The 57,671-nt window shown below is 59.1% G+C and carries 49 protein-coding genes and 1 tRNA gene (2 of these 50 cut by a window edge); 40 read left to right on the top strand and 10 right to left on the bottom strand.

Annotated features, from left to right (window positions below):
- The 4 genes from iscR to Q0Y02_RS15890 all read left to right on the top strand — a co-directional run.
- Positions 1-230: the end of a Fe-S cluster assembly transcriptional regulator IscR gene (iscR, locus tag Q0Y02_RS15875; RefSeq protein WP_297770636.1), read on the top strand. Its footprint begins 235 nt before the window's first position; only the last 230 of its 465 coding nucleotides appear in the window; the start codon falls outside the window, past its left edge; it ends in the stop codon at positions 228-230.
- A 135-nt stretch (positions 231-365) separates the two neighbouring features.
- Positions 366-1,517, top strand: coding sequence for an IscS subfamily cysteine desulfurase (locus Q0Y02_RS15880; RefSeq protein WP_297770639.1), 1,152 nt, complete (start codon positions 366-368; stop codon positions 1,515-1,517).
- Between the two features lie 95 nt (positions 1,518-1,612).
- Positions 1,613-2,179, top strand: a complete 567-nt coding sequence (locus tag Q0Y02_RS15885) for a heme NO-binding domain-containing protein (protein ID WP_297770642.1) — start codon at positions 1,613-1,615, stop codon at positions 2,177-2,179.
- Positions 2,180-2,525: 346 nt separating this feature from the next.
- On the top strand, positions 2,526-3,092 hold the full coding sequence (locus tag Q0Y02_RS15890) for a heme NO-binding domain-containing protein (protein WP_297770645.1): 567 nt from the start codon (positions 2,526-2,528) through the stop codon (positions 3,090-3,092).
- Between the two features lie 148 nt (positions 3,093-3,240).
- On the opposite strand, the gene Q0Y02_RS15895 is transcribed toward Q0Y02_RS15890, so the two are convergent.
- The 7 genes from Q0Y02_RS15895 to sufB all read right to left on the bottom strand — a co-directional run bounded on the left by Q0Y02_RS15895 (position 3,241) and on the right by sufB (position 9,611).
- A complete protein-coding gene (locus Q0Y02_RS15895) occupies positions 3,241-3,687 on the bottom strand; it encodes a SufE family protein (protein ID WP_297770648.1) in 447 nt (148 codons plus the stop codon).
- A 103-nt stretch (positions 3,688-3,790) separates the two neighbouring features.
- Entirely contained in the window at positions 3,791-4,336 is a 546-nt protein-coding gene (gene sufT, locus Q0Y02_RS15900) for a putative Fe-S cluster assembly protein SufT (protein WP_297770651.1), read from the bottom strand.
- A 1-nt stretch (position 4,337) separates the two neighbouring features.
- The gene (locus tag Q0Y02_RS15905) at positions 4,338-4,697 is read right to left on the bottom strand and encodes an iron-sulfur cluster assembly accessory protein (RefSeq protein ID WP_297770653.1); all 360 of its coding nucleotides are present in this window, start codon (positions 4,695-4,697) and stop codon (positions 4,338-4,340) included.
- A gap of 140 nt (positions 4,698-4,837) precedes the next feature.
- Positions 4,838-6,052, bottom strand: coding sequence for a SufS family cysteine desulfurase (locus tag Q0Y02_RS15910; RefSeq protein ID WP_297770656.1), 1,215 nt, complete (start codon positions 6,050-6,052; stop codon positions 4,838-4,840).
- Positions 6,052-7,278 carry a Fe-S cluster assembly protein SufD gene (sufD, locus tag Q0Y02_RS15915; protein ID WP_297770659.1) on the bottom strand — a complete coding sequence of 409 codons (1,227 nt, stop codon included), beginning with the start codon at positions 7,276-7,278 and terminating at the stop codon, positions 6,052-6,054. The genes Q0Y02_RS15910 and sufD overlap by 1 nt, the downstream gene beginning before the upstream one ends.
- Positions 7,275-8,030 (bottom strand): Fe-S cluster assembly ATPase SufC, encoded by a 756-nt coding sequence (sufC, locus tag Q0Y02_RS15920; protein WP_297770663.1) that lies wholly within the window; start codon positions 8,028-8,030, stop codon positions 7,275-7,277. The genes sufD and sufC overlap by 4 nt, the downstream gene beginning before the upstream one ends.
- 141 nt (positions 8,031-8,171) lie before the next feature.
- Positions 8,172-9,611 carry a Fe-S cluster assembly protein SufB gene (sufB, locus tag Q0Y02_RS15925; RefSeq protein WP_035249097.1) on the bottom strand — a complete coding sequence of 480 codons (1,440 nt, stop codon included), beginning with the start codon at positions 9,609-9,611 and terminating at the stop codon, positions 8,172-8,174.
- 309 nt (positions 9,612-9,920) lie between these two features.
- Between sufB and ndk the strand changes: the two genes are divergently transcribed.
- The 12 genes from ndk to Q0Y02_RS15985 all read left to right on the top strand — a co-directional run bounded on the left by ndk (position 9,921) and on the right by Q0Y02_RS15985 (position 24,149).
- Complete coding sequence (gene ndk / locus Q0Y02_RS15930) at positions 9,921-10,352, top strand: nucleoside-diphosphate kinase (protein ID WP_297770668.1); 432 nt, start codon at positions 9,921-9,923, stop codon at positions 10,350-10,352.
- Positions 10,353-10,435: 83 nt separating this feature from the next.
- Positions 10,436-11,581 carry a 23S rRNA (adenine(2503)-C(2))-methyltransferase RlmN gene (gene rlmN, locus Q0Y02_RS15935; RefSeq protein WP_297770672.1) on the top strand — a complete coding sequence of 382 codons (1,146 nt, stop codon included), beginning with the start codon at positions 10,436-10,438 and terminating at the stop codon, positions 11,579-11,581.
- The gene (gene pilW / locus Q0Y02_RS15940; RefSeq protein WP_297770675.1) at positions 11,578-12,360 is read left to right on the top strand and encodes a type IV pilus biogenesis/stability protein PilW; all 783 of its coding nucleotides are present in this window, start codon (positions 11,578-11,580) and stop codon (positions 12,358-12,360) included. The genes rlmN and pilW overlap by 4 nt, the downstream gene beginning before the upstream one ends.
- Complete coding sequence (locus Q0Y02_RS15945; RefSeq protein ID WP_297770678.1) at positions 12,357-13,253, top strand: RodZ domain-containing protein; 897 nt, start codon at positions 12,357-12,359, stop codon at positions 13,251-13,253. The genes pilW and Q0Y02_RS15945 overlap by 4 nt, the downstream gene beginning before the upstream one ends.
- 20 nt (positions 13,254-13,273) lie before the next feature.
- The gene (ispG, locus tag Q0Y02_RS15950) at positions 13,274-14,392 is read left to right on the top strand and encodes a flavodoxin-dependent (E)-4-hydroxy-3-methylbut-2-enyl-diphosphate synthase (protein ID WP_297770682.1); all 1,119 of its coding nucleotides are present in this window, start codon (positions 13,274-13,276) and stop codon (positions 14,390-14,392) included.
- Between the two features lie 116 nt (positions 14,393-14,508).
- Complete coding sequence (hisS, locus tag Q0Y02_RS15955; protein ID WP_297770685.1) at positions 14,509-15,777, top strand: histidine--tRNA ligase; 1,269 nt, start codon at positions 14,509-14,511, stop codon at positions 15,775-15,777.
- Positions 15,778-15,889: 112 nt separating this feature from the next.
- A complete protein-coding gene (locus tag Q0Y02_RS15960; RefSeq protein WP_297770688.1) occupies positions 15,890-16,531 on the top strand; it encodes a tetratricopeptide repeat protein in 642 nt (213 codons plus the stop codon).
- The gene (bamB, locus tag Q0Y02_RS15965; RefSeq protein ID WP_297770691.1) at positions 16,532-17,674 is read left to right on the top strand and encodes an outer membrane protein assembly factor BamB; all 1,143 of its coding nucleotides are present in this window, start codon (positions 16,532-16,534) and stop codon (positions 17,672-17,674) included.
- A 127-nt stretch (positions 17,675-17,801) separates the two neighbouring features.
- Complete coding sequence (gene der / locus Q0Y02_RS15970) at positions 17,802-19,208, top strand: ribosome biogenesis GTPase Der (RefSeq protein WP_297770694.1); 1,407 nt, start codon at positions 17,802-17,804, stop codon at positions 19,206-19,208.
- Between the two features lie 102 nt (positions 19,209-19,310).
- Positions 19,311-21,362 (top strand): TonB-dependent receptor, encoded by a 2,052-nt coding sequence (locus tag Q0Y02_RS15975; protein ID WP_297770697.1) that lies wholly within the window; start codon positions 19,311-19,313, stop codon positions 21,360-21,362.
- A 4-nt stretch (positions 21,363-21,366) separates the two neighbouring features.
- Positions 21,367-22,224, top strand: a complete 858-nt coding sequence (locus Q0Y02_RS15980; RefSeq protein WP_297770700.1) for a hypothetical protein — start codon at positions 21,367-21,369, stop codon at positions 22,222-22,224.
- Positions 22,221-24,149 (top strand): ATP-binding protein, encoded by a 1,929-nt coding sequence (locus Q0Y02_RS15985; protein ID WP_297770703.1) that lies wholly within the window; start codon positions 22,221-22,223, stop codon positions 24,147-24,149. Before Q0Y02_RS15980 ends, Q0Y02_RS15985 begins: the two co-directional genes overlap by 4 nt.
- Here the strand turns inward: Q0Y02_RS15985 and xseA are convergent.
- Positions 24,094-25,452, bottom strand: coding sequence for an exodeoxyribonuclease VII large subunit (gene xseA, locus Q0Y02_RS15990; RefSeq protein WP_297770706.1), 1,359 nt, complete (start codon positions 25,450-25,452; stop codon positions 24,094-24,096). The genes Q0Y02_RS15985 and xseA overlap by 56 nt on opposite strands.
- Positions 25,453-25,606: 154 nt before the next feature.
- Here xseA and guaB point away from each other — a divergent pair, with 154 nt between their 5' ends.
- Both guaB and guaA read left to right on the top strand, forming a co-directional pair.
- Positions 25,607-27,076, top strand: coding sequence for an IMP dehydrogenase (guaB, locus tag Q0Y02_RS15995; protein ID WP_297770709.1), 1,470 nt, complete (start codon positions 25,607-25,609; stop codon positions 27,074-27,076).
- 96 nt (positions 27,077-27,172) lie between these two features.
- The gene (gene guaA / locus Q0Y02_RS16000; RefSeq protein ID WP_297770712.1) at positions 27,173-28,744 is read left to right on the top strand and encodes a glutamine-hydrolyzing GMP synthase; all 1,572 of its coding nucleotides are present in this window, start codon (positions 27,173-27,175) and stop codon (positions 28,742-28,744) included.
- A gap of 58 nt (positions 28,745-28,802) precedes the next feature.
- On the opposite strand, the gene Q0Y02_RS16005 is transcribed toward guaA, so the two are convergent.
- A complete protein-coding gene (locus tag Q0Y02_RS16005) occupies positions 28,803-30,005 on the bottom strand; it encodes a hypothetical protein (protein ID WP_297770715.1) in 1,203 nt (400 codons plus the stop codon).
- 436 nt (positions 30,006-30,441) lie between these two features.
- On the opposite strand from Q0Y02_RS16005, the gene infC reads away from it, so the two are divergent.
- The 15 genes from infC (at position 30,442) to Q0Y02_RS16080 (ending at position 48,123) form a co-directional block, all read left to right on the top strand.
- Entirely contained in the window at positions 30,442-31,002 is a 561-nt protein-coding gene (gene infC, locus Q0Y02_RS16010; RefSeq protein WP_052042985.1) for a translation initiation factor IF-3, read from the top strand.
- Between the two features lie 38 nt (positions 31,003-31,040).
- Complete coding sequence (rpmI, locus tag Q0Y02_RS16015) at positions 31,041-31,235, top strand: 50S ribosomal protein L35 (protein ID WP_035249063.1); 195 nt, start codon at positions 31,041-31,043, stop codon at positions 31,233-31,235.
- Positions 31,236-31,262: 27 nt separating this feature from the next.
- Positions 31,263-31,622, top strand: coding sequence for a 50S ribosomal protein L20 (gene rplT, locus Q0Y02_RS16020; RefSeq protein ID WP_035249061.1), 360 nt, complete (start codon positions 31,263-31,265; stop codon positions 31,620-31,622).
- Positions 31,623-31,885: 263 nt separating this feature from the next.
- Positions 31,886-32,905: a phenylalanine--tRNA ligase subunit alpha gene (pheS, locus tag Q0Y02_RS16025; RefSeq protein WP_297770720.1), complete on the top strand. Its 1,020-nt coding sequence runs from the start codon at positions 31,886-31,888 to the stop codon at positions 32,903-32,905.
- Positions 32,906-33,004: 99 nt separating this feature from the next.
- Positions 33,005-35,395 (top strand): phenylalanine--tRNA ligase subunit beta, encoded by a 2,391-nt coding sequence (gene pheT / locus Q0Y02_RS16030; protein WP_297770723.1) that lies wholly within the window; start codon positions 33,005-33,007, stop codon positions 35,393-35,395.
- A gap of 25 nt (positions 35,396-35,420) precedes the next feature.
- On the top strand, positions 35,421-35,723 hold the full coding sequence (gene ihfA, locus Q0Y02_RS16035) for an integration host factor subunit alpha (RefSeq protein WP_035249053.1): 303 nt from the start codon (positions 35,421-35,423) through the stop codon (positions 35,721-35,723).
- On the top strand, positions 35,704-36,063 hold the full coding sequence (locus Q0Y02_RS16040; protein WP_297770726.1) for a MerR family transcriptional regulator: 360 nt from the start codon (positions 35,704-35,706) through the stop codon (positions 36,061-36,063). Before ihfA ends, Q0Y02_RS16040 begins: the two co-directional genes overlap by 20 nt.
- A gap of 373 nt (positions 36,064-36,436) precedes the next feature.
- Positions 36,437-36,513: transfer RNA gene (locus Q0Y02_RS16045), tRNA-Pro, on the top strand.
- Between the two features lie 694 nt (positions 36,514-37,207).
- Positions 37,208-40,732 (top strand): type I restriction-modification system endonuclease, encoded by a 3,525-nt coding sequence (hsdR, locus tag Q0Y02_RS16050; RefSeq protein ID WP_297770729.1) that lies wholly within the window; start codon positions 37,208-37,210, stop codon positions 40,730-40,732.
- A 117-nt stretch (positions 40,733-40,849) separates the two neighbouring features.
- Positions 40,850-41,926: a Fic family protein gene (locus Q0Y02_RS16055; RefSeq protein ID WP_297770732.1), complete on the top strand. Its 1,077-nt coding sequence runs from the start codon at positions 40,850-40,852 to the stop codon at positions 41,924-41,926.
- Positions 41,927-41,953: 27 nt separating this feature from the next.
- On the top strand, positions 41,954-43,609 hold the full coding sequence (locus Q0Y02_RS16060; protein ID WP_297770735.1) for an N-6 DNA methylase: 1,656 nt from the start codon (positions 41,954-41,956) through the stop codon (positions 43,607-43,609).
- A complete protein-coding gene (locus tag Q0Y02_RS16065; RefSeq protein WP_297770738.1) occupies positions 43,606-45,123 on the top strand; it encodes a restriction endonuclease subunit S in 1,518 nt (505 codons plus the stop codon). Before Q0Y02_RS16060 ends, Q0Y02_RS16065 begins: the two co-directional genes overlap by 4 nt.
- A gap of 3 nt (positions 45,124-45,126) precedes the next feature.
- Entirely contained in the window at positions 45,127-46,008 is an 882-nt protein-coding gene (locus tag Q0Y02_RS16070; protein WP_297770741.1) for a hypothetical protein, read from the top strand.
- Entirely contained in the window at positions 46,001-46,951 is a 951-nt protein-coding gene (locus Q0Y02_RS16075) for a DUF5655 domain-containing protein (protein ID WP_297770743.1), read from the top strand. Before Q0Y02_RS16070 ends, Q0Y02_RS16075 begins: the two co-directional genes overlap by 8 nt.
- A 32-nt stretch (positions 46,952-46,983) precedes the next feature.
- A complete protein-coding gene (locus Q0Y02_RS16080) occupies positions 46,984-48,123 on the top strand; it encodes a hypothetical protein (protein WP_297770746.1) in 1,140 nt (379 codons plus the stop codon).
- 598 nt (positions 48,124-48,721) lie between these two features.
- Here Q0Y02_RS16080 and ylqF read toward each other — a convergent pair.
- Positions 48,722-49,813: a ribosome biogenesis GTPase YlqF gene (ylqF, locus tag Q0Y02_RS16085; RefSeq protein ID WP_297770749.1), complete on the bottom strand. Its 1,092-nt coding sequence runs from the start codon at positions 49,811-49,813 to the stop codon at positions 48,722-48,724.
- A gap of 62 nt (positions 49,814-49,875) precedes the next feature.
- Between ylqF and Q0Y02_RS16090 the strand changes: the two genes are divergently transcribed.
- From Q0Y02_RS16090 to Q0Y02_RS16120, 7 genes are all read left to right on the top strand, one after another.
- Complete coding sequence (locus Q0Y02_RS16090) at positions 49,876-51,078, top strand: acyl-CoA dehydrogenase family protein (protein WP_297770752.1); 1,203 nt, start codon at positions 49,876-49,878, stop codon at positions 51,076-51,078.
- A gap of 147 nt (positions 51,079-51,225) precedes the next feature.
- On the top strand, positions 51,226-52,350 hold the full coding sequence (locus tag Q0Y02_RS16095) for an acyl-CoA dehydrogenase family protein (RefSeq protein WP_297770755.1): 1,125 nt from the start codon (positions 51,226-51,228) through the stop codon (positions 52,348-52,350).
- Between the two features lie 103 nt (positions 52,351-52,453).
- Positions 52,454-53,080, top strand: a complete 627-nt coding sequence (locus Q0Y02_RS16100) for a TetR/AcrR family transcriptional regulator (RefSeq protein WP_297770757.1) — start codon at positions 52,454-52,456, stop codon at positions 53,078-53,080.
- A 132-nt stretch (positions 53,081-53,212) separates the two neighbouring features.
- Positions 53,213-54,130 (top strand): oxygenase MpaB family protein, encoded by a 918-nt coding sequence (locus Q0Y02_RS16105; RefSeq protein WP_297770760.1) that lies wholly within the window; start codon positions 53,213-53,215, stop codon positions 54,128-54,130.
- Positions 54,117-55,784 (top strand): AMP-binding protein, encoded by a 1,668-nt coding sequence (locus tag Q0Y02_RS16110; protein WP_297770763.1) that lies wholly within the window; start codon positions 54,117-54,119, stop codon positions 55,782-55,784. The genes Q0Y02_RS16105 and Q0Y02_RS16110 overlap by 14 nt, the downstream gene beginning before the upstream one ends.
- A 145-nt stretch (positions 55,785-55,929) precedes the next feature.
- A complete protein-coding gene (locus tag Q0Y02_RS16115) occupies positions 55,930-57,573 on the top strand; it encodes a lipoprotein insertase outer membrane protein LolB (RefSeq protein ID WP_297770766.1) in 1,644 nt (547 codons plus the stop codon).
- Positions 57,573-57,671, top strand: partial view of an FMN-binding protein gene (locus tag Q0Y02_RS16120; RefSeq protein WP_297770769.1) — the beginning only. It continues 441 nt past the right edge of the window; 99 of the gene's 540 nt are visible here — the first part of the coding sequence; its start codon is at positions 57,573-57,575; the stop codon falls past the right edge of the window. The genes Q0Y02_RS16115 and Q0Y02_RS16120 overlap by 1 nt, the downstream gene beginning before the upstream one ends.

The following is a 57,671-nucleotide window of genomic DNA, read 5'->3' on the forward strand; positions in this document are numbered from 1 at the left end:
TGATCGCGGCGGTGGACGAGTCTGTGGATGCCACCCGTTGCGGCGGCCACGGGGATTGCCAGGAAGGCGATACCTGCCTGACCCATCACCTGTGGTGTGATCTGTCGGATCAGATACAGGCCTTTCTGGGCGGTATCTCCCTGGGGGAGCTGGTGGCTCGCCAGGAAGTGAAGCAGGTGGCCCAGCGTCAGGACCGTCAGCATCAGCGCCTGCCCGTCAGTAGCGTATAAGCTGCTTCTGAATCCTCATCGTCAGCGTTTGCCGGCACAGCACACCCGTTCCCGGCAGCCACGATGACGGTGTGGATTCAGGTATAATCTCTTCTCTGTTCTTCGCCAACCTCAATCGCCACAAGCCAAGTCGCCATGAGCCAAGCCGTCTATCTCGACTACGCGGCAACTACCCCGGTAGACCCGGCGGTGGTTGATGTGATGGTCCGTCATCTCGGTCCCGAAGGGACATTCGCCAATCCGGCCTCGCGCAGCCACCTTTATGGCTGGTTGGCAGAGGAAGCGGTGGAATCCGCCCGCCGCCAGGTGGCGGATCTGTTGCAGGCTGACCCGCGGGAGATCGTCTGGACCAGCGGTGCCACCGAGGCCAACAACCTGGCCATCAAGGGCGTGATCGACGCCCGTGGTGGCGGCCATGTGATTACCAGTGCCACCGAGCACAAGGCGGTACTGGATGCCTGTGGCTGGCTGGAAAAGCAGGGCCACCCGGTGACCTACCTGAAACCCGCCGCGGATGGCCGTATCGACCCGCAGCGCGTGGCCGAGGCGCTCCGTGAGGACACCGTGCTGGTGAGCGTGATGCACGCCAACAACGAGACCGGGGTGATCAACGATATCGCCGCTATCGGCGCCCTGTGCCGCGACAATGGCGTGTTGTTCCATACCGATGCGGCCCAGAGTGTGGGCAAGCTGGATCTGAATGTGCAGACCCTGCAGGTGGATCTGTTGTCCGTGTGCGCGCACAAGATTTATGGCCCGAAGGGCATTGGCGCGTTATATGTGCGCCGCTCGCCGGATGTGAAGGTGGCGGCCCAGATTCATGGTGGCGGCCACGAGCGGGGCATGCGCTCCGGTACCCTGGCGACCCACCAGATCGTCGGTATGGGCGAAGCGGTTGCCCTGGCAGCCCGTTTGCGGGATGAGGAAGGCCCGCGTATCGCCGGGCTACGTGATCGTTTGTGGCAGGGCATCAGCCAGCTGGACGGGGTGAGCATCAATGGTGAGGGTGCGCCGCGCTTGCCGGGGCATCTCAATGTGGCCTTTGCCGGGGTGGATGGTGAAATGCTGTTGACCGCCATGAATCAGGCGGCGGTGTCCTCCGGCTCTGCCTGTACCTCGGCGTCCCTGGAGCCTTCTTATGTACTCAAGGCCATGGGCGTGCCGGATGCGCTGGCCCATGGCTCCATCCGCTTCTCGGTGGGTCGCTTTACCTCGGAAGCGGATATCGACCGGGTGATCGAAAATGTGACCGAGGTCATCCAGCGACTGCGAAAGGTAGCCAGCTAGCCGAATCAGCGGCTTTTTGGGTGGGCTGAGCGGTTTTCAGACGGTCGTGATCTCCCTGCTATGGTAGGTAAACACCTTAGTGGGGAGGGAGCTCCATGCACGGCGTCATTATTTCCAACCTGAAAAAGTACGTGGAGGAAAAACTGGGCGAGGACGCCTGGGACACTCTGCGCGACAAGGCCGGGCTGACCGGCAAGGCCTTTATCCCTATCAGCATATACCCGGACAGCGATCTGGATGATCTGTTGGCGGCGGCGGTGGAGGTCACCGGCCAAAGCCGTGATGATATTCTCAAGGATTTCGGTGCCTGGGTGATTCCCCCACTGATGAAAATGTACCGCTCCTTTATTCCCGAGGACTGGGATGCGGTGACCTTCCTGAAAAACATCGACGACCGGATTCACGAGCGGGTGGTGCGCATGAAAGATGCCAGCGCCAAGCCACCGCATATCAATGTGTCGGAAATTTCTCCGGGGCTGCTGGAGGTGGAGTATCAATCCCATCGGGATATGAGCTACCTGGCGCTGGGGTGTGTGTATGGTGTGGCCGATTATTATGGCCAGAAGGCGACGCTGATGGAGGAGAAGCGGGTGGTGGGTACCCACAGGACGTTCATCATGCGGATCACCGCTGCTGAGCAGGCGCAGCGGGACGTGGTCTGATTTCTGGTTCGCAATGACAGCCGCCATTTCCGGATGGCGGTTTTTCGTATTTCTCCGATTTGTTAGGCGTTGCAGGAGCCTTGCTGGCAAGGCGAATTCCTGGCGGATTGGTGCCACCGTCTTCGCCTTGCGAGCAAAGCTCCAACGGTGCCTGCCCTCCCATACTTTGACCGCCAGGGCTGCAAATCGCGCAAAAACAGAAAAATGTGACCGGCTATGTCACCTGGCTGTGAATGGGTAGACATTCGCCGGGCCAGTGGTGGTGCGGGCTGGTTGGACGGTCGTGCATGCGGCACAGCTCTTGCTCATATAAAGGAACAGGGAGAGCCGGCTCGGGAGCAGTGACATGCATGGCGTGATCGTGACCAATTTCAAGCGGTATCTGGATGAGTTCATCGGCACTGACGCCTGGGGGGAAGTGGTCTCCACGGCGGGATTGCAGGGCAAGACCTACCTGCCGGTGGCGCTGTATCCGGATGAGGAAATGGAAGCGCTGCTACGAGCGGCGGAATCGGCTACCGGGCTACGCCGGGATGACCTGCTGGCAGATTTCGGGGAGTGGGTGATCGGCCCGCTAATTACCATGTACCAGCCGATGATTCCTGCCCGCTGGGACGCGATGACATTTCTGCTCAACATGCAGCAGATTCACGAGCGCATTCTGCGACTGAAGGACCCTGCTGCGACGGCGCCGAATATCGAGGTGCACAAGCGCGGCGACGATACCCTGGAAATCCACTACCGTTCCCACCGCAATATGGCGGCGATGATTCATGGCTCGGTGAAAGGGGTTGCCGCCTATTTCAATGAAACCGCCAGCCTGCTTGGCTCGGAAGCGGGTGAGGGCGGGGAGCAGCGGTTTGTGTTCCATATCCAGCCGAACAAGACGCAACAAGCGCTGGAGGCGGTGTAAGGCGGGCGTGGTGTAGTACCGTCTTCTCGGACGACAAGTTCCAGAACCAAGTCAAAAGCGATTTACCACAGAGAACACAGAGTTCACGGAGGATAAACATCCTTTCTCTGTGTCCTCTGTGGTGAAAATGCTTTTTGTGTAGCGGGAGCTAGGCAGTCAGTGACTGGGCCTGTTGTTTGATCTTGCCGACCATGGCGCGCAGGCCGTTGCCGCGAGTGGGGCTGAGGTGATTGAGCAGGTCGATGCGGTCGAAGAAGGCATCCATGTCGTAATCGTGGATGGCCTGGGGGGACTGGCGGTTCAGGGCGGCCAGTACGATGGCGGCCAGGCCCTTGACGATCAGGGCGTCAGAATCCACTGCCATGTAAAGGGTGTCAGCGTCGCTGTCGTAATGGGTTTCCAGCCACACCTGGCTCTGGCAGCCGCGCACAAAACGGTCTTCGGTTTTCAGCTCATCGGGCAGCTCGGGCAGTTGCTTGCCCAGATCGATGATATAGCGATAGCGTTCTTCCCAGTCATCCAGGAATTCCAGGTCTTCACTGATGTCCTCAGCGGTAATCTTTTCGCCAAGGGTGATGCTGTGGATATCGAACACGTCGCTTGCACTCCGAAATAGCTTCTAGCGGCTAGCTTCTAGCTACGAGCTACGAGCTAACCCGGTTTTCCTGGCAGCTAGAAGCTCGCAGCTAGCGGCTGCTTTAAAACATTCCCAGCTCGAGTTGAGCCTCTTCACTCATCATATCGCGGCTCCAGGGCGGATCGAACACCAGGGCCACTTCCACCTTGTCCACGTTGGGCACTTTGCTGAGCCGGTCTTCCACATCGCCCACCAGTACCGGGCCCATGCCGCAGTTGGGGGCGGTGAGGGTCATGCGCACCTGCACCACGTTCTCGCCATCGCGCTGGATCACATCGCAGCCGTAAACCAGGCCCAGCTCCTTGATGCTGACCGGAATCTCCGGGTCGAAGATGGTCTGCAGGGTGTTGTCCAGGTCTTCCTGGCGTACGCTGCCGTCGCCGTTGGCCGGCGCAAAGTCCAGCTTCAGCGGTTGCTGGCCGATGGCGTCTGCGTCGGTGCCATCGATGCGTGCCATGTTGCCATTGATGGTCACCGTGTAGGTGCCGCCCAGGGCCTGGCTCAGATTGACGAAGCTGTTCTTGGGGATGGTGATGCGGGTGCCGTCCGGCACCTTGCGGGCCGGTACATCACGCTGGACGACGACGGTTCTCTGTTCTTGCGCCAACTCAGACCTCGTCTACCGTAAAGCTCTCGCCGCAGCCGCACTCACCGGTGGCGTTGGGATTGCGGAACTTGAACAGGCTGTTGACGCCCTCGGTAACGTAGTCGATGACCAGGCCGTTGAGCATGGGCAGCCACTTTTCCGGCACGTACAGGTTGACGCCGTCGATCTCGAACAGCTTGTCGCCGTCTTTGGGTTCTTCGACAAAATCGAGGGTGTACATGAACCCGGAACAGCCGGATTCGTCCAGATCCAGACGGATGCCGCTGGCACTGGCTCGCTGGATTTCCCGCAGGGCCTGTTTGTTGGCAGCCTCGGTCAGGTTAAGGGTGACCTGGCCAGGTTGGAATGTCTGAACTGTCATGAAATTACCTACCTTGCATTAGCGCATGGTTGATATTGCCGCAGGAGCGTCGCTTTAGACGCGAATCGTACTTGGCACGGCCTGTCGAGAGCAGGGTGCGCGTCTCAAGCGACGCTCCTGCGGTGAGGTGTGTGCCGGGCTCAGAGAAAGGTCTTCACCTTCTCCAGCGCCTCGAACAGGCGATCCACCTCATCAAGGGTATTATAAATGGAGAACGAGGCTCTTACTGTGCCCGGAATGCACAGAGTGTCCATCAGCGGCATGGTGCAGTGATGGCCGGTGCGTACCGCCACGCCCTGTTTGTCCAGCAGCATGCCCACATCCGCTGGGTGAGCGCCTTCCAGCAGGAAGGACAGCACACTGACCTTATTGGCGGCGGTGCCGATGATTTTCAAGCCATCGAAAGCCTCTGCCTGTTTGGTGGCATGGACCAAAAGAGAATCTTCATGGGCTTGCAGAGCCTCGCGGTCCTGCTGATTGAACCAGTCGATGGCAGCGGCCAGGCCGATAGCCCCGGCAATGTTGGGGGTGCCGGCTTCGAATTTGTAGGGCAACTGGTTCCAGGTGCTCTTTTCGAAGCTCACCGTTTCGATCATCTCGCCGCCGGTCTGGTAGGGCGGCATGGCCTCCAGCAATTCGCGACGGCCGTAAAGGACGCCGATGCCGGTGGGACCGAACAGCTTGTGGCCGGAGAAGGCGTAGAAATCCACGTCCAGGGCCTGCACGTCCACGGGGAAGTGGGCCACGGCCTGGGCGCCGTCAATCACGGTAATGGCGCCTGCCTCACGGGCCTTGGCGACCATTTCCTGCACCGGGTTCAGGGTGCCCAGGGCATTGCTGGCATGGCCGATGGCGAAGATTTTGGTGCGCTCGGTGAGCAGCTGGTCGAAGGCGTCTTGATCCAGGCTGCAATCCTCGCGTAGCGGGATCACTTTCAGGGTGGCGCCGGTGGCCAGGCAGACTTGCTGCCAGGGCACGATATTGGCGTGGTGTTCGCTGGTGCTGATCAGCACCTCGTCGCCGGGCTGAAGGCGTTCACGGCCGATGCAGTGGGCAACGATGTTGATGGACTCGGTAGTGCCCTTGGTCCACAGGATTTCGTCGCGGCTGGCGTTCAGGAAGCGGGCCACGGTCTCGCGGGCGCCCTCGAACTGGCCGGTAGCCAGGTCGCTGAGATGATGGGCGCCGCGGTGCACATTGGAGTTCACCGTGCGGTAGTAGTGCTCCAGCACGTTCAGCACCGCTTCCGGTTTCTGGGTGGTGGCACCGTTATCCAGATACACCAGCGGCTTGCCGTTGACCTGTTGATCCAGGATCGGGAACTGCGCGCGAAGGGCTGCCACATCAAACGTCATTACGCGGCGTCTCCTGCCGGGCTGGCATGGGTCAGTTCCGCTTCCAGCCAGGGCTGGGCCCACTCGGTCACTGCCGCGTCGGGCAGGGCCATCAGCAATTCGTTAACGAAGCCCAGGCTCAGCATGCGCTTGGCTTCGGCAGCGGGGATGCCGCGCGATTGCAGGTAAAACTGCTGGCCGGCATCCAGCTGGCCGACGGTGGTGCCATGGGCACACTTCACGTCATCGTTGTAAATTTCCAGCTCCGGCTTGGTGTTGATCTCGGCACCGGCGTTGAGCAGCAGGTTCTTGTTGGACAGCTCTGCATTGGTGCCGCTGGCGAAGGGGTGAATGTGGATGCGGCCATTGAAGACCGCCTTGCCGCTTTCACCGGCCAAGCCTCTGAAGTTCTGATCGGACTGGCAGTTGGGCACCGCGTGTTCCACGCACAGCTGGTTGTCCACGTGGCTCTGGTCGCGGACCACGAAGATGCCTTTCATGTTCAGCTCGGCACCGCTCTTGTTCACCAGCGCGCGCACGTCGTTGCGGCGCAGACGGTTGCCGGTCATCAGCTGGTAGCTGTCTACCTTGCCGACGCCCTGCTGGTCGATGATCAGGGTGCCGATGTGCAGGGTATTGGCCTGTTCGCCCTGCAACCGGTAGTGGGTCAGAGTGGCGTTGTCGGCGGTGATCAGGGCGGTGACTGCATTGGTCAGCGCCTGGCCTTCGGCGTGATAGTGCTCGATCACGGTGGCCTCGGCGCCGGCATTGAGCTTGACGATCACCCGCGGGTTGCAGTGGGCCGGTGTCTCGCTGGCGCTCTGGATCTGCACATGGATCGGTTGCTCGATACGGGTATTGGCGGCCACTTCCAGCACTACCGGCTGCCCGCACACGGCACCGTTATAGGCGGCAAAGGGGGTCTGCAGGCCGTTTACCTCAGGCGCGTCGTGATGCAGGTTGACGCCGGCGGGCAGGGTGCTGCCCTGCAGCTGGCCATTATTGATGGTGACCACAAACTCGCTCAGTGCCGGCAGGGGCTGGCTGATCTCGCCGTTGGCGACCGCGTTCAGGTGGCCATCGGCCAGGGCCTGCAACGAGGTGTACTTCCAGCGTTCGGTTTTGCGTTCCGGGAAGCTGGCAGCCTCCAGATCAGCCAGCGCATCGCCGTCACTACCGTGGCGGCGGGCGTTGGCCAGGGCCTGGGTTTTCAGGTCAATGGCGAGGTCGCTTGCAGAGAGTGTCATGCGGACTCCTCTTCTCCTGTGAGCCAGCCGTAGCCTTTCTTCTCCAGCTCCAGGGCCAGTTCCTTGCCACCGGATTTGATGATCTGGCCGTTGGACAGCACGTGCACAAAGTCCGGCACGATGTAGTCCAGCAGGCGCTGGTAGTGAGTCACCAGCACGATGCCGCGCTCCGGGCTGCGCAGGGAATTGACGCCCTTGGCCACGGTTTGCAGGGCATCGATGTCGAGCCCGGAATCGGTTTCGTCGAGCAGCGCCAGTTTCGGCTCCATCAGCAGCATCTGCATGATTTCGTTGCGCTTCTTCTCACCGCCGGAAAAGCCTTCGTTGACGCCGCGTTTGAGGAAGCTGGCATCCAGGTTGACCTGTTTGCAGGCGGCGCGGGCCTGGCGGAGCAGGGTGACCGAGTCCCACTCTTCCTTGCCCTGGGCGGTGCGCACGGATTCCAGTGCGGCCTTGAGAAATTCCATGTTGGAGACGCCGGGGATTTCCACCGGGTACTGGAAGGCCAGGAACAGGCCTGCCTGGGCGCGCTCTTCCGGTTCCAGGTCTGCCAGGCTCTTGCCTTCGAACAGGGCTTCACCGCCAGTGATTGCATAGTTGTCACGACCGGCGAGCACATTTGCCAGGGTGGATTTGCCGGAGCCATTGGGGCCCATGATGGCGTGCACCTCGCCCGGTTTAACGGTCAGGTTCAGGCCTTTGAGAATCGGCTTGTCCGCCACGGTGGCGTGCAGATCACGAATTTCCAGCATGTTTTGATGCGCCTTTCGGTTGGGCTGTGTTCCAGCCCCGGTTAATCAGGGTGTTGTAGGAGCTATGCTTGCATGGCGAAGGTGTCGCGATGGTTCGCCATGCGAGCATGGCTCCTACGGTGTCATTTTCAGGGGTGGGCCTTAGCCCACAGCTCCTTCCAGGCTCACTTCCAGCAACTTGCCCGCTTCCACGGCGAACTCCATGGGCAGTTCCTTGAACACCTCTTTACAGAAGCCGTTCACGATCATGGAGACCGCTTTTTCCGGGTCGATACCGCGCTGGCGGCACAGGAACATCTGGTCGTCACTCACCTTGGAGGTGGTGGCCTCGTGTTCGATGGTGGCCGAGGGGTTTTTCGACTCGATGTACGGGAAGGTGTGCGCGCCGCAGGTATCGCCCAGCAGCAGGGAGTCGCACTGGGTGAAGTTGCGGGCGTTTTCTGCCCGTGGGCTGATCCGGACCAGGCCGCGGTAGCTGTTGCTGCTGCGGCCGGCGGAGATGCCCTTGGAAATAATGGTGCTCTTGGTGTTCTTGCCCAGGTGGATCATCTTGGTGCCGGTGTCCGCCTGCTGCATGTGGCGGGTCAGGGCCACGGAGTAGAATTCACCGATGCTGTTGTCACCACGCAGGATCACGGATGGATACTTCCAGGTGATGGCGGAGCCGGTTTCCACCTGGGTCCAGCTGATCTTGCTGTTGTCGTGAGCGACGCCGCGCTTGGTGACGAAGTTGTAGATGCCACCTTTGCCGTTTTCGTCGCCCGGGTACCAGTTCTGCACCGTGGAGTACTTGATCTCGGCGCCGGGCAGGGCCACCAGCTCCACCACGGCCGCGTGCAGCTGGTTCTCGTCCCGCTGGGGCGCGGTGCAGCCTTCCAGGTAGCTCACATGGCTGCCTTCGTCGGCGATGATCAGGGTGCGCTCGAACTGGCCGGTGTTGGCTTCGTTGATACGGAAGTAGGTGGACAGCTCCATGGGGCAGCGCACGCCCTTGGGGATATAGACGAAGGAACCATCAGAGAACACGGCACTGTTCAGCGCGGCATAGAAGTTGTCGCCCTTGGGTACCACGCTCCCCAGGTATTTCTTGATCAGCTCCGGGTGATTCTGGATCGCCTCGGAGATGGAGCAGAAGATCACCCCGGCTTCCCACAGCTTCTCTTTGAAGGTGGTAAAGACGGAGGAGGAGTCGAACACCACATCCACGGCAACGCCGGCGAGCATTTCCTGCTCATGCAGGGGGATGCCCAGTTTTTCATAGGTGGCGAGCAGCTCCGGGTCCACCTCATCGAGACTCTTCGGGGCGTCATCCAGGCTCTTGGGCTTGGAATAGTAGGACACCTTGTTGAAGTCGATAGGATCGTGGTGCAGGTGGGCCCAGCCAGGGGAGGGCATTTCCTGCCATTTGCGGTAGCTGTCCAGGCGCCATTCGAGCATCCATTCCGGCTCTTCTTTCTTGGCGGACAGGAATCGGATGACTTCCTCGCTCAGCCCGGGGGGCAGGGTTTCGGTGTCCACCGTGGTGGAGAAACCGGCCTCGTAGTTGGAGCGAATCAGTTTGTCCAGTTCAGCTTGGCTCATAGGTCAGGGCCTGATGTTGAATACCAGAGTAATTTAGTCAGGTATTATACGCCATTCGTGAGCGCTGTCGACCATCGACCTTATAGAGGCGGGCTTTCGACCGGCTCCCGGTGGCGGCAGGGCGGCAGGCCCGTGGCGGGGCGGCAACGGTATCATAATTCACCCTGCTTGCGTATAATCCGCCGGTTCCAAAGGGGTGGCTGTGGTTCTTGCGTTCGCAAGGTTGCCGGATTGCCCCTTCTCTGCCTGGGGGAGCTTGTTTTGGGTTCCCGGGGACCATTTAACGTAAATTCTGGAGTGAACTGACTGATGGCTGTTGAGCGCACCCTCTCTATCATCAAGCCTGATGCCGTGGCCAAGAACGTAATTGGCGACATCGTATCCCGTTTCGAGAAGGCCGACCTGAAAGTGGTTGCCATGAAAATGGTACACCTGAGCGACGAGCAGGCTGGTGGTTTCTACGCTGAGCACAAGGAGCGCCCCTTCTTCAAGGATCTGGTGTCCTTCATGACCAGCGGTCCGGTGATCGTGCAGGTTCTGGAAGGCGAAGACGCCGTGGCCAAGAACCGTGACCTGATGGGTGCTACCAACCCGAAGGACGCGGAAGCTGGAACCATTCGTGCCGATTTCGCTCAGACCATTGACGAAAATGCGGCACACGGCTCTGACTCTGCCGAGTCTGCTGCCCGTGAAGTGGCTTACTTCTTCTCTGACGAAGAACTCTGCCCGCGCACCCGCTAAAATTGCTGGTGCACTGTCTGCCACGGCGCCTGCCGTGGCAGACTTGTATACAGGCTGACTAAACAGTCTGACTGGAGAATGCTATGACAACCCAACAGAAGGTCAATCTGCTCGGTCTTTCCCGTCCGCAAATGGAAGAATTCTTCCTGGAAATGGGCGAGAAGAAGTTCCGTGCCCAGCAGATACTCAAGTGGATTCACCACCATCAGGCGGATTCCTTCGAGCAAATGACCGATGTGGGCAAGGCATTGCGCCAGAAACTCTCCGAGGTGGCGGAAATCCGTGGCCCGGATGTGGCTCATGAAAGCATCAGCCGTGACGGCACCCGCAAATGGGTGTTCGAACTGAGCGGTGGTGGTTCTGTGGAAACCGTTTTTATCCCTGATGGTCGCCGCGGCACTCTGTGCGTGTCGTCCCAGGTAGGTTGTGCCGTGGATTGCAGCTTTTGCTCCACCGGCAAGCAGGGTTTCCAGCGCGACATGACCAGCGCCGAGATCATCGGCCAGGTATGGCAGGCCAGCCGTGCCTTTGGTCCCCGTCGCAATCTTGGCGAACACCCCATCACCAATGTGGTGATGATGGGCATGGGCGAACCCATGCTCAATTATGACAATGTGCTCACCGCCATGCGCATCATGAAAGATGACCTGGGTTACGGTATCGGCAAGAAGCGCATTACCCTCTCTACCTCCGGTCATATCCCGAGGATGGACCAGCTCAGCCAGGATCTGGATGTGTCGCTGGCCGTGAGCCTGCACGCACCCAATGACGAGCTGCGTAACGAGCTGGTGCCGCTGAACCGCAAGTATCCGCTCAAAGAGCTGATGGCGGCTTGCAAGCGCTACAGCGACAACATCACCCACCGTCATAAAACCATTACCATGGAATATGTGATGCTGCGTGATGTGAACGACAAACCGGAGCATGCCCGTCAGCTGGTCAAGCTGCTCAATGGTATTCCGGTGAAGGTCAATCTGATCCCGTTCAATCCTTTTCCCCATGCCGGTTATGAACGGTCACGGAAAAGCGATATTCTGGAGTTTCATAAGTACCTGAATGACAATGGATTGCTGACTACCGTAAGGACAACGCGCGGTGACGATATTGATGCCGCCTGTGGTCAGCTGGTGGGGCAGGTGCAAGATCGGACCCGGCGCAGTGAGCGCTGGAAGCAATCCATTTTCCACCGCTCCGAACAAACCGATAACAACACAGCGCAAGCGCAATGAGACGTTTTTTTCGGGTTTTTCCGGGCTTGCTAATCGCAAGCCTGTTGGCCACCGGGTGTGTGACGGTGGAATCGGGGCAACGGGAAGTGAATGTGGAGGATGCGGTGACCAGCCGTGTGGCTGCTGGCCTGCAATATCTCCAACAAGGTGACCCTTCCGAGGCTCGTCGGCATTTCTCCCGGGCTCTTGCTCACAACGATGATAGTGCGGTGGCGCACAACGCCATGGCGCTGCTGTACAAATACGAAAATGACCCCGAGCGGGAAGAATTCCATTACAAGAAAGCGTTACGGGCCGATCGCAATTACGCCCCGACGCTGAATAATTACGGCACCATGCTTTACAGTCGCGGTGCTTACCAGGACGCACTGGAAAAATTCGAGCGCGCTGCCAACGATCCGTCCTACCAGGGCCGGGGTAGTGCCTGGGCCAACATGGGCCGGTGTTATCGCCAGCTGGGCAATGATGAGGCCGCGCAAAAGGCCTTTGTCAAAGCGATTCGTCTCGACCCCAGGGCCGTAACGCCGAATCTGGAACTGGCCGAATTGTATCAGCGGCAGGAGCGCATGCGACTTGCCTGGGATTACTACCAGCAATATCTCCAGCGTAGTGGTCGACAGAGTGCCCGGTCCCTGTGGCTCGGCATCCGTCTGGCCAGTGAGTTGGGTTATGACGATCAGCAGTCCAGCTATGAGCTGGCACTGGAAAATATCTATCGCCGCTCCGGAGAATACCGCGAGTGGCAGAATTGGAAAGCCTCTCAGGAGAGCGGGAAATGAGCGATAACATGGTCGTGCTACCGGGTGAACGTTGTCGCAAAGCCCGTGAGGCACTGGGGTGGACCCCTGCCGAAGCGGCGAAGAAGATGCATCTCTCCCAGAGCTACCTGGTAGCCCTGGAAGCGGATGACTACGAGCGTTTGCCTGAGGCAACCTTCGTTAAGGGTTACCTGAAGAATTATGCCAAGCTGCTGGGCCTGCCGGCGGATGAAATCGCCAACACCTTCCAGCAGATGGTGAATGACGATGCGTTCGACAAGCCGTTGGATCTGCCGAAAATGGCGCCGCCGCCGTCCGTGTGGCGCAAGCCGTTGCTGGCAGTGGTGGCCTTGCTGGTTGTGGTAGCGCTGCTGATCTGGCTGTGGCCTGAAGACGAAGCGCTGGCGCCTCTGTCTACCTCCGGCATGAATGTGCCTGAAGAGCGTGCTTCTCTGCAGGCTGATGAAGAGGTCGGCGGCGAAACTGGCCCTTTTCCCGGTGAGCCGGCACAGGCGCCAGAGCAGGGCGCCGGTGACGAGCTGTCCCCCCAGTCCCTTGACGACACTGCCAACGACGCCCAGCCTGAAGATACCGGGGCTGCGACAGACGGTGACAGCGCCGAGAGTGTAGAGAGCAGCGACGAGCCGGCCCCGAGCATGCTGGCCGAAAACGGCCTGGATCGCCTGCTGATGGCGTTTTCCGGCAACTGCTGGATCAGCGTCAAGGACGCCACTGGCCGCACCTTGCGCCAGGGCGAACAACAGGGCGGCGCCTCGCTGCAACTGGATGGCAAAGCGCCGTTCAGTCTCACGCTGGGCGATGCCGGTGCCGTTGATGAACTGATCCTCAATGGCGAGGTTGTCACCTTGCCGACGAATTCCCCCGGTACAGTTGTGCGAGTCTCCATTCCCTGATTCGCGAGGGTAGAAACACCATGGAACCGGAAGTCAAAATCCAGCGCCGCAAGACCCGGCAGATTTTTGTCGGCAATGTCCCGGTGGGCGGTGATGCCCCCATCTCCGTGCAAAGCATGACCAATACCGAAACCTGCGACGTGGACGCCACGGTTGGCCAGATTCGCCGCCTGCAGGATGCCGGTGTGGATATCGTGCGCGTCTCGGTCCCCAGCATGGACGCCGCCGACGCCTTCGGAAAGATTCGTCAGCAGGTGGATGTGCCGCTGGTGGCGGATATCCACTATGACTACAAGATTGCCCTGGCGGTGGCAGAGCGTGGCGTGGATTGCCTGCGTATCAACCCGGGCAATATCGGCCGCGAAGACCGTATCAAGGCAGTGATCCAGTGTGCCAAGGACAAGGGCATCCCGATTCGTATTGGCGTTAACGCCGGCTCCCTGGAAAAGGAGCTGCAGCGAAAATACGGTGAGCCCACGTCTGATGCGCTGGTGGAATCTGCCATGCGCCATGCGGACATTCTCGACCGTTATGATTTTCAGGACTTCAAAGTCAGTGTGAAGGCCTCCAATGTCTTCATGACCCTGCAGGCCTACCGCAAATTGTCTGCCCAGCTGGAACAGCCGTTGCACCTGGGTGTGACCGAAGCGGGTACCTTCCGCTCCGGCACGGTGAAATCCGCTGTGGCGCTGGGCGCGCTGCTGATGGAAGGCATTGGCGACACCATCCGCATTTCCCTGGCTGCCGATCCGGTGGAGGAAGTGCGCGTGGGCTTCGATATTCTGAAAAGCCTCAACCTGCGCAAGAAAGGCGTGAACATCATCGCCTGCCCGAGCTGCTCCCGGCAGAACTTCGACGTGATCAAGACCGTCAACGAGCTGGAAGCGCGCCTGGAAGATATCAACGAGTCCGTAGACCTGGCGGTAATTGGCTGCCTGGTCAACGGTCCCGGCGAAGCCCGTGAAGTGGATGTGGGCCTGACCGGGGGCACACCGAACAATCTTGCCTACCGTGACGGTGAAAAGAGCCATCACATCACCGCTGATGATCTGGTCGATGAACTGGAACGCATGGTGCGGGCCAAGGTGAAGAAACAGCGCGACGATGAAGCTAAAGGCATTATTGCCAGAAGCGAATGATAAATAGCCGGGCAGACATCGCGGTCGAACGACCGCTCCCACGGTAGAAAACCAGGTTGTGGGAGCGGTCGTTCGACCGCGAATTGCGTCCGGCTGATCAGTAGCAAGGACATTCTGTGAGCAAGAAAATCACCTCCATCCGCGGGATGAACGACATCCTGCCGGAACAGACGGGTCTCTGGCAGTGGCTGGAAGACAAGGTGCGCGGTGTGCTGGCCAGCTATGGCTACCAGGAAATCCGCATGCCCGTGGTGGAGCAGACCGATCTGTTCAAGCGCAGCATCGGCGAAGTGACCGATATCGTCGAAAAAGAGATGTACACCTTCGATGATCGTAACGGCGACAGCCTGACGCTGCGCCCGGAGGGTACCGCCAGCTGCGTACGCGCCTGCGAGCAGCACGGCATGTTGTATAACCAGACCCAGCGGCTCTGGTACACCGGCCCCATGTTTCGTCATGAGCGCCCCCAGGCTGGGCGCTATCGTCAGTTTCACCAGATTGGCGTGGAAGTCTTCGGCATCACCGGCCCGGACATCGATGCGGAAGTGATTCTGCTCACCGCCCGCCTCTGGAAAGCCCTGGGCCTGGCCGGCAAGGTCACCCTGGAGCTCAATTCCCTGGGTGACAGCGAAGACCGGGCCCGTTACCGCGACGCCCTGGTGGATTATCTCAAGACCCACTTTGAACAGCTCGACGAGGATTCGCAGAAACGCCTCGAACGCAGCCCCCTGCGGGTGCTGGACAGCAAGGACCCGGGCACCCGCGAGGTGCTCAAGGATGCCCCACAGCTGGCCGATTACCTCAATGAAGACGCCCGCGAGCATTTTGATGGCCTGAAAGCCTTGCTCGATGCCAACGGCATTGCTTATAAAGTGAACCCCTACCTGGTGCGCGGCCTGGACTACTACGGCAAGACCGTGTTCGAGTGGATCACCGACGCCCTCGGCGCCCAGGGCACCGTCTGTGCCGGCGGTCGCTATGATGGCCTGGTAGAGCAACTGGGCGGCAAACCAACCCCCGGGGTGGGCTTTGCCATGGGCGTGGAACGACTGATTCTGCTGATCGAGCAGGAAAAACCGGAACTGTCAGCCGCTGTGGACGTCTATGTGATGGCCATGGGCGATGCGCTGACACCTGCCATGGCGCTGGCCGAGCAACTGCGCGATGCCATGCCCGGTCGTGGCATTCAGCTCCATTGCGGTGGCGGCAGTTTTAAAAGCCAGATGAAAAAGGCAGACCGCAGCGGTGCGGCCCTCGCCCTGATCATGGGCGAAGATGAACTGGCCAGTGGGGTTGTCACGGTGAAGCCGTTGCGCGGCCAGGGCGAGCAGCAGCAGGTTGCACAGGGCGATGTCACCAACGCCCTGATATCGTTTCTGGAATAAATTGGCAGCTTGTAGCTTGCTACCCCCGGCGTTGATTTGTGCGCCGGAACAAACGAAATACCCAAGCGCCAGGAAGAACACTTCCTGGCAATAAAAACGAAAGGAGAGCAGGGTGGTCGATTACATCCGCGACGAAGAAGAACAGGTCGAACGCATCAAGGCCTGGTGGCAGGAAAACGGTACCGCTGCAGTGATTACTGTAGTGCTGGCGGTGGCTGCGCTGATTGGCTGGCGTCAATGGCAGGGCCATCAGGGTGAGCAGGCGTCCGAGGCCTCCGCTCACTACCAGGTCATGGTGGAAGCCATGTCTGCCAACCCCATGGATGCGGCGGTCATCAATGACAAGGCCGAGCTCCTCATGGAGGACTTTTCCGGCAGCGCCTATGCGGATTATGCCCGCCTGGCCAAGGCCAACCTGGCTGTGCAGAACGCGGACTACGACAAGGCCGTGAGCTTCCTGCAGCCGGTGGCCGATGATGGTGCCACCGATGAGCTGAGCTACACCGCCAGCTTGCGTCTGGCCCGGGTATTCCTGCAGCAGCAGGCGTGGGACCAGGCCGATGCCCAGCTCGGCAAACGTTTTCCGGCGGCCTTTAACGGCATGGCGCTGGAGCTGAGAGGCGATCTGGCCAAGGCCCAGGGCGAGGCAGAACAGGCCCGTGATCTTTACACACAGGCCCTGGATGTCCTGCGGGACGGTGGTGAAAAAGACCGTGTGCAGATGAAACTGGACGACCTGAAAAGCGCTAATTAAATGAAATATTTCCTCTTCCCCGTGATGCTGGCCAGCCTTGTGCTGGCCGGCTGTAGCTCCAACCCCAATGCCATTGAGCCCAACGACCTGCCGAAATTCGAGTCCAGCTACAAGGTCAAGCGGCTCTGGAAAGAGGGCGTGGGCAACGGGGTGGAGGACAGCCAGTTGTCCCTGCGCCCAGCGGTGACCGAGCAACAGGTGTTTGCCGGCGATGTGTTTGGCGATGTCTATGCGGTCAGCCGCGACAAGGGCAAACGCCAATGGCGGGTGAAAACCGATGACCGTATTGCCGGTGGCTTTTATGCCGGCTACGGCATGGTGCTATACGGTACCCGCGAGGGGATAGCCGTGGCCCTGTCCATGGAAACTGGCGAGACCCTCTGGCGCACCAAGCTTTCCGGCGAAGCCCTGGCGATTCCCGCCAGTGACGGCAATGTTGCTGTATTCCAGACCCAGGACGGCCATGTGACTGCCCTGGATGTGGAAAGCGGCGAACAGCTTTGGGACTACGAGACCCCGGTGCCGACCCTGACCCTGCGTGGCCTGGCACAGCCAACCCTGGATAACGGCAAGGCCTACGCCGGTTTCGCCAACGCCAAGCTGGCGGCGCTGGATCTGGAGAACGGTGTCCCGCTGTGGGAGCAACGTATCGCCGAACCCACCGGTCGCTCCGAACTGGATCGTCTGGTGGATGTGGACAGCAACCTGATCGTGGAAGGCGGTGGTGTGTTCGCGGTGACCTTCCAGGGCAAGGCGGCAGTGGTGGACCAGGAAAACGGTCGCCCCTACTGGGAAAAGGAATTGTCCAGCGCCCAGATCATCAGTGCCAGCAATGGCAGCCTGTTCGTGGCTGACGACAAAGGCGTGGTGCGCGCCCTGGATATGCGTAGTGGTACGGTTCTGTGGAAGCAGGAAAAGCTTTATGGTCGCCGTCTTACCGGTACCGCCGTACAGGGCAATCACGTGGTGATCGGCGACTTCGAAGGCTACCTGCACTGGCTGGATGTGGATGATGGCAGCATCGTCGCCCGCAAACGTCACGATTGGGACGGCTTTGCCGGCACCGCCGTGAGCTACGATGGTGTCCTCTATGTGCTCAGCTACGATGGCAAACTGGCCGCTTACCAACTGAAAGAACGTTAATCTTCGCTGAGGGGTGGTCACGCGATCACCCCCTTGGTGCCTGCCCCCGTATTCCCTTTTTTCTTCTCTCCGCCTCTATCACCGAATTGCGTTACCATAGCGCCCAGACATCCTTGCAGAGACAACTATGAAACCGGTCATCGCCCTGGTGGGGCGGCCCAATGTGGGCAAATCCACCCTGTTTAACCGACTCACCCGTACCCGTGACGCCCTGGTAGCGGATTACCCGGGCCTCACCCGTGACCGCAAGTACGGTGACGGCAGGCTGGGTGACTACCTGTACACCGTCGTGGATACCGGCGGCATCGGGGAAAATGACGATGGCATCGACGAGCCGATGACAGAGCAGTCGCTGACGGCGGTGGGTGAGGCGGACCTGGTATTGTTCATGGTGGATGGTCGCGCCGGCCTGACCGCTGCCGACGAGCAGATTGCCATGGAGCTGCGCAAGCTGCCCAAGCCCACCTATCTGGTGGTGAACAAGACCGACGGCATCGACCCGGATACCGCCATGGCGGATTTCTATGCCCTGGGCCTCAGCGACGTGCTGCCCATCGCGGCTGCCCATGGTCGTGGCGTGCGCAGCATGATCGAAATCGTTCTGGCGGCATTTCCGGATCTGGAACCCTATTACGATGAACAGGGTGAGCCGGTGGATACCAGTGACGGCAGCATTCGTGTGGCCGTGCTGGGGCGCCCCAATGTGGGCAAATCCACCCTGATCAACCGCATGCTGGGGGAAGAGCGTGTGGTGGTGTTCGATCACGCCGGCACCACCCGCGATTCCATTGAGATCCCCTTCGAGCGCATGGAGAAGGCGTATACCCTGATCGATACCGCCGGGGTACGCCGCCGTGGCAAGGTCGCGGAAATGGTGGAAAAATTCTCCGTGATCAAGGCGCTGCAGGCGGTGGATGCGGCCCAGGTGGTGGTGCTGGTGATTGATGCCCGTGAAGGCATCACCGATCAGGATCTGCATCTGCTGGGCTATGTGCTCGACAGTGGTCGCGCCCTGATGATCGCCGTGAACAAGTGGGACGGTCTGGATGCGGACCACAAGGAACGGGTGCGCGTGGAACTGGGGCGCCGCCTGGAATTCGCCCCCTGGGTGAAGATCAAGTTCATCTCCGCGCTACATGGCACCGGGGTGGGCGACTTGTGGGGCATGATCGAAAAAGCCTGGGATTCCGCCTTTATCAAGGTCGGTACCAACGAGATGACGCGGATCATGGAAAGTATTACCGCCGGCCACCCGCCGCCGCGTAATGGCCGTTTCCGCGCCAAGCTGCGTTACGCGCACCTGGGCGGCAACAATCCGCCTACCATCATCTTGCATGGCAATCGGACCGAATCGTTGCCGATCAGCTACAAACGCTTTCTGGAAAACCGTTTCCGGGAAGTGCTGAAACTGGACGGCACGCCCATCCGGCTGGAATTCAAATCCGGTTCCAACCCCTTTGAAGGGCGCAAGAACACACTGACGGATCGCCAGGTGCACAAGCGCAAGCGAATGATCAAACGCTTCAAGAAGTAACCCCGCTGCGGGGGAGGGGGCCACATCAAACGTCGGGGATCGTGGGGCAAACACTGGGGGCAAGGCCTGCTGGGGCTGGCCTGTGCGCAGGGCGTGCAGGCCATGGAGCCGATGATGCCGCTGGCCGATGAGCCGGCCATGGTGCTGACGCCCGCCCGGGTCAGCCAGCCCCAGTCCGAAGCGCCCGCCAGTGTCACCGTGATCGACCGTAATTTGATCGAAGCCAGCGGCGCCCGTGAACTCTACGAGGTGCTGCGGCTGGTGCCGGGCATGTCGGCGATCAAAGTGGATGGCAATGTGCCCACGGTGGCCTACCACGGCACCCAGGCTCGCGATTCGCGCCGCATGCTGGTGTTGCTGGACGGCCGCAGCCAGTATCAGCCCGGTCTGGCGCGGGTGAACTGGAATGACATGCCGGTGGATATCCGCGATGTGGAGCGCATCGAAGTCACCCGTGGCCCGGCCGCCGCCGCCTACGGTGCCAACGCGTTTACGGCGGTCATCAACATCATTACCCGTGACCCCCGCGATATCAGCAAGCACACCCTGGCGGTGCAGGGCGGCAACAACGCCATCCGCGATGGCTATGCCTCGGCCGCAGGTCGCACCGACGCAGGTGCCTGGCGGGCCTCCCTGTCACGCCGCGCCGATGACGGCTACGACGAACCCTTTGAAGGTAGCCGGCTCAATGACGCCAAACGGGTTGAAACCCTCAATGGCGAATGGGTCCGCGAGCTGGACGCGCGTAATACCCTGATCATGCAGGCTGGCGGCAGCCAGAACCGCCTGGAGCGACAACAGGAAGGCGGGGTGCAGGATATCGGCATCTACCAGCAGGACCCGGTACAAAAAGGCCAGCGCGCCTTTGCCTCCCTGCAATGGCAGCACGCCTTCGATCAGCATCACCAATTGCAGATTACCGGCTACGGCCAGTACACCCGTGATGTAACAGATTTCTCAGTCTGCTATCTGGACCCTCTGACCGGACAGCTTGGACCGGGTGGCGGCGTGCTGTTTTCCCAGGAGTTGCGTGAGCTTTATCTGGAAAATGGCCGGGATGCCGGCGCCACCTTCGCGGCGGCACAAAGTGATCCGGATTTTGCCAACCGCTATGCCACCCTGCAGTCCGTCAATGCACCTTTCTGTGCTGCCAGCGCGCTGGATATCGAGGAAGAGCGTTACGACCTGGAAATCCAGGACACCCTGCAAATGGGTGACCGGGTGCGGCTGGTCAGCGGTCTGAATCTGCGCCATGACCGGGTCAGCTCCGACAGCTATCTGTCCGGTACCTACGACAATGTCAGCTACCGTGCCTTTGGCAATCTGGCCGTGGATCTGCTGCGCCCGGTGACCCTGAATCTGGGCGGCTATTGGGAACGTGACAGCATCTCCGGCCAGCATTTCAGCCCCCGTCTGGGGCTCAACTGGCGGGCGGCGCCGGGGCACAGCTTGCGCTATGTATTTTCCAAGGCCCTGCGCACTCCGGATATCTACGAAGACCAGGCGCACACCAATATCCGGGCCCGGGAATTGTCTCCCCCTTTTTCCGGCAATACCGAGGCCCTGCTGGGCTGGGCGCCGGCCAATTTCTTTATTACCCAGACCAGCCCCGGCACCCTCAAGCCTGAGCGCATCCGCTCCTGGGAACTGGGTTATTACGGGCAGTTCCCCGGCCTGGAACTCGATGTGCGCTATTTTCAGGAAGAGCTCACCGACCTGCTCAGTCATGCCCTCAACCCCTTCGAGTTCGAACCCAATAACGAAGGCCGGGTGGATCACCAGGGTACCGAGGCCCAGCTGAGCTGGCGGCCCGGTGTGGACCACTTGCTGCGCCTTACCGGGGCCCACATCCATACCCGCGTCAACAAGAAGACCGAAGGCCGCCTGGCGGCCCGTGACAGTGCCAGCGCCCTGTGGGCCTGGCAGTTGAGCCAGCATTGGGGGCTGTCCAGCGCCTATTACCTGGCTAACGATTACAACGACAATGTGTTCGAGCGCCTGGACCTGCAAGTGCGTTTTCGCCACCGGGTGGTCGACACGGAACTGGAATGGAAGGGCGTGGTACAGCATGCTCTGAACAAGGAACCGGCGGTCTTCGAGGAAAATCGCTATCAGGAAGACCGCTTCTGGTTGGGTCTGGCGGTGAGGATATAGAGGAATGAAACGGCAGGGACGCCTCATCCTGTTGTTGTGGCTGGCCTGGCTGGCGCCGTCCCTGTGTGCCCAGACCCCGCTGCCGGTGCATGTGTTTGCCGAGGATGGCCCCTTCCGCGACAGTTTTATGCAGGCCCTGGATGTTGCCGCCATACCACCGATTACCCAGGTGGCCGATCCCAAACAGGCAGAGCTGCTGATCGCCATTGGCGATCAGGCGTTCCGGCGTGCGCAGAAACTGCACAAGCCATTACTGGGCGTCTACGTGAGCCGGTCTGAGGTAACCCTGGCCCAGCGCAAACGCTGCCAGTGCGAGGGGATCTGGGCCGGCGTGGCATTGCACGATCAGCTGGCCATGCTGGAGATCATGATGCCCCTGGCGCGCCGCGTGGGAGTGATTGTCGGCCCGCAAAGCGCCTGGACACCCGGTATGGTGCAGGATTATCAAGGCCGGCTGGGGCTGACCGCCTTGCCGGTCTCGTCGGTGGATGAACTGGGGGATCGCCTGCGCGAAAGTCTGGCCCGGTTCGACGCCCTGCTGCTGCCGGTGGATGGGCAGTTGTTTGGGCCGGGCACAGCCAAGTTGGTGCTGCTGACCAGTTACCGACTGCGTCGGCCGGTGTTTGGCCCGGACCGGGCCTATGTACAGGCAGGCAGTGCGGCCAGCTTGTACGCCAGTGGCTCAGATCTGGTGGCCGAGACCCTGGTCCACCTGCAATTCTTTCACAGCAGCAAGCGCCTGCGCCGCTCCGGGTTTGTACATACCCCGACCGTTGCCGTTAACGAACATGTGGCCAGCAGCTTCGACATGGTGTTTCACGACATCGACTCCCTGCGTGAAGCCTTGGAGGTCACTCCATGAAAGAAACCGTGAAAAAAGGGGCGGGCATTCGCAAGCAGCTGCAGCTTCTCGGGTTGATTCCGGCCCTGATCATGCTGTTGCTGTTGCTGGTGGCGCTTACCTGGCAACGCTTCGAGGATGCGGATCGGGATCTGCGCGATTTGGGCAGCTACCTGGCCCAGCAGATTGCCTCCTCGTCGGAGTATGGGGTACTGGCGGGGAACTATGATGATCTGCGCCGCCAGGCACGCCTGGCCATGCAGCAGGCAGATCTGCAATACGTGGTCTTCCACGACGGTGAGGGCAAGGTGTTGCTCTACGAGGGGCGTGGCCAGCGGCAGGATCACAGCGATGTGCTGGAATTCCACTCCGGCATCTATCGCCAGCCGGTGTCTGATGGCGATTTGCTGGAAGGGGCCGAGAGCGCAGGCCAGCCGGAACGAATCGGTGAAGTGGTGTTGGGCATGTCCAGCGCCCGGTTGTTGGCACGGCAGAAAGAAATCCTGCTGGCCAGCCTGTTGCCGGCCCTGTTTGCTACCATCATCGGCCTGTGGATCGCCCATTACCTGGCTCGCCAGATTGCCTCGCCACTGGGCTACCTGTCCGGCCTGTTACGCACTCTGCGCAATGGCGATTATCGGGTCCGCGGCCGCAGTCATCTGCGCGGGGAACTGGCCGAACTGCAGGACGATATCAACGAGCTGGCCACTAGTCTGGAAGGGGCTCATCGGGAGCAACAAAGCGCCATCGACAAATTGCGCCACGCTCACCGTCAGGCGCAGTCCGCCAGCCAGGCCAAGAGTGATTTTCTGGCCATGATGAGTCACGAGCTGCGCACTCCCATGAACGGAGTGCTGGGCATGCTGCAACTGCTCGAAGAAACCCCGCAGAGCGAAGAGCAGCACGAGTACACTCTGGCGGCGCTGGAATCCACCGGCCACCTGCTGGACGTGATTAACGACATTCTCGATTTTTCCCGCATCGAAGCCGGGCGCATGGATCTGGACCCGGTGTTTTTCGAATTGCTGCCGCTGCTGGAAAACTGTGTGGCCACCTTTCGCTACATGGCAGAAAGCAAGGGCCTGTACCTGCGCCTGGAAAATGCCGGGGAGTTGGTTGGCAAAATGGTGCGCAGTGATCCCACCCGGTTGCGCCAGGTGCTTAACAACCTGATCTCCAATGCAGTGAAATTCACCCAGGAAGGGGGCGTGGTCCTGCGGATCACCACCGCCCAGGTTCGTGATGACTGGCTGGACCTGACCCTGGCGGTGCGCGACACCGGCATCGGTATTCCCCAGCATCGCCAGAGCGATTTGTTCAAAGCCTTTTCGCAGATCGACTCGTCCACCTCCCGTCGCTTTGGCGGCACCGGTCTGGGGCTGGCCATCGCCCGCCGTCTCAGTGAAATGCTCGGCGGCACCCTGACAGTGAGCAGCGATGAAGGCGGCGGTAGCACCTTTACCCTGTCCTTGCGTTTGCTTTATCGCAGCCAGGCGCCGGCGCCGCTGGCGGTACCCGCCGAGGAAGAAGACCGGGTTGGCGGCCTGCTTTTCGGGCTGGTACTGCTGGTGGAAGACAACGACGTGAATCTGCTGGTGGCGCGTCGGCTACTGGAGCACATGGGGGTCACCGTGGTGACCGCCACCAACGGGCGCGAAGCCCTGGAAAAAGTGCGTCAGCGGGATTTTGACTGCATTCTCATGGATGTGCAGATGCCGGTGATGGATGGCCTGGAGGCCACTCGTGAGTTACGGCAATGGGAGCGGGAGCGGGGTCGGGCGCCAATCCCAGTGGTGGCGCTCACCGCCAATGCCATGGACGAAGAGCGCGACCGGTGCATGGTGGCGGGCATGAACGCCCACCTGGCCAAGCCCTTCCGCCGTCAGCAGCTTACTCGGGTGCTGAGCCCTTATCTGACGCCTGAACACGCTCAACACGGGCGCTGACTTCGCCGTCGGCCAGGCGGGTGGTCAGGGTATCGCCGGCCTGTAACTGGCTGACCGAACGCACCGCCTCTTCCCCCTTGAAGGTAATGCTGTAGCCACGACCCAGGGTCTCCAGAGGGCTGGCGGTGTGCAGCCGTTTGCCCAGATTGCCCAGTTGTACCTGCTGTTGCTGGATCAGCCGGAGCAAGGGCTGTGGCAGACGCTTTTCCAGAGTCTGTAGCCGTTGCTGGCGGTCCGCCAAGAGACGTTCCGGCGATAGCCGGGCCAGCCGTTGCTGGTTGGGGCGCAGGCGGCTTTGCACCAGCGCCAGGCGCTGCTGCATATGGCGCTGCAAGCGGCCCTGCAGTTCATCCAGCCGTTGGCTGCTTTGCTCCAGGGACTGGCGCGGCGAGCGCAAGCGCTGGCTGAGATGACGCAGACGTTCCTGCGGTGCCCGCAGCTGCTGAGCCATCACCCAGCGAAGGCGTCGATGCAGGCCACCCAGCCGTTGCGTGACCACCGACAGGTCCGGGCTCACCAATTCGGCGGCGGCGGAAGGGGTCGGTGCACGCAGGTCGGCGGCAAAATCGGTGAGCCCGGTGTCCACTTCGTGGCCCACCGCCGAGACAATGGGAATCGGGCAGGCGGCCACGGCACGGGTCAGGGCTTCATCGTTGAACCCCCAGAGATCCTCCAGGGAACCACCGCCCCGGCCGATGATCAGTACGTCGCATTCGTCCCGGGCAATCGCCACATCCAGCGCCTGACGCAGTTGTGCCGGTGCATCGGCACCCTGTACCGCCGCCGGGTAGATCACCACCGGAATGGACGGGCAGCGGCGCTTGAGGACCTGCAGAATATCGCGGATGGCGGCGCCACTGGGGGAGGTGATCACACCGATCTGGGTGGGCCAGGCGGGCAGGGCGCGCTTGCGCTCCTGGGCGAACAGGCCTTCCGCCTGCAGCTGGGCCTTGAGAGCGTCGAACTGGGCCTTGAGTGCCCCCTGACCCGCCGGCTCCATGTGTTCCACGACAATCTGGAAGTTGCCCCGGGGGACATAGAGGGTGACTTTGGCGCGGATCAGCACCTGTTGTCCGTTCTGGGGATTAAAGTCGAGCAGCCTGTTGCGATTTCGAAACATGGCCCCATTAATCTGGGCACGTGAGTCTTTCAGGCTGAAATACCAGTGACCGGAAGCCGGGCGGGAAAAGTTGGACAGTTCGCCCTGTAGCCAGATCAGCGGGAAGGAACCTTCCAGCAGGCCCTGGGCTTCCAAGTTCAGTTGACTGATGGACAGCGGTTCAGCGCGGGATGAAAATGTCATCGCGGGAGGGTAGCGAGTTTTTTTGCCGTGAGCCAGCGGTGATTGTGTGACCGACCGCCCTTGACGTATAATCGCCCGCCTAATTTAACGGGGTGCTTGGCCGCTCCGCCCGGCGGATTCCGCCAGGGGCCCCCCTCACTTCCTACGGTGCAATATGCTCAGAATTGCGCAAGAGGCACTAACGTTTGACGACGTTTTGCTTGTTCCCGCCCATTCCAATGTGCTGCCCAAGGACGTGTCCCTGAAATCGAAACTGACTCGGGACATTGCTCTGAATATTCCGTTGGCGTCCGCAGCCATGGATACGGTTACCGAGCACCGCCTGGCCATCACCATGGCACAGGAAGGGGGCATCGGTATCCTTCACAAAAGCATGGATACAGCCGACCAGGCGCGTAACGTGCGCATGGTAAAGAAATACGAATCCGGTGTGGTGAAAGATCCCATCACCGTCAGCCCGGAAACCACCGTGGCCGAGCTGCTGCGCATTACCGAAGCCAATAACATTTCCGGTGTGCCGGTGGTGAAAGGCGATCAGGTAGTGGGCATTGTCACCAGCCGTGATACCCGCTTCATCACCAACTACGATCAGTGCGTGCAGGACATCATGACCGGCAAGGACCGGCTGGTGACCGTGCAGGAAGGCGCTGGCGCGGATGAAGTTCAGGCGCTGCTGCACAAGCATCGCATCGAAAAAGTCGTGGTAGTGAACGGCAACGGTGAATTGCGCGGCATGATCACCGTGAAAGACATCGAGAAAGCCGCCAAATATCCCAACGCCTGCAAAGACTCTCAGGGTCGTCTGCGCGTGGGCGCCGCCGTCGGCACCGGTGCCGGTACTGACGAGCGCGTAGCCGCACTGGTGGAAGCCGGTGTTGACGTGATCGTGGTGGATACCGCCCACGGCCATTCCCAGGGCGTGATTGACCGGGTGGCCTGGGTGAAGAAACACTTCCCCGAGGTGCAGGTGATCGGCGGCAATATTGCCACCGCCGCTGCTGCCAAGGATCTGGTTGCCGCTGGTGCCGATGCCGTGAAAGTCGGTATCGGTCCGGGTTCCATTTGTACCACCCGCATTGTGGCCGGTATTGGCGTGCCGCAAATCACGGCCATCTCCGATGTGGCGGAAGCCCTGAAAGGCACCGGCGTACCGTTGATTGCCGATGGTGGCATCCGTTTCTCCGGTGACATCGCCAAGGCCGTGGCCGCCGGCGCCAGCGCCATCATGATCGGTTCCCTGCTGGCCGGCACCGAAGAGGCGCCGGGTGACGTGGAGCTGTTCCAGGGTAGCTACTACAAGGCTTATCGTGGCATGGGCTCCATGGGGGCCATGTCCGGCTCTACCGGTTCTTCCGACCGCTACTTCCAGGATGCCGCTGCCGGCATCGAGAAGCTGGTGCCGGAAGGTATCGAAGGCCGGGTTCCCTACAAGGGCCCCATGAGCGCCATCGTTCACCAGCTGATGGGCGGCCTGCGCGCCTCCATGGGCTACACCGGCTGTGCCACCATCGAAGAGATGCGCACCAAACCGGAATTCGTGAAAGTCACCAACGCGGGCATGAAAGAATCCCATGTTCATGACGTGACAATCACCAAGGAAGCGCCGAACTACCCGGTAGGCTGAAGCCCGCCACATAGTGACAGCGATAACGATTCAGGGCCGGCGTAGCCGGCCCTTGTATTTACAGCCTGCCAGCCAGGCGCCAGCGGAAAGCGAGCCATGCAAGATATCCATGCCCAGCGCATCCTGATTCTGGACTTCGGTTCCCAATACACCCAGCTGATCGCCCGCCGGGTGCGGGAAATCGGCGTGTACTGTGAAATCCGTGCCTTCGACATGACCGCCGAGGAAATCCGCGAGTTTGCGCCCAAGGGCATCATTCTTTCCGGTGGCCCGGAGTCGGTCACCGCCGCCGAAACGCCCCGTGCCCCCGAGGCAGTATTCGAGGCCGGCATCCCGGTGCTGGGTATCTGCTACGGCATGCAGACCATGGCCGAGCAGTTGGGCGGCAAGGTGATTGCCGGCGAGAAGCACGAATTCGGCTATGCCCGGGTCGCCAAGGCGGAAAAGAACGGCCTGCTGGACGGCATCGTCGACCATGAAGAGCAGGGCAAGGAATACCTGGATGTGTGGATGAGCCACGGTGATCGTGTCGGCGAGATGCCGGCGGGTTTCGTGGCGACCGCCACCACCGGCAGCTGCCCCATCGCCGGCATGGCCAACGACGAAAAACGCTTCTACGGCATCCAGTTCCACCCGGAAGTGACCCACACCCTCCAGGGCGGCCGCCTGCTGGAGCGTTTCGTGCGCGAGCTGTGTGACTGCGAAGCCCTGTGGACGCCAAGCAATATCATCAGCGATGCCATCGACACCATCCGCGAGCAGGTCGGCACCGACGAGGTGATCCTGGGCCTGTCCGGCGGGGTGGATTCCTCCGTGGTGGCGGCGCTGCTGCACAAGGCCATCGGCGACCAGCTCACCTGTGTGTTCGTGGACAACGGTCTGCTGCGTCACCAGGAAGGTGACCAGGTCATGGAAATGTTCGCCGACAACATGGGCGTGAAAGTGATCCGGGTGGACGCGGAAGACAACTTCCTCGGCAAACTGGCTGGCGAGGCGGATCCGGAGCTGAAGCGCAAGATCATCGGCAACACCTTCATCGATATCTTCGATGACCAGGCCAGCAAGCTGAAAAACGCCAACTGGCTGGCCCAGGGCACCATCTACCCGGACGTGATCGAGTCTGCCGCCAGCAAGACCGGCAAGGCGCACGTGATCAAGAGCCACCACAATGTGGGCGGCCTGCCGGAAGACATGAAGCTCAAGCTGGTAGAGCCCCTGCGTGAGCTGTTCAAGGATGAAGTGCGCAAGATCGGCCTGGAACTGGGCCTGCCCTACGACATGGTCTACCGTCACCCCTTCCCGGGGCCGGGGCTGGGTGTGCGTATTCTTGGTGAAGTGAAGAAAGAATATGCCGACACCCTGCGTCTGGCAGACCATATCTTCATCGAAGAGCTGCGCGCCGCCGGCCTGTACCACAAGACCAGCCAGGCGTTTGCCGTGTTCCTGCCGGTCAAGTCGGTGGGCGTGGTAGGCGATGCCCGTCGCTACGAATACGTGGTGGCCCTGCGTGCCGTGGAAACCATCGACTTCATGACCGCCCGCTGGGCGCACCTGCCCTACGAGTTCCTGGAGCTGGTCTCCAGCCGGATCATCAACGAGATCCCGGGCATCAGCCGGGTGACCTACGATATTTCGTCCAAGCCACCGGCGACGATTGAGTGGGAATAAACCACGCAGAATAAAAAAGGCGGCCATATGGCCGCCTTTTTTATGGGTACCGAAAAGCTTAAGAGCAAATCCGCATCAGGTGCGTGATCAGGTCTACCTGTCGGCGGAAGTTGTTCTTCTGCAGCAATGATTTGATGTTGGTGCGAATGGTGCTGATGGCCAATTCCAGTTGCTCGGCAGCTTCGGCGGTGCTCGCTCCCTTGAGCAGGCACAGGCAGACGCGGGCCTCGGCTTCGGTGGCGCTGATGACCTTGCGAATTTCGGCAATGCTGGGGGTGCGGCAGACATTGGGATCGAAAATTTCCACCAGCACATTGCTGTTGTTGCTTTGTCGGTTGTGTACCGGGGTGATGGAGATCCGCAGGGGCAGGGCGCTGGTTTGCAGGTAAAGGGTGTCGCTATCGTCCAGGGCGCCGGTCTTGCCGGTAATGAACAGCATCAGCTGGGTGTAGAAATCCTTGCCAAATTGCTGATCCTTGAAGGCGATTTCCCGGCTGTCCTGATTGATGGTGAATACCTTGTAGCGTCTGCCGATCTCCACAAAGGCCGGGCTGGCACTGACCAGGAGCGAGACCGGCGAAAAGACAGCAACAGGCTGCTTTAATACGGCGATACTGCTTTGCAGGTCCTTGAAGCTCTGCTCCGAGCGGTGCAGTCGCTCGTACAAATCGAGGGCAATCTCGGCGTGTTTCTTCAGTCGCGAGAGCATCGCCATTTCCGGCTTGCTGAACACGCCACTGTCTTTATGGCGGTTGAATACCAGTACCACGTGCTGCTGGTATTTGTTGGTGAACGCGATGGTAGCACTGTCGATAATGCCGGCAGCGCGTATCCAGGTGCGGGAGAAGGTGGGCATATCTGCCAGAAAGTTGCTCTCCGGGTCCCCATCGGCGTAACTGAACAGGGCGTTAGGGCCGGTTTCCAGTGCCCGGGCGATGGCCTTGTCCTTGAACACCAGGCCGGTCTTGAGCATCAGCGGGACGATGCCGGGCGGATAGCCCACCGCCCAGCCATAAAGCCCTTTCAGGTGCGGCTCTTTCTGTATCACCGCCAGACAACAGCTGACCAGGTCAAAGGTGTCGCGGATGTTACGCAGAAAGAGGTCGAAGCCGTCCTTGTGCTCAACACAGCTGTAGAGGCTGGTGACCAGGCTATCCAGTATATCCGCCTGGGCGTCGTCCGGTTCCAGCTGTTCGGCGCCGGGCGGGTCGTTATCCGTCCGCGCCAGATGGCTAAGATGACTTTGATCGGCTGCTGACATTCCCCTGTCCCTTCCCCCAGGCAGAGCGCGTTGCCCCTGAAATTGTTAACAGGTTCAAATATATCGAATAGGGGGAGGGCGATCCAATGACCCCCGAAGCAAGTGGGCCGGGCAAGTGGCCCATTTCCCCTTTCGCGGGGTGTGGCACGGCAACGCCGCCCAGGCGGAATAGCGCCTCGCAGGGGGATTTGGCAGGATTCACTGCTTGAAAAGTGTCCAGATTTGCTTAAAATACGCTCCCTTGCCGGCATTCAGGCCCTGCTTGTGCGGTTGCCTGGAGTGAGAGGAGTCTCTCAACCGGCCAGAATTCATTCCGTTTCAGTCAGTTGCGCACGCCGGCCGCTGGGGTCGGGGTTGTTGTGCCCGTTGTGGTGGCATACAATGCGCGCCTATTTACTGAGGCGGTGAGGCATCCTGCCTCGTTTTCGATAACAGATTGGAGGTTCACGACATTAAGCGTGGAGGCAAAGGCCGCGAGCAGCGCGCCAATATAAATCAGCAAATCCAGGCAACCGATGTTCGGTTGATTGATGTAGACGGTGAGCAGGTCGGTATTGTGACCCTGCAGGAAGCGCTGGAGAAAGCCACCGGAAAGCAGATGGATTTGGTGGAAATCTCCCCTGGTGCGGAACCGCCGGTTTGTCGAATCATGGATTACGGCAAGCATCTGTTCGAAGCCAAACAGAAGGCCAAGGAAGGGCGCAAGAAACAGCGTCAGACCCAGGTCAAGGAAATCAAATTCCGTCCCGGCACCGACATTGGTGACTATGAGGTGAAACTGCGTAACCTCATTCGTTTCCTCGAGGCCGGCGACAAAGCGAAAATCACCGTCCGTTTCCGCGGTCGGGAGATGGCTCACCAGGAACTGGGCCGGGATCTTCTCGCACGTATCGAGAAGGACCTGGAAGAGTACGGTTCCGTTGAGCAACGTCCGAACATGGAAGGGCGCCAGATGATCATGGTGCTCAGCCCGGGCAAAAAGAAGAAACAGCCGTAACCGGTTGTTGAACTAACTAACCAACTTGAGAAGGTACCATGCCTAAAATCAAGACAAATCGTGGGGCTGCCAAGCGTTTCAAAAAAACCGCCTCCGGTTTCAAGCGCAAGCAGGCATTCAAAAACCACATCCTGACCAAGAAGTCTGCCAAGACTATTCGTCAGCTGCGTCCGAAAACCGAGGTACATGATTCTGATGTAGCTCTGGTTAAACGCATGATGCCCTACGCATAACTGATACGGTTTTTGGAGATCTGAAAAATGGCACGAGTAAAGCGTGGTGTGCAGGCCCGTCGTCGGCACAAGAAAATTCTCAAGCAGGCTAAAGGCTACTACGGTGCCCGCAGCCGTGTATTCCGTGTAGCGGTTCAGGCCGTTACCAAAGCCGGTCAGTACGCCTACCGCGACCGTAAGGTTCGTAAGCGTCAGTTCCGTCGTCTGTGGATTGTTCGTATCAATGCCGCTGCGCGTCTGAACGGCCTGTCCTACAGCCGTCTGATCGATGGTCTGAAGAAAGCGTCCATCGAAGTAGACCGTAAAGTACTGGCGGACATCGCTGTCCGCGATCAGGCAACCTTTAGCGCTTTGGCCGAAAAAGCCAAAGCGAGTCTCACCGCCTGATTCACTGTTCTGTCTCTGACAGAGCAGCATACTCAACGGGGGAAGAGCTCGCGCTCTTCCCCCGTTTTTGTTTGAAAAAAGACCAGTGGCAAGCTACAAGCTACAAGCTGCAACACGATTCCACCATGCAGCCACACGATAACGCTTTCCCCGCGCCGCAATGTGTCGGCGCGGGGAAAGTGGTAGTCGGTTGGCAGGGTTCTGAACCGCGTTGCAGCTTGTAGCTTGCAGCTTGCAGCTTTCTAAAGACTGCGGAGTCTTAAATGGAAAATCTCAACGCCCTGGTGGACGCTGCCCTCGCAGACGTTGAACAGGCTGGCGATATCCGGGCCCTGGACGATGTGCGGGTGAAGTACCTGGGTAAGAAAGGCGAGATCAGCGCCCTGATGAAGGGCCTTGGCAAGTTGAGCGCGGAAGAGCGCCCCCAGGCCGGTGCGGTGATCAACGAAGGCAAACAGAAAGTGCAGGATGCCATCGCCACCCGCAAGCATGCCATGGAAGAAGCGGCCCTGGCCGAGCAGCTGGCCAGCGAAACCGTGGATGTGACTCTGCCGGGCCGGGGCGAGCTGCCCGGCAACCTGCACCCGGTCACCCGCATGCGTCGCCGCATTGAGGATTTCTTTCTCCGCCTGGGCTTCGATATTTCCGAAGGCCCGGAAGTGGAAGACGACTTCCATAACTTCGAAGCCCTGAATATTCCGTCTCACCACCCGGCGCGAGCCATGCACGACACCTTCTACTTCGGTGACGGTCGCCTGTTGCGCACGCACACCTCGCCGGTGCAGGTACGGGTGATGGAGCAGGGCAAGCCCCCGTTCCGCATCATTGCCCCGGGCCGGGTGTACCGTTGCGATTCCGACCTGACCCACACCCCCATGTTCCACCAGGTGGAAGGTCTGCTGGTGGACAAGGGCGTCACCTTTGCCGACCTGCGCGGCACCGTGGCGGAATTCCTCAAATTCGTGTTCGAAGTGGAAGACCTGCCGGTGCGTTTCCGCCCCAGCTATTTCCCGTTCACCGAGCCCAGCGCCGAAGTGGATGTGGGCTGCGTCAGCTGTGGTGGCGAAGGCTGTCGGGTGTGTTCCCACACCGGCTGGCTGGAAGTCATGGGCTGCGGCATGGTGCACCCGTCCGTGCTGGAGCACGGTGGCGTAGATGCTAACGAATACAGTGGTTTTGCCTTCGGCATGGGCGTGGAACGCCTCACCATGCTGCGTTATGGCGTCAACGACCTGCGGTTGTTCTTCGAAAACGACACCCGCTTCCTGTCCCAGTTCGGTTAAGGCGTTTCTGTACCGGTACGCCGCCGTTGGAGCCTTGTTCACAAGGCGAACTCCCCCGGCGGCCAAACAGAAACTCCCATGATTTAAAGGAATTCGACAATGCGTTTTAACGAAGCCTGGTTGCGGGAATGGGTCAACCCCGCCATCGATACCGACACCCTGGTGCAGCAACTGACCATGGCCGGCCTGGAAGTGGATGCCGTGGAACCGGCCGCCCCGGCCTTCACCGGCGTGGTCGTCGGCCAGGTGGAAAGCTGCGAGCCGCATCCGGATGCAGACAAACTGCGCGTCTGCCAGGTCAGCAATGGCGCCGATACCACCCAGGTGGTCTGCGGTGCGGCCAACGTGCGCCCCGGCCTGAAAATCCCTTTCGCGCAGGTGGGCGCCGTCCTGCCCGGCGACTTCAAGATCAAGCAAGCCAAACTGCGTGGCGTGGAATCGTCCGGCATGCTGTGCGGCGCCTCCGAGCTGGGCCTGGAAGATCTTATTGATGGCCTGATGGAACTGCCGGACGACGCTCCGGTGGGCACCGACTTCCGCAAGTACCTGCAGCTTGATGATGCCGTCATCGAAGTGGACCTGACCCCCAACCGGGCAGACTGTCTGAGCCTGCGCGGTATCGCCCGCGAAGTGGGGGTGATGAACCAGAGCCCGCTGATCAATGCGGCCATCGACAAGGTGGCCCCGGCCATCGACGACACCCTCACCGTGAACCTGGCAAACAGCCAGGGCTGCCCCCGTTACCTGGGCCGCGTGATCAAGGGCGTCAACGTCAATGCCGACAGCCCGTTGTGGCTGATCGAGCGCCTACGCCGTGCCGGCCTGCGCACCATTGATCCCATTGTCGACGTGACCAACTACGTGCTGCTGGAACTGGGCCAGCCCCTGCATGCCTTCGATCTGGCCAAGCTCAACGGTGGCATCACCGTGCGCAACGCCAACGCCGAAGAAAAACTGCTCACCCTGGACGACCAGGAACTGACCCTGCGCGACGACACCCTGGTGATCGCCGACGACAGCCAGGCCCTGGCCCTGGCCGGCGTCATGGGCGGCAAGCCGTCCTCCGTCACCAGCGACACCCAGGACATCTTCCTGGAATGCGCCTTCTTCGCGCCCCTGGCCATCGCCGGCAAGGCCCGCTCCTACGGCCTGCACACGGATTCCTCCCACCGCTTCGAACGTGGCGTGGACCCGCAGCTGCAGAACGAGGCCATCGAACGCGCCACCGCCCTGATCCTGGAGATCGCCGGCGGTCAGCCGGGCCCGGTCAGCGAAGCGGTGGACGAAGCACACCTGCCGGGCCAGGCAGAAATCACCCTGCGTGCAGACCGCATCGAAGGCCTGCTCGGCATGGGCCTGCCCGCCGAACAGGTGGAAGACATCCTCAGCCGCCTGGGCATGGAAGTGTCCACCCAGGAAAGCGGCAAGGAATGGATGGTGCTGGCCCCCAGCTGGCGCTTCGACATGGCCATCGAAGCCGACCTGATCGAGGAACTGGCGCGCATCTACGGCTATGAAAAGCTGCCCAGCCGTGTACCTGCCGGTTCCCCCTCCGGCGAACCCGTCGCCGAGCAGACCGTCAACCAGCGCCGCCTGGGCGACGCCCTGATCGACCGCGGCTACCTGGAAGCGATCACTTACACCTTCGTGGAGCCGGGCCTGCTCAAGCAGGTGGAACCGCGGGTGGAGCCGCTGCCGCTGCTTAACCCCATCTCCACGGACCTGGGCGTCATGCGCACCACCTTGCTGGCCGGCCTGTTCAGCACCGCCCGCCACAACCTGAACCGTCAGGCCGACCGCCTGCGCCTGTTCGAAACCGGCCTGCGCTTCGTGCCCACCGGTTCGTCTGAGGGTGAAGAGAGCCTGGAACAGACTCCCATGATCGCCGGCCTGCTCTACGGCAGCGCCCAGCCGCAAAACTGGGAAGGCAAGCGCCCGGTGGACTTCTTCGACCTGAAAGGCGACGTGGAAGCGCTACTGACCCTGTCCGACGCCGACGCCTTCAGCTTCGCCCCCGGCGAGCACCCGGCCCTGCACCCGGGCCAGACTGCTGCGCTCAAGCGTGACGGCGAAGTGGTCGGCTACCTGGGTCGCATCCACCCGCGCCTGGCCGCGGATCTGGATCTGCCCGCACAGCTGTACGCCTTCGAACTGGCCCTGGCCCCGCTGCTGGACGGCGTACTGCCGCACTTTGCCGGCGTCTCCGACCAGCCACGCATGCGTCGCGACCTGGCCTTCGTGGTCAAAGACAGCGTGCTCGCTGGCGAGCTGGTCGCGGCGGTCCGTGGCGCCTGTGACGAACGTCTCACAGGGGTGCGGATTTTTGATATATATCAAGGTGATAGCATCGGGGAAAATCGCAAAAGCCTCGCTTTGGGCTTGACCTTCCAGGACCGTTCACGCACTCTTAAGGATCAAGAGGTAAACGACCTGGTGGATGCCGTAGTATCCCAGTTAAAACAACAGTTTAACGCCGCCTTAAGGGACTGATTAAGGAAGGGTTAGGGAGCTATTGATGGGAGCGCTGACCAAAGCGGACATGGCCGAGCGTTTGTTCGAGGAGCTTGGCCTGAACAAACGTGAAGCGAAAGAAATGGTGGAGATGTTCTTCGAAGAGATCCGCCATTCGCTGGAAAACAACGTGCCCGTGAAACTCTCCGGCTTCGGCAATTTCGATCTCAGGGACAAGAGTGAACGGCCAGGCCGCAACCCGAAAACCGGTGAGGAAATTCCCATCACCGCCCGCCGGGTTGTCACCTTCCGTCCAGGACAAAAATTAAAACAACGGGTTGAGGACTATGCTGGAACCAAGTCATAACGACGAATTACCGGCGATTCCAGGGAAGCGTTATTTCACCATTGGTGAAGTCAGCGACCTGTGTGACGTAAAACCGCACGTACTGCGCTACTGGGAGCAGGAATTCCCCCAGCTCAAGCCGGTCAAGCGCCGTGGCAATCGTCGCTATTATCAGCGCCAAGACGTGCTGATGATCCGCCAGATCCGCAGCCTGCTCTACGATCAGGGCTTCACCATCGGCGGTGCCCGTCAGCAGCTCACCGGCGCCAACAACGTGGAACAGGCCACCCAGTACCACCAGATCATCAAGCAGATGATCGTGGAAATGGAAGAGGTCCTCGACGTCCTGAAAGCCTCCTGATTCAGCACCAACCGCTCCCCGCCATCTCCGATGGCGAAAAAGCCCCGGCAGCCTAGCTCCCGGGGCTTTTTCATGCCCTCCGTAACCAACTGATAACCCCGGCCACTGTGGGAAATCATGCTTGCATGATGAACAGCCCTCTACAAAGCACCCATCCTCTGTAGGAACGTAGAGAAGCGGAGTAACGCCCGCAGGGCGGCCCGGAGGGTGAGCGCAGCGAGTACGCCTCTCGAGGCGCGAACCTGCTCGCGACAAACCCGACAATTCCCCCATCGCTCAAACCCTGACCAAACAGCACTTTATCGGTTCCATCCCCCCACCAAATCCGCTATGATTGCCGCCGCTTTGGTAGCTATGCCTGCCAAGCACATCTCGGGGCGTAGCGCAGCCTGGTAGCGCACTTGCATGGGGTGCAAGGGGTCGGAGGTTCGAATCCTCCCGTCCCGACCAATCGAGATACAAAAAAGCCCGGCTGGAAACAGCCGGGCTTTTTTGTGCCTGAAATCTGGCGGTTCCACGAAAAGCTAATCCTGCGCCAGGAACGGAGCGTAGCGAAGTAACGCACGTCGTTCCGTGCGGCCCAAAGGGTGAGCGCAGCGAATAACACCTCTCGAGGTGCGAAACGCCCACGTTCAAGAAAACCTCACTATTTCATTCGCAAAATCTCAATACTGGCCGCAAAGGCCCCGGTTTTCGTTAGAAAATGCGCAAGCGAAAGTCCCAGTTGTCACAAAATTTGTGACAACTCAGCGCCTTGCGGATGTCGATTCAATCGACATACCGGTTGACCATGTCGAAATTTTGCCATTCTTTCGACATTGATTGCTCCTGAGATCGCCGACTTATGGGTGAAGTGTCTCTCATGCCGGTTTCCAGCCCCGCCGTAGGAATTCGGCGATGTGACGCACGTAAGGGGTATAGAAGAGAATAGCGGCTCTCAAAACGCGGGACCTGGCCTAGACCAGTAGTGTGATTCGAAAGCGCCCAGCCAGATGCGAAAAGTAGCCAGAGAAAGCTGGCAGCCCTGTGGCCTTGTGATAAGGTTCACAGCAAATATGAATAAACTTCAGGCTGCCAGGGTGGTGGCTGATATCGCTGGTGACAGGGACACTAAACCGGCACCTGAAAGGATTTGGGGGCAGCATTGAACCAGGGAACCACCTCGACCAATTTCGATTTCCTGCAAGAGCACGATCCACTGTTCGTGGAGCTGGCGACGTCGGCGGAGCGGGCCTTTGCGAGTGATCCCAACACCACCCTGATCAAGCTGCGTCAGTTTGCGGAAGCCATTACCCAACATCTGGCAGCACGTGCCGGTGTCGACTTTGATGAACAAACCTCCCAGGCGGACCTGCTCTATCGCTTGAATCGCGAGCTGCGCTTCGAGCCGGTGGTGCGAGAGTTGTTCCACACCCTGCGTATCGAGGGTAACAAGGCCACCCACCAGTTCCGCACCCAGCACCGTGAAGCCATGGATGGGCTGAAAGTGGCCCGCGCCCTGGCTACCTGGTTCCACCGTGCTTTCGGCAAGGCGGGAGCCGGTTTCAAACCTGGCCCCTTCACGCCCCCCGAAGACCCCAGTACTCAGCAGCGCCAGCTACAGGTGAAAATCGAAAAACTCCAGCATGAGCTGCAGGAAGCCAACGTCAGCCTGGATTCCAGTCAGCAGCTCAATGACCTGATTGAAAAAGAAAAAGCGGAATATGAAGCCCTGGCGCTGGCAATGGATGAAGAGTCTCGCGCTCTGGCCAAACAGGCAGAAGGCCATGAAGTCGCGCTAAAGCAGCAACAGCAAGATTACGAAAAAACCATCCAGACCCTGCAGCAGCAGTTGAAAGAGCAGGGCGAGAAAGCGGCCACCAGCCAGATGCAGTACGTGGCCACCCAGACCCAGGCCGCCAGCAAGGAAATCGTGCTGGATGAAGCCCTGACCCGCGTACTCATCGATAACCAGCTACAGGAAGAAGGCTGGGAAGCCGACAGCGAAGAACTCACCTACCAGAAAGGTGCCCGCCCGGAGAAAGGCCATAACCGGGCCATCGCAGAATGGCCCACCACCTATGGGGGCAAGAAAGGCCGCGCTGACTATGTGCTGTTCGCAGGCCTTACCCCCATCGCCGTGGTCGAAGCAAAAAAGGAAAACACCAATGTGGCGGGCAAGATCCGCCAGGCAGAACGCTACAGCAAGGGCTTTCAAGTCAGCCCGCCGCTCACACCCGCCTGGGAACTGGCCGGGCGCACCATTGCCTGGCCAGATGAAAACGACAGCCATTACAGCGTGCCCTTTGTCTATTCCTGTAATGGCCGCCCCTATGTGCCGCAGCTGGCGGAGCAATCCGGCACCTGGTTCCGGGATGTCCGCGCACCCAGCAACACCAAGCGCGCACTACCCAAATTCCACACCCCGGAAGGCCTGCTGGATCAGCTCAAACGCAGCAAGGAAAAAGCCGAGCAGGCGCTGCAAAGCGAACCCTTCGGCTATCTGAAGCTGCGCGACTACCAGGTAAAAGCTATTCATGCGGTGGAAGACGCCCTGTCACGAGACATCCGTCGGGCTCTGCTGGCCATGGCCACCGGCACCGGCAAAACCCGCACCGTTATCGGCTTGATGTACCGCTTCCTGAAAGCGGAACGTTTCAAGCGCATTCTCTTTCTGGTGGATCGCTCGGCGCTGGGCCAGCAGGCCATTGATGCCTTCAATGAAGCCCCCCTGGAACAGAACCAGACACTGTCTAAGATCTATAATGTGGCCGAGCTGGGCGACATGGCTGCTGAAGCGGAAACTCGTGTGCAAGTGGCCACCGTGCAGGCCATGGTCAAGCGCGTGTTCATGAGCGACACCCCGCCGCCGGTAGATGCCTACGACTGCATCATCGTCGATGAAGCCCACCGGGGGTACACCCTGGATCAGGAAATGACCGAAGGCGAGCTGGCCACTCGCGATGCCAGCCAGTACCTGTCCAGCTACCGCCGGGTGCTGGATTACTTTGATGCCGTCAAAGTCGGCCTCACCGCTACCCCGGCCAAACACACCAGCGACATTTTCGGCAAACCGGTCTACACCTATTCCTACCGGGAAGCCGTGGCGGACGACTGGCTCATCGACCACGAGCCACCCATTCGCTATGAAACCCAGCTCACCCAAGAAGGCATCAAGTTCGACAAGGGTACAAAAGTGTCCGTCATCAACACCCGGAGCGGCGCCGTGGAAACCGCCGAGCTGGAAGACGAAGTGAGTTTCGAGGTCGACACCTTCAACAAGCAGGTCATCAACGAAAACTTCAACCGGGTGATCTGCGAACAACTGGTGAAAGAGCTCGACCCCTTCGGCGACGAAAAGACCATGATTTTCTGCGCCACCGATCGCCACGCCGACATGGTCAAACGCCTGCTTGATGATGCCTTCAAAGCGCTCTACAACGGCACTTACAACCAGGCCGCCGTCGCCAAGATCACCGGGCAGAGCGACAAGGTGTCCCAGTTGATCAGCCAGTACAAGAACGAGCGTTACCCCAGCATCGCCATCACCGTAGACCTGCTCACCACCGGCATCGACGTACCCGCTATCTGCAACCTGGTATTCCTGCGCCGGGTGCGCTCGCGCATCCTCTACGAACAGATGATCGGCCGCGCCACCCGCCGCTGCGACGACATCGGCAAGACAGTATTCCGCATCTACGACCCGGTGGATATCTACGCCGCCCTGGATGACGTGAACACCATGAAGCCCCTGGTGAAAGACCCAAACATCACCCTGGAGCAGCTGGTCAACGAATTGGCCAACCCGGATACCCTGGAGCAGGCCCTTAACGCCCCCGGGGAACAGCAGGACGAAAGCCATGCCGACGTGGTGCTCAGCCAGCTCAGCCAAAAACTCATGCAGGTGCTGCGCAAGGCCGGACAAAAGGCGGACACCAACCCCCAGGTCAAAACCAAGCTCAGCGAACTGGAGCAGCTGTGGGGCGTGGAGCCGAAAACTCTCCACAAACACCTGCACGATCTCGGCCCCAAACAGGCTGCCGCCTTCCTGCAGCAGCATGGCGGCCTGATCGACCAGTTGGCGGAAGTCAAAGTGCTGCTCGGCAGCGAACGCATGCCGCTGATCTCTGATCACGACGATGAACTGAAAGACCGCACTCAGAGCTACGGCAAGTACCAGCGCCCGGAAGACTACCTGGACAGCTTCAACCAGTTCATTAAGCACCAGCTCAATGATTCCGCCGCCCTGGCCGTGGTGGTCAACAAGCCCCGCGACCTCACCCGCGAGCAGCTCAAGGAAGTGCGCCTGCTACTGGACAACAACGGCTACACCGAAGCCAAGCTGCAAAGCGCCGTGCGCAACCAGACCAACAAGGACATCGCCGCCAGCATTGTCGGCCACATCCGCCGCGCCGCCCTGGGCGAAGCCCTCAAACCCTTCGAGCAGCGTGTCACGGAAGCCATGGACCGCATCTACGCTCAGCACAGCTGGGCCCCCAACCAACTCAAGTGGCTGGAGCGTCTGGCCAAACAGCTGGTCCACGAAGTCATCATCGATCGGGACTTCGTCAACCAGCGCTTCGGCGAGCAGGGTGGCGTCAAAATGCTGGATAAAGTGCTGGAAAATCAGCTGGATACGGTGCTGGATGAGCTGGGCGAAGCGATCTGGCCACCCCAGGATGCAGGCTAATATATATAAAAAATCGTATTTTCTATATATAGCTATGCGAATATGTATAGCAAATTGCGGTTTCCTATACCTGATATCGCGATACCTATAGAAAACGGCCGAAACGGAGCACCATCCATGACCACCGTCACCCCGCTGCCTCTTGAGGATATCGAGCGCTTTGAAACTCGCGCCGTGCTCAAGAAAACCGCAGAGGCGCACCGTTATCTGGCCGAACTCAAAGGGGTAGCTGCCACCATCCCCAACGAAGCCATCCTGATCAACACCCTCACCCTGCAAGAGGCCAAGGACAGCTCCGAAATCGAGAACATCGTCACCACCCACGACGAGCTCTACAAGGCTAACCTGTTTGCCGAAGCGGTCACCAACCCTGCCGCCAAGGAAGTGCAGGACTACGCCTTTGCCCTGCAGGAAGGCTTCCGGGTCGCGCGCACCCAGCGGCTGTTACGGCTGCACGACATCATCGCCGTGCAGCAACAGCTGGAGCGCAACAAGGCAGGCTTTCGCAAACTGCCGGGCACCGAGCTGAAAAACTCACAGACCGGCGAAGTGGTCTACACCCCACCCCAGGATGCCCGCGACATCGATGCACTCATGAACAACCTGGTGGAATACATCAACGATGACGCCTGCTGCGATGCCGATGAGCTGGTGAAGATGGCCGTCATTCACCACCAGTTCGAAAGTATCCACCCCTTCTACGATGGCAATGGCCGCACCGGGCGCATCCTCAATATTCTCTACTTGGTGGCCAAGGGGCTGCTGGATCTGCCGGTGCTTTATCTCAGCCGCTATATCATCCGTAACAAGGGCGATTACTACGCCCAGCTACAGGCCGTGCGGGACACCGGTAACTGGGAGCCCTGGTTGCTCTACATGCTGGAAGGCGTCGCGCAAACCTCCCAGACCACCATCCAGTTGATTAACCAGATCAAGCAGCTCATGCAGCACTACAAGCACCGCATGCGTGAAGAGCTGCCCAAGATCTATCGGCAGGAGCTGCTCAACAACCTGTTCAATCATCCCTATACCAAAATTGACTTTGTGATGAGCGACCTGGGTGTTAGCCGCATTACCGCCACCCGCTATCTGGATCTGCTGGTCGACCATGGCTTCCTGCACAAGGAAAAGATTGGTCGCGCCAACTACTACATCAACCAGCCGCTATGCGAACTGCTCATCGAGCACGCATAGCGCTAATGGAATAACGGAAACATCTTCATGACTAACAACGATATCGTCCAGAAACTCTGGAACCTCTGCGACGTTCTCCGCGACGACGGCATCAACTATTCCGACTACGTCACCGAGCTGGTGCTGCTGCTGTTTATCAAGATGGTTCACGAAAACACCGAAGCGGGCACCCTGAAAAACCACCCGCTGCCGCCAGGTTGCCGCTGGACCGATCTCAACGAGAAATCCGGCATCAACCTTCTTAACGACTACAAGCGCATCCTGCTCAGCCTCTCCACCGGCAAGGACAATGACGGCAAGCCGGTCCACGAAGACCCGCTCATCAGCGCCATTTACGCCGACGCCCAGACCCGCCTGCGCGAACCGCGCCATCTGGAGCAAATGATCAAGACCCTGGACCAGATCGACTGGTTCAGCGCCCAGAAAGATGGCCTCGGCGATCTCTACGAAGGCCTGCTGGAAAAGAACGCTAACGAAACCAAATCCGGCGCCGGGCAATACTTCACTCCGCGCGCCCTGATCGATTCCATGGTGCGCTGCATCCGGCCGCAAATCGGCGAAACCATTCAGGACCCGGCCGCCGGCACCGCCGGCTTCCTGGTCTCGGCCGACCAGTACATGCGCACGCAGACCGATGACTATCTGGATCTCAGTGCCAAGGACGCCAAATTCCAGAAAAACAAGGCCTTTATCGGCGTAGAACTGGTGCCTTCCACCCGCCGCCTGGCGCTGATGAACTGCCTGCTCCACGGCATGGAAGGGGACGAAGACGGCGTAGTGCATCTCGGCAACGCTCTGGGTCAGGTAGGGCAGGGTTTGGAAAAAGCGGACATCATCCTCGCCAATCCCCCCTTCGGCACTGCCAAGGGCGGCGAAGCCTCCATCACCCGGGATGACCTCACCTACAAGACCAGCAACAAACAGCTCGCCTTCCTGCAACACATCTACCGCAACCTCAAACCCGGTGGCCGCGCCGCCGTGGTGCTGCCGGACAACGTGCTGTTCGAAGCCGGTGTCGGCACCGAGGTGCGCCGCGATCTGATGAACAAGTGCAACCTGCACACCATCCTGCGCCTGCCCACCGGCATCTTTTACGCCCAGGGCGTCAAAACCAACGTGCTGTTCTTCACCAAAGGCAGCGCCAAGGATAAGTTGCAAGAAGAAAACTGCACCGAAAACGTCTGGGTCTACGACCTCCGCACCAACATGCCCAGCTTCGGCAAACGCACCCCCTTCGGCGAACAACACCTCAAACCCTTCGAGGCCGTCTACGCCCCAGACGATTCTGTAGGAGCCTGCCTGCAGGCGATAACCCACCCCTCCAACCGCACCGAAGGCGAATACAGCTTCAACGCCGAAGAAATTGATCTAAGCGCCGATGCAAAAAAAGCCGAAGAAAACCAGGACGCCGACGAACAACTCATCAAAAGCCGCTGGCGCTGCTTCACCCGCGAATGGATCGCCGATCACAAGAGCGACTCGCTGGATATTGCCTGGCTCAAGGACAGCGACAGCGTGGATGCCGCCAATCTGCCAGAGCCGGAAGTATTGGCAGGGGAAGCCATGGGTGAGCTGGTACAGGCATTGGGCGAGCTGGATGGGTTGATGCGGGAGTTGGGGGCTGGGGAAAAAGCTGATGTTCAGAAGTCTTTAATCGGTGAAATGTTCGGGGATGTTCAGTGATTGAAAGACACAATATCCCATCCGAATGGTTGCCACTGAAAATCGGTGAAGTGACAGATGTTGTTGCTGGAGGCACCCCTAAAGCTAGTCAGCCAGAGAATTTTTCTGAGCCTGGTTCTGAAATATCCTGGCTAACGCCGGCAGACTTGAGCAATTATTCAGGTAAATATATAGCGCATGGTGCTCGCGATCTGAGTCAGCAGGGCTATGATTCGAGTTCAGCTAAATTGATGCCCTCCGGTACTTTGCTTTTTAGTAGCCGTGCTCCAATTGGGTATGTGGCTATTGCTAAGAATGAAATTTCTACTAACCAAGGATTTAAGAATTTCGTTATACCGGAATGGATAGACTCATCTTACTGCTATTACTACTTGCGAAGCATTCGTCATGTTGCAGAAAGTATGGGGACGGGGACTACATTCAAAGAGATTTCTGGAGCTAACGCGAAGAAATTACCGTTTATCTTGCCTCCCCTAGCCGAACAAAAAGCCATCGCCGAAAAACTCGACACCCTGCTGGCCCAGGTGGAAAGCACCAAAGCCCGCCTCGAACGCATCCCGAAAACCCTCAAACGCTTCCGCCAATCCGTCCTCGCCGCCGCCGTGAGCGGGAAGTTGACGGAGGAGTGGCGGTCATTTTACCAATGCGAGGTGGTTTCTGAGAATAAAATTAAGATGGAGAGAGAGAGTTATTTCAATCTTCATGATAAGAAGTGTTCGGATCCTCCTAGATTCGAAGAAAAGGAAGCTCCATATGATATTCCATTGACTTGGGGCTGGTTTAGAGCAGAAGAAATCTGTGACCTGATTACTAAGGGAACAACCCCAAAAAAGGAGCAAATGAGTGAATTAGAGAAGATTCCATTTGTCAAAGTTTATAATCTAACATTCAGCGGCAATTTGGATTTTTCTATAGATCCTACTTTTGTTTCAGAGGAAACCCACAAAACATTCTTAAAGCGCTCCAAGGCATACCCTGGCGATGTTCTGATGAATATAGTTGGTCCCCCTTTGGGAAAGGTTTCTATTCTTCCTAATACTTATCCAGAGTGGAATTTAAACCAAGCCATCAGTATATTTAGGCCGGTTTGTGGTGTTACACCTGGTTATCTTTCTTTATGTTTAAGAGACTACCTGCTTTTGGAAGAAACAAAATCAAAGGCAAAGGCGACTGCTGGCCAGTTTAATTTAACACTTGAAATATGCAGGGATTATGCAATTCCAGTTCCCCCTAAGCAGGAGCAAATCGAAATCGTCCGCCGCGTAGACCAACTCTTCGACTACGCCGACACCATTGAAACCCAGATCAACAACGCCCTGGAGCGGGTCAATAACCTCACCCAATCCATCCTCGCCAAGGCCTTCCGCGGCGAACTCACCGAACAATGGCGCAAAGACAACCCGGACCTGATCAGCGGCGAAAACAGCGCCGACGCCCTGCTGGAAAAGATCAAGGCTGAACGCGCAGAGGCCAAGCCGGTGAAGAAAGCTAAAGCAAAGGTAAGAAAGGGGTAGGATGTGAGTTTTTTGAAAGATGGATCTTATGTGGCGTTTGATATTAGTGCGAAGAATGTGATTGCTCGGCCAGCTCTTGCTGGTGCGTGGATTGAGGTTTATCTCAAGGGAAGGGTTTCCGATAATGGTATTAACGCTATTCCTCTATCCGGATCTCTTCAGATAAATGCTCAAGGCCCCCAGTTGCCTTGGCCTCGGTTCGATTTGTACCAAACGTACCAGCCACAAGCCTTTAACGGCAATGAGACGCAAATCATATATGCCGGTCATGTTGGTTATCCTTTGCTGGAGGTCTTTGAGAAAGAGCGAGCAGGCAAGGATTTATCGGTGCAAATACAAGCTTCGCTGAGAGTGCATGCTCAGAATGGTGCTATAGAGGATTGGCACCTTAATGGCCATGAATCGCTACATAAGAATGTTCAGGAATGGGGGAATATTCTGTCTTCTGCAGGGTATAGGAAGTACCTGTTCCATGATTTATCGTTCCCGGCAGATGGCAGTGAGAGGGAAGATTCTGTCTATAGTCTACTGTATGCGGCGAGAGCGCTTTTCGAGTCAGGGTTATATAGGGAGTGCGTGGCAAGACTGAGGCAAGCGGAAGAGAGACTTCGCGAGCGTAGAAAGGACAAGAGGAACATTTTTTCAGCTATGGAAGCGTCCGCGTCAGATTCTAGAGCAGAGAAAGAGGCAATGACGCTGGATCAGCGGCTTTTTTCGTTGAGAGGCCATATGCAGAACGTGCTCCACTCAGCAGCCCATGAAGCAGAGCCGGATTCCTCGTTTACCCGTGAGAAAGCCAAGCTTCTTCTTATTACGGTATCGGCGATGGTGGAGCTATTTCCAGATCCGACGGTTGAGTTGATGGCTGGAGAGAAAGATGAGTGATATCAAACTGTTCCAGCTCAAAGGCAATAGCGTAACCGAGCTTGCGGGCAGCGCGGTAAAGCTGGAAAAGGATCTTCAGCTCCATGTGGAATCCAACATGGAGGTCCTGCTTGGTGTTCGCTTCCTGGCCACCGAGTATGGCACCGGCAAAACCCATAAGGGGCGCATCGATTCCCTTGGGCTGGACGAGAACGGCTGTCCAGTGATCGTCGAGTACAAGCGCCACAGCAATGAGAACGTGATCAACCAGGGATTGTTCTACCTGGACTGGCTGCTGGACCACCAGGCCGAGTTCAAGCTGTTGGTAATGGAGCAGATTGGCAGGGAGGTGGCCGCATCCATCGAATGGGGCGGCACGCGCCTGATCTGCATCGCCTCAGACTTCAACAAGTACGACGAGCACGCCGTCCAGCAGATAAATCGTAATATCGAACTGATGCGCTACCGCTACTTCGGTAGCGAGCTGTTACTGCTGGAACTGGTCAACGCCCAGACCGCCAGCGGTTCCCTGATCCCGACAGCCTCGTCCCCCCAGACGAAACGCACAGCGAAAACCAGTAGCCGCAAAGCCGGCAAGAGCAGCGGCGACAAATCCCAGCAAGAGCGACTGGAGTTGGCGTCACCCGAACTGCTTAAGCTATACGACACGGTGTGCAGCTACATCGAGCAGCTGGGCGATGAAGTCCAGCGCAAGGAGCTCAAGCTCTACACCGCCTTCAAACGCATCCGTAACTTCGTCTCCGTACTGGTGATGCCGGGCAAAGACACGCGCCTGGTTATGTACCTAAAACTCCCGGGTTCACTGGGTGAAGAAAACAGCTTCAGCCGTGATATGAGCAGTATTGGGCACTGGGGTACGGGGGATCTGGAGGTGAATATCCGTACTGCAGAGGATTGGGATAAGGCAAGGCAGCTAGTGGATCAGGCCTATCAGCAGAGCTAGATTCAAAAATGAGCGATAGGCCCGTGTTTACAATGGATGACTTGTTTTCTATTCGGTTGATGGAAAGATTGGCTTTGAAAAGAAAGATGTCCTCCTTTCTGCACAATGAAGTGGGCATCAGAAGTGATGAAGCCCGCAAGGTTTTATCTTTCTCAGCGAATGATTCTGAGATCGACAGGTTGGTCGGAAAGCTAAATGACTACTGGTGCAGAAAAAAGCAGAAATCTGGCTTAGGAAATCACCCAGAAGATAGAAAAGGGGGATTGCCTATCTGCTCTCTCGTTTCTCATATATTAGCTTCGTACTCATCAAGCTATGAAGCGCTTATAGATGAGGCTAGAAATGTCGAGAAGTTTGATTTTTTGCCCATTGCTATGATGCTTGACCCTGAGGAGTTTCATGATAGTTCTGATCTTGCTGAGGCTTTAAACAAATTAAGAAATGAGGGCAAAGCGGGTAGAGTAAATATAATAGATCCGGTCGCGCCCGGTAACGGGTTTTTGACCGGGCCTTACCCGTCGGTATCTGACATAAAGTATGCTGGTCTAAACACAGATTTAATCTCAATTTTCGACAATTCAATTTTGTCTTGGCTTGCTTTGATGGATGTCTTGTTTCACATATCAATCCCTGAATTTGGCGATCTAAAGCCTGTTCCGTGGTTCTTGAGCTTGATACCTCTTAATCCGGATTTCAAAGCCAAGAGTTCCAATGCCAGGCTGATTGATATGTTGGCTTGTGTCTCATTCAGGAAATCACGGGGTGACTGGCCAGATAAGCCGCCCAGGACAGGTGAAATAACCAGTCACCGCGGTTTCTCATCGGCCTGGCGGAGAAACGATAAGCGACATGTGGCGTCTGATGAATCTGATCCCAATAAGGTTATCAGTCACTGGCGGGAGCCGGGGCGGAAGTTTTCGCTTGCCGATTTTTCTGATCTCTGTTCAGCGCTAAACCCGGAGGAAAATGTGGCATCCATGCTCCCCTTGTTTTACGCTTCAAATATTTGGCAGGAGGTATTTTTCTCTCGAGAGAGAGAAACCAATTTGATATTTAGATGGTGTCTTTGTAATCGATACGAATATTGGTGGAAGCTTCATCTGGCTCATAGCCAGGAAGAAGGGTGTGAAGCCGGTGAGGGCCCTCTTCCTAGCTGTTTATCGCGGGTTTAGTGATTAGACAGTTACCAACTGGAACTGGTCAGATGCCAGCCATTGTCATGGGGGCATTCGTAGACGCGCAGGTTTGGGGTACCTTGCTCGGCTAGTATACTGGCACGCCTGTCTGCACCCTTTCTTGTCTCATAAAGGCTTTTGGGTTTACCTGAAGCGCTCGTGCAGTAATCGCACGTCCGGCTTGGGGTGTGTCTGCTCTTTGGCGTCAGGTGCCAGTATCTGCATTTGGTGCAATCATAAGGAATCAGGTCGTTCCCATATATCGTGTTGATATAATCTGCGGCACTTTCAGCTTGAATCTCAAATTCATACTCAGTGAGCGGTTCGCCTCGCTTATTCATGCAAGTAGAGCTTTTGCTCGCCATATTTATGCTCCTTGTCTGCTATTGAACTAACAGAAAAGAGCTTAATTCGGTTAGAAAAGCACTTTTCCCCACATTTAGGACAGGGGAGTATGTCCGATATGGCTTGCCTGAGTATTCAGTGTGAAGCTCAGGCTGCTTTACTCCATATGTATGAAGGCTTCGTCGACGATGACCATGCGCAGGTGGCTGTCGCCTTCGTTGAAGCGGAAGGCGCTGGTGATGGCGGTAACCTATTTCTGCCCCTTCGCCTTATACGCCGCCTTCCTGGCCTTCTTTTTCGCCTCCTTCTCTTCCTCTTTCAGCCTGCGTATCTCCGCTACCTTCACATGCTCTTTCTCCGCCATGGCCGGGGTTTCCAGGGTGATGTGGCCGAGTCTGCCGCCGCGGTATTCGCTGATTAGTAGGGTGGCGGCGCGGTCGAAGTCCACGTGGCCGCCGCTGCCCAGGCAGCCGCGCTGTTTGCCGATGGTTTCCAGGAAGGGCACGCCTTCTTCGGGCAGGTCGTCGCGTTTGAAGCGTTCTTTCATTTGTTGCGGGTAGGCCTGCATGAAGTATTCGGCGGCGAACAGGGCCACGTCGTCTTCCTGCATGGCAGTGGCTTTGATGGCGCCGGAGAGAGCCAGGCGGTAGCCGCTGTTACGGTTTTCGATTTTCGGCCAGAGGATGCCGGGGGAATCGATGAGGATCAGGCCGCCGCCCAGTTCGATGCGTTGCTGGCGCTGGGTCACCGCCGGTTCGTTGCCGGCCCGGGCCACCTGACGGCCGGCCAGGGTGTTGATGAAGGTGGATTTGCCCACGTTGGGGATGCCGGTGATCAGGGCGGTGATGGTGGTGGCCCGGTCCCGCTTTTTGTTGACCATCTGCTGGCAGGTTTCTGCCAGTTTGCGGATGGATTCCGGTTTGTGGGTGGTGATGGCCAGGGCGCGGACGGTGGGGTCCTGCTGCAGGTGGTCGAGCCACTGCTGGGTGATGGCCGGGTCGGCCAGGTCGCTTTTGCTGAGCAGTTTCAGACAGGGCTTGTCGGCGCGGAAATTCTCGATCACCGGGTTGGCGCTGCTGTAGGGCAGGCGGGCGTCGACGATTTCGATGATCAGATCCACCTTGGGCAGGATCTCGCGGATCTCGCGGGTGGCCTTGTTCATGTGGCCGGGGAACCAGTTGATGCTCATAAGCGGGTGTTGCCTGTCTGCATGGAATATCGGGGCAGTATAGCTGAGTTGGTTTGGCGGGGCGTGGTTGGTGGCGCCATCTTGTGGTGGCAAAGGCGTAGCAGTGGGTGGACCTTTGACGCTTTGCGCCAGGGCCGTGATACGAATCGTCATTAGTGTCTCATTTTGTCTCCCGTACACTGGGTCCACTGAGTCTGATAACAGCGGAGTAGGGTATGGATCTGCGGGTGCCGGAGCAGGAGAAGGCGTTTCGGGATGAGGTACGCACCTTTCTGGAGGAGAGCCTGACCCCGGAAATTCGGGAAGCGGGCAGGATGGTGACCTCGGTGTTTGCGCCGGTGAAGGAAGCCATGGCCTGGCAGCGCATTCTCAACGACAAGGGCTGGGCGGCGCCGCAATGGCCGAAGGAATTCGGCGGCACCGGCTGGAGCGTGACCCAGCGGGCCATCTTCGCGGAGGAACTGGTCCGTGCAGAGACGCCGCCGCTGGTGCCCATGGGCCTGCACATGTGCGGCCCCTGCCTGATCGGCTGCGGCACCGAGGAGCAGCAGAAAGAGTATCTGCCGAAGATTCTCAGCGGTGAGCACTTTTGGTGCCAGGGGTATTCCGAGCCGGGCTCCGGTTCCGACCTGGCCTCCCTGAAGACCTTTGCCGAGAAGGATGGCGACGACTACATCCTCAACGGCACCAAGATCTGGACCACCTACGCCCACTACGCCAACAAGATGTTCGCGCTGGTGCGCACCAACCGTGACGACAAACCCCAGCAGGGCATTACCTTCCTGCTGCTGGACATGGACCTGCCGGGCATCACCATCGAGCCCATTGTCGGCCTGGATGAAGTGCCGGAGCAGTGCCAGGTGTTCTTCGACAATGTGCGCGTGCCGCAGAAGAACCGGGTGGGCGAAGAAAATGATGGCTGGACTGTGGCCAAGTACCTGCTCACCTTCGAGCGTGGCGGCCAGGAATATGCCCCGGGCCTGAACGTGATGCTGGAAAAGATCCGCCTGATGGCCGAGAAGCAGCAGACTGCCTTTGGCCCCCTGACCAAAGACCCGGTATGGCAGCACAAGTTTGCCGCTCTGGAAGCGGATGTGCTGGCGCTGGAATTCACCGAGATGCGTATCAAGTCCGCCCTGTCGGCGGGTAAGGACCCGGGGGCGTTGTCGTCCATGAGCAAGATTCTCGGCACCGAGCTGCTGCAGAACGTTACCGAGCTGCGCATTGAAACCCTGGGTAGCCAGAGTGTCATCTGGCAACCCCAGGCTCTGGTGCCGGGCCAGGAACAGCCGGTGATCGGGCCGGAGTATGCACTCACTGCCATGCCCCATTATCTGAACTCGCGGGCCTGTTCCATTTATGGCGGCTCCAATGAAGTGCAGCGCGGGATTATCGCCAAGGCGGTGTTGGGGCTTTGAGGGTTACCGAGGGGGCGGGATTCGTCATGCAAGCATGACTTCCCACAGGGGCTCTCGGCGGTGTCAGGTTTTTGTGGGAAACCATGCTGTGCATGGTGAAGGCTTGAGCGGCGAAGGCCGACAGTCGCCCGGGAATGGAGAACAACGATGAATTTTCAGTTGAGTGAAGAACAGCAAATGCTGGCGGACAGCGCCAAGCGGTTTGTGCGCGACAACAGTGATGTGGAAAAACATCGCCAGAACAAAAAGCTGATGCCACTGGATGCGGCCACCTGGCAGCAGTTTGCCGACCTGGGTTGGCTGGCGGTGCCGTTCGAGGAAGCGCACGGCGGCCTGGGCATGGGCCCGCTGGAAACCATGGTGCTGCTGGAAGCCCTGGGCGAGGGCCTGATCATGGCGCCCTATATTGCCACCGTGGTGCTGGGCGGCGGTTTTCTGCGCCAGGCCAGCGCGGCCCAGCGGGCGGAAACCATTCCCGCCTTGCTGGAAGGCAAGCTGCAGGTGGCCTTTGCTGCAGAAGAGTACGAGCGGGTGTTCACTCTGGAAAACACCGCCATGGCCGCCGACCTGAAAGGCAGTGAGGTGGTACTGAACGGCACCAAGAGCTGTGTGATGAACGGTGACCAGGCGGACCTGCTGGTGGTGCTGGCACGCACTGTGGGCCAGCCCGGCGACCAGGATGGCCTCAGCCTGTTTCTGGTGGATGCCAATGCGCCAGGTGTGGAGCGGGTGGCTCACCGTACCGTTGACGGTCGCCAGGGCGCAGAGATTCGCTTCAATCAGGTGAAAGTATCCGAGGCGGCCCGCATCGGTGAACTGAATGGCGGCTATGCCATCGCCCGGGATGTGCTCCATGAAGGCCTGCTGGCCCTGTCGGCGGAATCCGTGGGCAGCCTGTCCGTGCTGCTCAACGAGACCGTGGAATACAGCAAGACCCGCCAGCAGTTTGGCATGCCCATCGGCAAGTTTCAGGTGCTGCAGTTCCGCATGGCAGACATGTTCATCGCCATGGAACAGACCCGCTCGTTATTGTTGGCGGCCACGTTGAAGACGGTGGAAGGCCATGCAGATGCGGCCAAGGCCGTCCATGCCATGAAGGCCCAGCTGGGTCGGGCCGGACGCAAGATCGCCCAGGAAGCCATCCAGATTCACGGCGGCATGGGCATGACCGACGAGCTGGGCGTGGGCCACTATGTGAAACGGGTGACCGGCGTGGATGGCCTGTTCGGCAATGCGGATGTGCACCTGATGGCCATGGCCCGGTCAGCGTAAGGGCGTCCTGTTGCGGGTGGGCGAGTCCGGGATCGGATTTGCCGACCACGGTGACCATGCGGTATAAGCCATGGAAACCACCGGGCACACACTGGGAGTCTGAATGTCACGCAAAACGGCCGCGTCGAAAACCCTGCTGAAAAACCTGCAGGTGCCGGAAGGGGACAAGACCTACGAGAAGGTGCTCGATGCGGGGCTGGCGTTGTTTGTGGAATTCGGCCTGCGCCGCACCACCATGGAAGATGTGGCCGGCAAGGCCGGTATCGGCCGGGCCACGGCCTACCGCCGGTTTGCCGACAAGGACCAGTTGATCCAGGTGGTGATCCTGCGTGAGTGTCAGCAACAGCTGGCCAGGATCGAAGCGGAACTGGCACAGATCGACAACGGTGTGGAACGGGTGCTGGAATCCTTTGTGCTGGCGGTGACCCGCGCCCATCACCATCCCCTGTTGCAGCGATTACTTACCTCCGAGCCGGAAACCATCTTGCCGATTCTTACCCAGCGCCTGTGGCAGATGATGGGGTTCTTCCGGATGTATATGGCCAGCATGCTGGATCAGGAGCAGGAGAAGGGCGCCATTCGCAAGCAATCGTCCGAGGCCCTGGCCGAGCTGATGCTGCGCCTGACCCAGTCCATGGTGCTGTCGCCGGACGGCGTGATGAACCCGGCTAACGAGGCCAGTGTGCGCCAGTGGGCCAATGACTATCTGCGCCCGCTGCTGACCCCCTGACATTATGTTCCTTGCCTTGACCAAAACGCGCTAAACAGAAACGCGAAAACTGTGTGATGCGCTTGTCTGTGTGATCAATTGAGACGTATTTTAATATTTGTCTCAATCGAGTATGCATCGACAGGATTTGCCATGACACAAACCGCCACTGACACACCGCGCGATATCCCTCAGCCCCTGGGCCCGGATTCCTACACCTGGCAGGACTTCGGCTCCTGGCGGTTTCATCTGATGCTGCCCCAGGCCTTCGTGTTGCAGGTGGCGCATCCGATCATCGATGCCGGGGTGGGCGAGCACTCGGTCTACAAGACCGACCCCTGGGGGCGCGCCAAGCGGTCCACGGAACTGCTCTGGCCTATCGTCTATGCGCGCCCGCAGAAAGCCATCGAGATGGGCATCAAGCTGCGTGACCTGCACCGCACCATCAAGGGCGTGGACAAGCACGGCAACAAGTACTTCGCCCTGGACCCGGAAGCCTATAGCTGGGTCCACATCACCGGTTACGACGCCACCATCCGTATGCATGAAATGCTGGGCAAGTCGCCCACTGCCGAACAGCGCCGGGCCATGTTTGTGGAGTGGCGGCAACTGGGCAAGATGATGGGCATTCGCGACCAAGACCTGCCCGCCACGGAAAGTGACTACTGGGCCTATTTCCACGGCATCATCCGCGACAGCCTGGAGTGGGGCGAGGTGGTTCAGGACCTGATGAGCCCGGAACATTATCTGGAAATTCCCAAGCCGCCGGGCAGCCGCATTCCCGATACGGCCTGGCGCCTGATTCTGATTGTTATGGGGCGCTTTATGCGCTTCAACCTGCGCGCCACCTTGCCGCATCAGTTCCGGGAAAAATTCCATATCCCCTGGAGCAAGACGGACCAGCGATTGTTCCGTGCCTGGTGTGGCGTTTACCGCGTGCTGCATGCGCTGACACCGAGAAAGCTGCGGCTGATTCCCCTGGCCCGCAACGCCTACCGCGATGCCGAGCGTCACCCGGACGCCTATCACCTCAACACTATTCCCGAAGGTGCCCACTATGACATCGGATAACCGCCCCTGGCTGTCCACCTATGAATCCCTGGGTTACGACTGGCATACGTTGCCTGCGTTGCCCGAGAAAACCCTGTCCGATTACGTGCGCGACTATGCGGAACAGTTTCCCGACCGGGAAGCCCTGGTGTTCCTGGGCCAGGCGATTACCTACCAGCAACTGGATCACCTGGCCGACCGTATGGCCGCGCTGTTTACTGCCCAGGGTGCCAGGGCCGGCGATGTGTTGGGCCTGCAGATGCCCAACACGCCCCAGTACGTGGTGGCCTTTATCGCGGCGGCCCGGCTGGGCATGGTTAGCACCAGCATTTCCCCGCTGATGATGCCGCCGGAAATTACCCATCAGGCCAATGATGCCCAGGTGAAAATCCTGCTCACGCTGATGCCGTTCTGGCAGACCTCGATGCCGCCGGTGCTGGGCAAGGTGGACACCCTGAGCACAGTGATCGTCTCCGGCCCCATGGACCTGATGACCGGGCAGGGCGAGGCCCTGGAAGAGACTCACGAAGGTGTGCAGGTGATGTCCCTGCACGATCACTTGCCGGACACGGCCGAGCCGGTGAACACGCACGTGGATATGGATGCAGTGCTGTACCTGCAGTACACCGGTGGAACCACCGGTCTGCCCAAGGGCGCCAGGCTGACCTCGCGCAATCTGTTCATGAACAACCTGCAGGCTAATGTGTTTTACGGCTATCGCACCGGCGAGGAAACCGTGGCCTCCGCGTTTCCGCTGTTTCATATCGGCGGCGCGGCGGTGGTGTTCAACGCCCTGCGCACCGCCTCCACCTTTCTGCTGATTCCTGATCCCCGTGATATCGATCACTTCGTTGCCGAAATGACAGCGCGAACGCCCACGGTATTGGCGGCGGTGCCGGCGCTGTATCAGATGCTGTGTGCCAACGAGACCTTCAAGAGCCTGGATTTCAGCGGCCTGCGCATGGCTATTTCCGGGGCGGCGCCCTTTGCCAAGGAAGAAGTGCAGCGGCTGGAAAGTGTGATCGGCAAGAACAAGTTCTGCGAAGTCTACGGCATGACGGAAACCAGCCCGGTGATCACCCTGAACCCGGCCTCCCACTTCAAGGAAGGCCATGTGGGTATCCCGCTGCCGGGCACGGAGGTGCGCATTGTGGATGTGGATACGGGCAACGCGATGCCGCTGGGTGAGCCCGGGGAAATCATCGCTGCCGGTCCCCAGGTGATGCAGGGCTATCTGGCCATGCCGGAGGCCACGGAAAAAGCGCTGCAGGAGATCGACGGCAAGCGCTGGATGCACACCGGGGATATCGGTGTCATGGACGAAGACGGCTTTGTCCGCGTCTGTGATCGCAGCAAGGACATGCTGATTGTCGGTGGCTACAAGGTGTTTTCCGTGGAAGTGGAAGGCAAGGTGCAGAGCCTGCCCTGGGTGGGCATGTGCGCCGTGGTTGGCCGTCCGGACAGCAACCGCCCCGGCAACGAAATCGTGCAGCTTTATGTTGAACGCAGCGCAGATTGCGACAAGAGCGAAACCGATCTGAAGGCAGAGCTGGACAGTTTCTGCCGGGAAAACATGTCGCCCTACAAGGTGCCGAAGGAAGTGTTCTTCCTGGATGCCATTCCGCTCACCTCGGTGGGCAAGATCGACAAGAAAGCGTTGCGGAAAACCGCCTAGCTTGAAACGTAGGGTGCACTGAGCCTAAGGCGAACTGCACCGACCCAAGGCCTATGTGGTGCAGTTCGCCTTAGGCTCAGTGCACCCTACGGGAAAGGCTGGCGATATTTTTTACCCATACCAATAACGATAAAGGGTCACGACCATGACAAAAATAACGCTACAACATAGCAAGGTGATCCTGCTGGGCATGCTGGTGGTTCTGCAGGGCTGCTCGGCATTCAAGGCGTCCCACTTCGTGCCGGAATCGGCGGAAAACATGCGTGAGTGGGAAGTGGAGGGGCGCTTTGTGCTGCGGGCGGACAGCACTGTCAGCAAAAGCCATTTCGCCTTCAGGCAGATCGGCGAGGAGTACGCCCTGTCCATTCTTATGGAAGAACCGGTGGGCGAACCGAAAGTCATCATTCACGGCAACGTCTATGAGCCGGACAGTGAAACCGTAGATGTGATTGGCGGGGCGGAGGCCATGAACGTGGCGGAGCATCTGCAGGCGCATATCCGTGCCGGCAATCTGTCTTACTGGTTGCGGGGTCTGCCGGCCACCGCCGATGCGGTGGTGTACCAGGAAGATCTGGATCGGGTTGATCGTATCGAGGAAGCCGGTTGGGATATCGACTACAAGGAATACATGGCGGTGCAGAATTACCTGCTGCCGTCGGAAGTGAAGTTCAAGGGCGAGCCGGGTTCCTTCACCCTGGATATGGTGCGCGCGGAAACCGCTTATCTGACCAGCCCCTGTGGGCAGAATGTGTCGGCTAGTGAGCTTGAGTCGCCGCCGGAAAATAACGCCGGACAGGATGCAGTGAGACGACTGGTACCCAGCGACGGTAGTCCGCCGATTCCCCGCTGGGTGGACGAAGCCGCCTTCTGCCGGCAACTAGTGAAGGTCCACGGCAAGATCCCGGACTCCCGGGTGGGTTTGTACGGGCCGGATTCCATGATGTGGAAGCTGTCCCGGGCGGGCATGCCGGGAGCCTTCGGTGCCGGCCGGGCGCTGCTGTTGCAACTGGCCCATCCCTGGGTCACGGCCAGCATCGATGAGCATTCGGTAGTGCGCGATGATCCACTGGGCCGCGCCCGTCGCACCTTCCAGCATGTGGGCACCATGGTGTTCGGTAGTATGCCCCAGGTGATGACCTCGGCCAATCAGGTGCGCGATATCCACGAGGAAATCGAAGGCGACGTGCCGATGGATTCCGGTGCCTTCAAACGGGGCAGTGAGTACCGGGCCAACGAAGTGGCGGCCATGATCTGGGTCCATGCCACCCTGTGGGAAACTCTGGCCTACATGTACGAAAAAATGGAAGGCGAGCTGACCCAGTCAGAGAAGGACCAGTTCTACGAAGAAACCAAACTGTTTGCCATGCTGTTCGGTGTGCCGGAACAGGCCCTGCCGAAAGACTGGAATGCCTTTATGGCATACAACCGCGCCATGTGGGCCAGCCCCCAGCTTACCGTGGCTGAAAACGGTATCCGCCTGAAGGAAGACCTGTTCGACCCGCGCTCCATCTGGATGATCTTCCCGTTGTGGGTGCAGGAGCAGGTCACCGCCGCCAATCTGCCGCCGCGTATTCGGGATGAATTTGAAATGAAATACGGCTGGTGGCAGAAGTTCAACAACACCTGGATCATGAGCGGCGCCAAGGTCACCCAGTGGATGCTGCCCAAGAGCCTGGAGCGTAACCCGCTGTACCATGAAGCCAATGCACGGCTCGAAGGCGAACGGGTGGGGGGCTATAACCAGTTCCTGATCGAGGCGCTGCTGGACAAGGAGCGGTTGGTTAACTGATGCCAAGAGTCATCGCACTGCTACTGATGCTCGGGCTGGCGGCAACCCTGCCGGCCTATGAGGTGCAGATCCGTCATCTCAGTCAGCGGGATTTTCTG

Source organism: uncultured Alcanivorax sp., assembly GCF_947258575.1.
In the GTDB taxonomy this organism is placed as follows: domain Bacteria; phylum Pseudomonadota; class Gammaproteobacteria; order Pseudomonadales; family Alcanivoracaceae; genus Alcanivorax.

Bases quoted from the DNA above. Each gene is read 5' to 3' on its own strand.
- Q0Y02_RS16105 (WP_297770760.1), top strand. From the start codon at position 53,213: ATGACACAAACCGCCACTGACACACCGCGCGATATCCCTCAGCCCCTG.
- pilW (WP_297770675.1), top strand. From the start codon at position 11,578: ATGAGACGTTTTTTTCGGGTTTTTCCGGGCTTGCTAATCGCAAGCCTG.
- rlmN (WP_297770672.1), top strand. From the start codon at position 10,436: ATGACAACCCAACAGAAGGTCAATCTGCTCGGTCTTTCCCGTCCGCAA.
- der (WP_297770694.1), top strand. From the start codon at position 17,802: ATGAAACCGGTCATCGCCCTGGTGGGGCGGCCCAATGTGGGCAAATCC.
- Q0Y02_RS16075 (WP_297770743.1), top strand. From the start codon at position 46,001: ATGAGTGATATCAAACTGTTCCAGCTCAAAGGCAATAGCGTAACCGAG.
- pheS (WP_297770720.1), top strand. From the start codon at position 31,886: ATGGAAAATCTCAACGCCCTGGTGGACGCTGCCCTCGCAGACGTTGAA.
- rplT (WP_035249061.1), top strand. From the start codon at position 31,263: ATGGCACGAGTAAAGCGTGGTGTGCAGGCCCGTCGTCGGCACAAGAAA.
- Q0Y02_RS16055 (WP_297770732.1), top strand. From the start codon at position 40,850: ATGACCACCGTCACCCCGCTGCCTCTTGAGGATATCGAGCGCTTTGAA.
- Q0Y02_RS16060 (WP_297770735.1), top strand. From the start codon at position 41,954: ATGACTAACAACGATATCGTCCAGAAACTCTGGAACCTCTGCGACGTT.
- Q0Y02_RS16110 (WP_297770763.1), top strand. From the start codon at position 54,117: ATGACATCGGATAACCGCCCCTGGCTGTCCACCTATGAATCCCTGGGT.
- Q0Y02_RS15890 (WP_297770645.1), top strand. From the start codon at position 2,526: ATGCATGGCGTGATCGTGACCAATTTCAAGCGGTATCTGGATGAGTTC.
- sufB (WP_035249097.1), bottom strand. From the start codon at position 9,611: ATGAGCCAAGCTGAACTGGACAAACTGATTCGCTCCAACTACGAGGCC.
- guaA (WP_297770712.1), top strand. From the start codon at position 27,173: ATGCAAGATATCCATGCCCAGCGCATCCTGATTCTGGACTTCGGTTCC.
- bamB (WP_297770691.1), top strand. From the start codon at position 16,532: ATGAAATATTTCCTCTTCCCCGTGATGCTGGCCAGCCTTGTGCTGGCC.
- Q0Y02_RS15985 (WP_297770703.1), top strand. From the start codon at position 22,221: ATGAAAGAAACCGTGAAAAAAGGGGCGGGCATTCGCAAGCAGCTGCAG.
- rpmI (WP_035249063.1), top strand. From the start codon at position 31,041: ATGCCTAAAATCAAGACAAATCGTGGGGCTGCCAAGCGTTTCAAAAAA.
- sufC (WP_297770663.1), bottom strand. From the start codon at position 8,030: ATGCTGGAAATTCGTGATCTGCACGCCACCGTGGCGGACAAGCCGATT.
- ylqF (WP_297770749.1), bottom strand. From the start codon at position 49,813: ATGACGATTCGTATCACGGCCCTGGCGCAAAGCGTCAAAGGTCCACCC.
- guaB (WP_297770709.1), top strand. From the start codon at position 25,607: ATGCTCAGAATTGCGCAAGAGGCACTAACGTTTGACGACGTTTTGCTT.
- pheT (WP_297770723.1), top strand. From the start codon at position 33,005: ATGCGTTTTAACGAAGCCTGGTTGCGGGAATGGGTCAACCCCGCCATC.
- ihfA (WP_035249053.1), top strand. From the start codon at position 35,421: ATGGGAGCGCTGACCAAAGCGGACATGGCCGAGCGTTTGTTCGAGGAG.
- Q0Y02_RS15975 (WP_297770697.1), top strand. From the start codon at position 19,311: ATGGAGCCGATGATGCCGCTGGCCGATGAGCCGGCCATGGTGCTGACG.
- ispG (WP_297770682.1), top strand. From the start codon at position 13,274: ATGGAACCGGAAGTCAAAATCCAGCGCCGCAAGACCCGGCAGATTTTT.
- Q0Y02_RS16100 (WP_297770757.1), top strand. From the start codon at position 52,454: ATGTCACGCAAAACGGCCGCGTCGAAAACCCTGCTGAAAAACCTGCAG.
- Q0Y02_RS16090 (WP_297770752.1), top strand. From the start codon at position 49,876: ATGGATCTGCGGGTGCCGGAGCAGGAGAAGGCGTTTCGGGATGAGGTA.
- Q0Y02_RS15880 (WP_297770639.1), top strand. From the start codon at position 366: ATGAGCCAAGCCGTCTATCTCGACTACGCGGCAACTACCCCGGTAGAC.
- Q0Y02_RS15885 (WP_297770642.1), top strand. From the start codon at position 1,613: ATGCACGGCGTCATTATTTCCAACCTGAAAAAGTACGTGGAGGAAAAA.
- Q0Y02_RS16005 (WP_297770715.1), bottom strand. From the start codon at position 30,005: ATGTCAGCAGCCGATCAAAGTCATCTTAGCCATCTGGCGCGGACGGAT.
- Q0Y02_RS15945 (WP_297770678.1), top strand. From the start codon at position 12,357: ATGAGCGATAACATGGTCGTGCTACCGGGTGAACGTTGTCGCAAAGCC.
- Q0Y02_RS15905 (WP_297770653.1), bottom strand. From the start codon at position 4,697: ATGACAGTTCAGACATTCCAACCTGGCCAGGTCACCCTTAACCTGACC.
- Q0Y02_RS16040 (WP_297770726.1), top strand. From the start codon at position 35,704: ATGCTGGAACCAAGTCATAACGACGAATTACCGGCGATTCCAGGGAAG.
- Q0Y02_RS15980 (WP_297770700.1), top strand. From the start codon at position 21,367: ATGAAACGGCAGGGACGCCTCATCCTGTTGTTGTGGCTGGCCTGGCTG.
- Q0Y02_RS16080 (WP_297770746.1), top strand. From the start codon at position 46,984: ATGGATGACTTGTTTTCTATTCGGTTGATGGAAAGATTGGCTTTGAAA.
- Q0Y02_RS15910 (WP_297770656.1), bottom strand. From the start codon at position 6,052: ATGACGTTTGATGTGGCAGCCCTTCGCGCGCAGTTCCCGATCCTGGAT.
- Q0Y02_RS16115 (WP_297770766.1), top strand. From the start codon at position 55,930: ATGACAAAAATAACGCTACAACATAGCAAGGTGATCCTGCTGGGCATG.
- Q0Y02_RS16095 (WP_297770755.1), top strand. From the start codon at position 51,226: ATGAATTTTCAGTTGAGTGAAGAACAGCAAATGCTGGCGGACAGCGCC.
- xseA (WP_297770706.1), bottom strand. From the start codon at position 25,452: ATGACATTTTCATCCCGCGCTGAACCGCTGTCCATCAGTCAACTGAAC.
- ndk (WP_297770668.1), top strand. From the start codon at position 9,921: ATGGCTGTTGAGCGCACCCTCTCTATCATCAAGCCTGATGCCGTGGCC.
- sufD (WP_297770659.1), bottom strand. From the start codon at position 7,278: ATGACACTCTCTGCAAGCGACCTCGCCATTGACCTGAAAACCCAGGCC.